The 57,671-nt window shown below is 63.7% G+C and carries 48 protein-coding genes, 1 other RNA gene and 1 riboswitch (2 of these 50 cut by a window edge); of the genes, 17 read left to right on the top strand and 32 right to left on the bottom strand.

Translation table 11 applies throughout. From position 1 onward, the window contains the following. The 11 genes from AC1DKY_RS13820 to cmk form a co-directional block, all read right to left on the bottom strand. A protein-coding gene (locus AC1DKY_RS13820; RefSeq protein ID WP_441604152.1) for an NAD(P)/FAD-dependent oxidoreductase crosses the window boundary here: on the bottom strand, positions 1–1,094 show its 5' portion. It extends 196 nt beyond the left edge of the window; 1,094 of the gene's 1,290 nt are visible here — the first part of the coding sequence; its start codon is at positions 1,092–1,094; the stop codon falls past the left edge of the window. Positions 1,095–1,182: 88 nt separating this feature from the next. Further along, positions 1,183–3,576: a penicillin-binding protein 1C gene (pbpC, locus tag AC1DKY_RS13815; protein WP_441604151.1), complete on the bottom strand. Its 2,394-nt coding sequence runs from the start codon at positions 3,574–3,576 to the stop codon at positions 1,183–1,185. A 51-nt stretch (positions 3,577–3,627) separates the two neighbouring features. Further along, positions 3,628–9,654, bottom strand: a complete 6,027-nt coding sequence (locus AC1DKY_RS13810; protein ID WP_441604150.1) for an alpha-2-macroglobulin family protein — start codon at positions 9,652–9,654, stop codon at positions 3,628–3,630. A 325-nt stretch (positions 9,655–9,979) separates the two neighbouring features. Next, entirely contained in the window at positions 9,980–10,852 is an 873-nt protein-coding gene (gene galU / locus AC1DKY_RS13805) for a UTP--glucose-1-phosphate uridylyltransferase GalU (RefSeq protein ID WP_441604149.1), read from the bottom strand. Further along, positions 10,853–12,748 carry a polysaccharide biosynthesis protein gene (locus tag AC1DKY_RS13800; protein WP_441604148.1) on the bottom strand — a complete coding sequence of 632 codons (1,896 nt, stop codon included), beginning with the start codon at positions 12,746–12,748 and terminating at the stop codon, positions 10,853–10,855. It lies immediately after the preceding gene. Next, a complete protein-coding gene (locus AC1DKY_RS13795; RefSeq protein ID WP_441604147.1) occupies positions 12,735–13,766 on the bottom strand; it encodes an MraY family glycosyltransferase in 1,032 nt (343 codons plus the stop codon). The genes AC1DKY_RS13800 and AC1DKY_RS13795 overlap by 14 nt, the downstream gene beginning before the upstream one ends. A gap of 7 nt (positions 13,767–13,773) precedes the next feature. Next, the gene (gene lapB, locus AC1DKY_RS13790; RefSeq protein WP_121880817.1) at positions 13,774–14,949 is read right to left on the bottom strand and encodes a lipopolysaccharide assembly protein LapB; all 1,176 of its coding nucleotides are present in this window, start codon (positions 14,947–14,949) and stop codon (positions 13,774–13,776) included. After that, positions 14,946–15,212 carry a lipopolysaccharide assembly protein LapA domain-containing protein gene (locus AC1DKY_RS13785; RefSeq protein WP_441604146.1) on the bottom strand — a complete coding sequence of 89 codons (267 nt, stop codon included), beginning with the start codon at positions 15,210–15,212 and terminating at the stop codon, positions 14,946–14,948. Before AC1DKY_RS13785 ends, lapB begins: the two co-directional genes overlap by 4 nt. A gap of 172 nt (positions 15,213–15,384) precedes the next feature. Beyond that, the gene (locus AC1DKY_RS13780; protein WP_046973381.1) at positions 15,385–15,672 is read right to left on the bottom strand and encodes an integration host factor subunit beta; all 288 of its coding nucleotides are present in this window, start codon (positions 15,670–15,672) and stop codon (positions 15,385–15,387) included. A 73-nt stretch (positions 15,673–15,745) separates the two neighbouring features. Continuing rightward, the gene (gene rpsA, locus AC1DKY_RS13775) at positions 15,746–17,419 is read right to left on the bottom strand and encodes a 30S ribosomal protein S1 (RefSeq protein WP_204636274.1); all 1,674 of its coding nucleotides are present in this window, start codon (positions 17,417–17,419) and stop codon (positions 15,746–15,748) included. Between the two features lie 167 nt (positions 17,420–17,586). Next, entirely contained in the window at positions 17,587–18,267 is a 681-nt protein-coding gene (gene cmk, locus AC1DKY_RS13770) for a (d)CMP kinase (protein WP_441604145.1), read from the bottom strand. A 116-nt stretch (positions 18,268–18,383) separates the two neighbouring features. On the opposite strand from cmk, the gene AC1DKY_RS13765 reads away from it, so the two are divergent. The 4 genes from AC1DKY_RS13765 to ykgO all read left to right on the top strand — a co-directional run bounded on the left by AC1DKY_RS13765 (position 18,384) and on the right by ykgO (position 22,347). Continuing rightward, a complete protein-coding gene (locus AC1DKY_RS13765) occupies positions 18,384–18,641 on the top strand; it encodes an acyl-CoA-binding protein (protein ID WP_046973383.1) in 258 nt (85 codons plus the stop codon). A 177-nt stretch (positions 18,642–18,818) separates the two neighbouring features. Further along, positions 18,819–20,837 carry an FAD-dependent oxidoreductase gene (locus tag AC1DKY_RS13760; RefSeq protein WP_441604144.1) on the top strand — a complete coding sequence of 673 codons (2,019 nt, stop codon included), beginning with the start codon at positions 18,819–18,821 and terminating at the stop codon, positions 20,835–20,837. Positions 20,838–21,198: 361 nt separating this feature from the next. Further along, positions 21,199–22,095 (top strand): LysR substrate-binding domain-containing protein, encoded by an 897-nt coding sequence (locus tag AC1DKY_RS13755; protein WP_441604143.1) that lies wholly within the window; start codon positions 21,199–21,201, stop codon positions 22,093–22,095. 126 nt (positions 22,096–22,221) lie between these two features. Beyond that, positions 22,222–22,347 carry a type B 50S ribosomal protein L36 gene (gene ykgO / locus AC1DKY_RS13750; RefSeq protein WP_010342887.1) on the top strand — a complete coding sequence of 42 codons (126 nt, stop codon included), beginning with the start codon at positions 22,222–22,224 and terminating at the stop codon, positions 22,345–22,347. Between the two features lie 186 nt (positions 22,348–22,533). On the opposite strand, the gene greA is transcribed toward ykgO, so the two are convergent. Genes greA through carA form a run of 3 tightly spaced genes read right to left on the bottom strand, consistent with a single transcriptional unit; the run spans position 22,534 to position 27,363 of the window. After that, positions 22,534–23,010, bottom strand: coding sequence for a transcription elongation factor GreA (greA, locus tag AC1DKY_RS13745; RefSeq protein WP_441604142.1), 477 nt, complete (start codon positions 23,008–23,010; stop codon positions 22,534–22,536). Continuing rightward, the gene (gene carB, locus AC1DKY_RS13740; protein WP_441604141.1) at positions 23,007–26,234 is read right to left on the bottom strand and encodes a carbamoyl-phosphate synthase large subunit; all 3,228 of its coding nucleotides are present in this window, start codon (positions 26,232–26,234) and stop codon (positions 23,007–23,009) included. Before carB ends, greA begins: the two co-directional genes overlap by 4 nt. Next, a complete protein-coding gene (gene carA, locus AC1DKY_RS13735; RefSeq protein ID WP_441604140.1) occupies positions 26,227–27,363 on the bottom strand; it encodes a glutamine-hydrolyzing carbamoyl-phosphate synthase small subunit in 1,137 nt (378 codons plus the stop codon). Before carA ends, carB begins: the two co-directional genes overlap by 8 nt. Before the next feature lie 213 nt (positions 27,364–27,576). Between carA and AC1DKY_RS13730 the strand changes: the two genes are divergently transcribed. Next, positions 27,577–28,272: a 2OG-Fe(II) oxygenase gene (locus AC1DKY_RS13730; protein WP_441604139.1), complete on the top strand. Its 696-nt coding sequence runs from the start codon at positions 27,577–27,579 to the stop codon at positions 28,270–28,272. Between the two features lie 41 nt (positions 28,273–28,313). On the opposite strand, the gene AC1DKY_RS13725 is transcribed toward AC1DKY_RS13730, so the two are convergent. The 6 genes from AC1DKY_RS13725 to hrcA form a co-directional block, all read right to left on the bottom strand. Beyond that, complete coding sequence (locus AC1DKY_RS13725; protein ID WP_441604138.1) at positions 28,314–29,321, bottom strand: sodium:calcium antiporter; 1,008 nt, start codon at positions 29,319–29,321, stop codon at positions 28,314–28,316. 101 nt (positions 29,322–29,422) lie between these two features. Then, positions 29,423–29,556: riboswitch (yybP-ykoY riboswitch) on the bottom strand. 70 nt (positions 29,557–29,626) lie between these two features. Next, on the bottom strand, positions 29,627–30,430 hold the full coding sequence (gene dapB / locus AC1DKY_RS13720; RefSeq protein ID WP_441604137.1) for a 4-hydroxy-tetrahydrodipicolinate reductase: 804 nt from the start codon (positions 30,428–30,430) through the stop codon (positions 29,627–29,629). A gap of 149 nt (positions 30,431–30,579) precedes the next feature. After that, positions 30,580–31,713: a molecular chaperone DnaJ gene (gene dnaJ / locus AC1DKY_RS13715; protein WP_441604136.1), complete on the bottom strand. Its 1,134-nt coding sequence runs from the start codon at positions 31,711–31,713 to the stop codon at positions 30,580–30,582. A gap of 130 nt (positions 31,714–31,843) precedes the next feature. After that, positions 31,844–33,772 (bottom strand): molecular chaperone DnaK, encoded by a 1,929-nt coding sequence (gene dnaK, locus AC1DKY_RS13710; protein ID WP_441604135.1) that lies wholly within the window; start codon positions 33,770–33,772, stop codon positions 31,844–31,846. 160 nt (positions 33,773–33,932) lie between these two features. After that, positions 33,933–34,460: a nucleotide exchange factor GrpE gene (gene grpE / locus AC1DKY_RS13705; protein WP_441604134.1), complete on the bottom strand. Its 528-nt coding sequence runs from the start codon at positions 34,458–34,460 to the stop codon at positions 33,933–33,935. An 85-nt stretch (positions 34,461–34,545) separates the two neighbouring features. After that, positions 34,546–35,598, bottom strand: coding sequence for a heat-inducible transcriptional repressor HrcA (gene hrcA / locus AC1DKY_RS13700; RefSeq protein WP_441604133.1), 1,053 nt, complete (start codon positions 35,596–35,598; stop codon positions 34,546–34,548). 193 nt (positions 35,599–35,791) lie between these two features. Here hrcA and recN point away from each other — a divergent pair, with 193 nt between their 5' ends. Next, positions 35,792–37,462 carry a DNA repair protein RecN gene (gene recN / locus AC1DKY_RS13695; protein ID WP_441604132.1) on the top strand — a complete coding sequence of 557 codons (1,671 nt, stop codon included), beginning with the start codon at positions 35,792–35,794 and terminating at the stop codon, positions 37,460–37,462. 304 nt (positions 37,463–37,766) lie between these two features. On the opposite strand, the gene AC1DKY_RS13690 is transcribed toward recN, so the two are convergent. Continuing rightward, positions 37,767–38,402 carry a response regulator transcription factor gene (locus tag AC1DKY_RS13690; RefSeq protein ID WP_046970299.1) on the bottom strand — a complete coding sequence of 212 codons (636 nt, stop codon included), beginning with the start codon at positions 38,400–38,402 and terminating at the stop codon, positions 37,767–37,769. A gap of 115 nt (positions 38,403–38,517) precedes the next feature. On the opposite strand from AC1DKY_RS13690, the gene AC1DKY_RS13685 reads away from it, so the two are divergent. Next, on the top strand, positions 38,518–40,113 hold the full coding sequence (locus AC1DKY_RS13685; protein ID WP_441604131.1) for an MASE1 domain-containing sensor histidine kinase: 1,596 nt from the start codon (positions 38,518–38,520) through the stop codon (positions 40,111–40,113). Positions 40,114–40,458: 345 nt separating this feature from the next. On the opposite strand, the gene fur is transcribed toward AC1DKY_RS13685, so the two are convergent. After that, on the bottom strand, positions 40,459–40,875 hold the full coding sequence (gene fur, locus AC1DKY_RS13680; RefSeq protein WP_109127012.1) for a ferric iron uptake transcriptional regulator: 417 nt from the start codon (positions 40,873–40,875) through the stop codon (positions 40,459–40,461). Positions 40,876–40,951: 76 nt separating this feature from the next. On the opposite strand from fur, the gene AC1DKY_RS13675 reads away from it, so the two are divergent. Continuing rightward, a complete protein-coding gene (locus AC1DKY_RS13675) occupies positions 40,952–41,410 on the top strand; it encodes an outer membrane protein assembly factor BamE (RefSeq protein WP_441604130.1) in 459 nt (152 codons plus the stop codon). 16 nt (positions 41,411–41,426) lie between these two features. On the opposite strand, the gene AC1DKY_RS13670 is transcribed toward AC1DKY_RS13675, so the two are convergent. After that, positions 41,427–41,708 (bottom strand): RnfH family protein, encoded by a 282-nt coding sequence (locus tag AC1DKY_RS13670; protein ID WP_441604129.1) that lies wholly within the window; start codon positions 41,706–41,708, stop codon positions 41,427–41,429. Then, on the bottom strand, positions 41,701–42,132 hold the full coding sequence (locus AC1DKY_RS13665; RefSeq protein WP_441604128.1) for a type II toxin-antitoxin system RatA family toxin: 432 nt from the start codon (positions 42,130–42,132) through the stop codon (positions 41,701–41,703). The genes AC1DKY_RS13670 and AC1DKY_RS13665 overlap by 8 nt, the downstream gene beginning before the upstream one ends. 82 nt (positions 42,133–42,214) lie before the next feature. On the opposite strand from AC1DKY_RS13665, the gene smpB reads away from it, so the two are divergent. Continuing rightward, a complete protein-coding gene (gene smpB, locus AC1DKY_RS13660) occupies positions 42,215–42,706 on the top strand; it encodes an SsrA-binding protein SmpB (RefSeq protein WP_441604127.1) in 492 nt (163 codons plus the stop codon). Here the strand turns inward: smpB and AC1DKY_RS13655 are convergent. Then, on the bottom strand, positions 42,698–43,210 hold the full coding sequence (locus AC1DKY_RS13655) for a GNAT family N-acetyltransferase (RefSeq protein WP_441604126.1): 513 nt from the start codon (positions 43,208–43,210) through the stop codon (positions 42,698–42,700). The genes smpB and AC1DKY_RS13655 overlap by 9 nt on opposite strands. Before the next feature lie 109 nt (positions 43,211–43,319). Here AC1DKY_RS13655 and ssrA point away from each other — a divergent pair. The 7 genes from ssrA to AC1DKY_RS13620 all read left to right on the top strand — a co-directional run bounded on the left by ssrA (position 43,320) and on the right by AC1DKY_RS13620 (position 49,732). Next, positions 43,320–43,671, top strand: a transfer-messenger RNA (tmRNA) gene (gene ssrA / locus AC1DKY_RS13650). A gap of 93 nt (positions 43,672–43,764) precedes the next feature. Then, positions 43,765–44,097, top strand: coding sequence for a hypothetical protein (locus AC1DKY_RS13645; protein WP_441604125.1), 333 nt, complete (start codon positions 43,765–43,767; stop codon positions 44,095–44,097). Positions 44,098–44,520: 423 nt separating this feature from the next. After that, positions 44,521–45,444, top strand: a complete 924-nt coding sequence (locus AC1DKY_RS13640) for a hypothetical protein (protein WP_441604164.1) — start codon at positions 44,521–44,523, stop codon at positions 45,442–45,444. A 158-nt stretch (positions 45,445–45,602) separates the two neighbouring features. Beyond that, positions 45,603–46,709, top strand: coding sequence for a sensor histidine kinase (locus AC1DKY_RS13635; protein ID WP_441604124.1), 1,107 nt, complete (start codon positions 45,603–45,605; stop codon positions 46,707–46,709). A gap of 8 nt (positions 46,710–46,717) precedes the next feature. Continuing rightward, complete coding sequence (locus tag AC1DKY_RS13630) at positions 46,718–47,446, top strand: LytR/AlgR family response regulator transcription factor (RefSeq protein WP_441604123.1); 729 nt, start codon at positions 46,718–46,720, stop codon at positions 47,444–47,446. A 104-nt stretch (positions 47,447–47,550) separates the two neighbouring features. Further along, positions 47,551–48,717 carry an acyltransferase family protein gene (locus AC1DKY_RS13625; protein WP_441604122.1) on the top strand — a complete coding sequence of 389 codons (1,167 nt, stop codon included), beginning with the start codon at positions 47,551–47,553 and terminating at the stop codon, positions 48,715–48,717. A 247-nt stretch (positions 48,718–48,964) separates the two neighbouring features. Next, positions 48,965–49,732: a bestrophin-like domain gene (locus tag AC1DKY_RS13620; RefSeq protein WP_441604121.1), complete on the top strand. Its 768-nt coding sequence runs from the start codon at positions 48,965–48,967 to the stop codon at positions 49,730–49,732. Positions 49,733–49,739: 7 nt separating this feature from the next. Here the strand turns inward: AC1DKY_RS13620 and AC1DKY_RS13615 are convergent, their stop codons facing one another. Together AC1DKY_RS13615 and AC1DKY_RS13610 are read right to left on the bottom strand one after the other, a co-directional pair. Beyond that, positions 49,740–50,078 (bottom strand): hypothetical protein, encoded by a 339-nt coding sequence (locus AC1DKY_RS13615; protein ID WP_441604120.1) that lies wholly within the window; start codon positions 50,076–50,078, stop codon positions 49,740–49,742. A 12-nt stretch (positions 50,079–50,090) separates the two neighbouring features. Beyond that, positions 50,091–50,354 (bottom strand): hypothetical protein, encoded by a 264-nt coding sequence (locus tag AC1DKY_RS13610; RefSeq protein ID WP_441604119.1) that lies wholly within the window; start codon positions 50,352–50,354, stop codon positions 50,091–50,093. Between the two features lie 304 nt (positions 50,355–50,658). Between AC1DKY_RS13610 and AC1DKY_RS13605 the strand changes: the two genes are divergently transcribed. Then, positions 50,659–52,410, top strand: coding sequence for a GGDEF domain-containing protein (locus AC1DKY_RS13605; RefSeq protein ID WP_441604118.1), 1,752 nt, complete (start codon positions 50,659–50,661; stop codon positions 52,408–52,410). Between the two features lie 2 nt (positions 52,411–52,412). On the opposite strand, the gene AC1DKY_RS13600 is transcribed toward AC1DKY_RS13605, so the two are convergent. The 5 genes in view from AC1DKY_RS13600 to AC1DKY_RS13580 are tightly spaced (at most 11 nt apart) and all read right to left on the bottom strand, a layout consistent with a single transcriptional unit that may run on beyond the window. Next, on the bottom strand, positions 52,413–52,607 hold the full coding sequence (locus AC1DKY_RS13600) for a hypothetical protein (protein WP_046970283.1): 195 nt from the start codon (positions 52,605–52,607) through the stop codon (positions 52,413–52,415). Continuing rightward, on the bottom strand, positions 52,607–54,190 hold the full coding sequence (gene bcsG / locus AC1DKY_RS13595; protein WP_441604117.1) for a cellulose biosynthesis protein BcsG: 1,584 nt from the start codon (positions 54,188–54,190) through the stop codon (positions 52,607–52,609). The genes AC1DKY_RS13600 and bcsG overlap by 1 nt, the downstream gene beginning before the upstream one ends. A gap of 11 nt (positions 54,191–54,201) precedes the next feature. Continuing rightward, positions 54,202–56,769, bottom strand: coding sequence for a UDP-forming cellulose synthase catalytic subunit (gene bcsA, locus AC1DKY_RS13590; protein WP_441604116.1), 2,568 nt, complete (start codon positions 56,767–56,769; stop codon positions 54,202–54,204). After that, positions 56,766–57,560, bottom strand: a complete 795-nt coding sequence (gene bcsQ, locus AC1DKY_RS13585) for a cellulose biosynthesis protein BcsQ (RefSeq protein WP_441604115.1) — start codon at positions 57,558–57,560, stop codon at positions 56,766–56,768. The genes bcsA and bcsQ overlap by 4 nt, the downstream gene beginning before the upstream one ends. Further along, positions 57,557–57,671 carry the 3' portion of a hypothetical protein gene (locus tag AC1DKY_RS13580; protein ID WP_441604114.1) on the bottom strand. Its footprint extends 86 nt past the window's final position, so only the last 115 of its 201 coding nucleotides appear in the window; its start codon lies beyond the right edge, outside the window — the gene reads right to left on this strand; the stop codon is at positions 57,557–57,559. Before AC1DKY_RS13580 ends, bcsQ begins: the two co-directional genes overlap by 4 nt.

Below are 57,671 nucleotides of genomic sequence, written 5' to 3'. Positions count from 1 at the left end.
CCGAACGCCTGCGCCCACCATAAACCGTCGCCGCTGCTGCCGATCTGCGGCATCTGGTGGCGCGCGTAGCTCATCAGGCCGGACCACGCGTAATCGACGCCCACGCCTTTCAGTTGCGGAAACACACGCAGCAAGTCGCGCATCAGCAATGCCTGCACCGCACGCGGCGAGCGATCGCGCACCGAAATGCGGCCGCCCCACAGCAGGCGGCTATCCGGTAGCGGACGGTAGTAGTCAAAGGCAAAGCGCGAATCGTAGACAGCCGCCCGCGTCTCCAGGCAATCCGCCATCCGGTCGCCCAGCGGTTCCGTCACCATCACATAAGTGGCGATGGGCAGGATGGCGCGATCGACCTGACGGCGCAGCCCGGCCAGATAACCGCCGCACGCAAGGACGACCTGATCGGCGTGGACCGAACCCTGCGCGGTTTCGATCCGCCAGCGCGTGCCCTCCCGCCGCAGTTGCCATACATCGGTATTCTCGTGAACACGTACGCCCTGCGCCGCCGCTGCGCCAGCAAGTCCGATGGCAAAGTTGAGTGGATGCAGATGCAGCGCATCGCGTTCGTACAGGCCGTCGTAGTAACGCGTGGTATGCACGCGCCCGCGCAACTCGTGCTGCGGCAGCCATTCCCAGCTCACGCCGTAGTGGCGTGCGAGCAGTTCCTGTCGTTGGCGCAGCACGGCGGGATCGCGGAACCAGTTGGCCCAGATGATGCCTTCGTCCACCAGGTCGCAGGGAATGTCGTGCTGTGCGACGCGCTGGCGAATACGCGTCACCGCCTCGGTCGTGAGCCGAAACAGGGCCTGTGCCGCCTCTTGTCCGCGCTGGTCGAGCAGCGCCTGCTCGCCCAGCGAGTAGCCGCCAAAGACGAAACCACCGTTGCGCCCGGAGGCACCGAAGCCGACGCGCTCACGCTCGAGCAACACCACATCGCGGACGCCGCGTTCGGCCAGGCCGAGGGCCGTGTGCAGGCCGGCAAAACCGCCGCCGATGATCGCCACGCGCGCATCGGTCTTGCCTTGCAACGGAGCGTACGGCGCGTATGGCGTCGCCGTGGCGAGGTAGTAAGAAGCGGCCGGTGACGAAGTCATGCGATGGACGTGTGGCTGTCTCGGGTCGGGCCATCAAGCATAGCGCAGCCCCGGCATGTCATTGGGCCATGCCGATGATCACGACGCCTCAGTCGACCACGTTCACGCCCAAGGGCCTGAGGTCGCTGCGCCCTCGGTCATCGACCACGCGCACCTCGTAGTTGCCTGCGCTGGCCGGCTGCCAGAACATCGACTCGCCGGGCGCGCTGCGTCCCACGTAGGCATCGTTGACGAACCAGTACATCTCGCGCACCGAAGCGTCCGCGTTGGCGCTGAAGGCGATGCGATCCTGGCCGTTCGACTTCAGGCGCAGCGCGTAGATGCTGCCGCGCAGAGGCGAGGTGATCGACGGAGGCTCGCCGTCCACGCCGCTCAGTACGCAGCTGTCGTTACGCGGTGGCGTGCGGCGCGGGATACCGGCCTGCACGAACACGCGCTGCAGTTCGGACGGCCAGAATTCGTAAACCTCCACGTGCGTCCGCTTGCCCGCATACGGTGGACAGGCCGGCTTGCCGGTGTCATCGTCGATCACCACCGGGCGGTGCACCTGGCTTACCCGGATTGGCGATTTGCCGGGGATGAACCACGTCATGCCGCGTTGCGGACACCACTGGTTGGGCAGATCGCCGCTCGCCAGGCAGATCTCCACGCGCCGAAGTTGCGCCGGCATATGTCGCACGGGTTCGCTCATCTGCGGCTGCGCGGCGCGCAAGGCGTCTTCCATCTGGAAGAACAACGGCGCCGCCGCGTCGACGCCGACAAAGGCGGGATTGCTGCTGCCATCAAAGTTGCCGACCCAGACCACCAGCACGTACGGCCCGAAACTGCCAGCCGTCCATGCATCGCGAAAGCCCCATGATGTGCCGGTCTTCCAATACACCGGCAGACGATCCGGCTGCGCACCGGTGGTCTCGTCCGGCCGCGGATTCTGCCGCAGCATGTCCATCGCCATGAAGCTGGCCTCTTCGCTGAGCAGGCGCGTGCCATTGCTGGGCGCGTTGGTCGCAAGCAAGCGCAGTGGGCGCAGCTCGCCACGATTGGCGAGCATCGCGTAGAGGCCGGCCAGCTCCTGCATGGTCACTTCGCCGCCGCCGAGCACCAGGGCGAGTCCGTAATGCTTTTCGCTCGCCATGCGACTGATGCCGGCATCGCGCAGGAACTGGTAGAAGCTCGGCTGCTGGAGCTGCGACGCCACCCACACAGCCGGAATATTGCGACTGCGCACCAGGGCCTCGGTGGCGGTCACCGGCCCGAGGAAGTGCCCGTCGAAATTCTCCGGCGCGTACGGGCCGAACGCGGTCGGCACATCCCGCAAAACCGTCTGTGGATGGAGCACGCCCTTGTCGAATCCCAGCGCATAGATGAAGGGCTTCAGCGTTGAACCCGGCGAACGCTTGGCCAGCGTGCCGTTCACTTGCCCCTGGATATCCGCATTGGCGTAGTCGGCTGAACCGACCATTGCCTTCACGCCCATGTCGCGCGTGTCCACCAGGATGGCTGCCACATTGCGAATGCCGCGACCGCTGTTGCGCTCGACGTAGTGATCGACCTGCCGCTCCAGCACGTGCTGGAGATCGAGATCGAGGGTGGTGGTGACGCGACTGTCCGTATCGCTGGACAGCACCCTGCGCTCGGCGAGTACCTGATCCACGGCATGGGGTGCTTCGAACGGTAGCTTGGATAGCGGACGCAGGCGCAACGGCAAGGCGAACAGCGGCTGCAGACTCGCGTCCTTGGGATGCAGCGCTTTCCATTTCGCGTAGAGGCGATTGCGCGAAGTGCTGAGCCGTTGGCTAATCAGATCCGGCGCATCCGCACCGGCCTGCAGCCGTCGGCTTGGATCCTGCGGAATCACCGCAAGCGTCAACGCTTCGGGCAGACTCAGCGCATCGCCGGGTTTGTCGAAGTAGGCCAGGCTCGCAGCACCCACGCCTTCAACATTGCGTCCGTACGGCGCAGCGTTGAGATACGCCTCGAGAATCTGATCCTTGGAATAAAACAGTTCCAGCTGCAGCGCACGGCCGATTTGCTGCAGCTTGCCTGCGGGCGTGCGCGTATTGAGCCGCCAGAGCAAGCGTGCCAGCTGCATCGTGACGGTGGAACCGCCCTGCCGATTGCCATGGCTCACATAGGTGACCCAGGCACCACGCATCAGCCCATAGGGATTGAAGCCGGGGTGCCAGCGATACCAGCGATCCTCGTGCAGCAGCACGCCGTCAACCAATGCGGGGGATACGTCCTTGAGCGGCACCCATAGTCGATAACGCTGATCGCTGGCCAGCGTGAGGCGCAGCAATCGGCCTCGCGCGTCGTACACCGCGGTCGACGACGGCAGCCAGGCACTCAGGGGATGGTGCGGCCACACGCGCACTCCCACCAGCAATGCCGCCAGCAGCGCGACGCCGACCAAGGCATTCTGCCAGCGCACGATCCAGCGAAGCAGAGCGCGGCAACTACGGGCGATGAGCGGCGGCGTGGTCATGCGGCGTGTCCGTGGGAGCACCCATGCGCTGGCATGGGCGCTCCGCTTTCCTCAAGGCTGACGGACGACCTCCAGGGTGACGCCGCCAGCCGTGCGCGCCTGCACGCGACGGTCGTACAGCGCCTCGCCATAGGCCGGCGGCACGATGAACTTGCCGGCATTGGTCGCCTTGATGCGGTAGACGAATTCGCCCACCTCCGGCGTGGCCGTGCCGTAGAGCACCACCCGATCCTCTCGCACGTCGGTGTACTGCAGCGCCCAGCTGGTGTTGCCTACGCCGATCGGCGAACGCCAGGCGCTGGCCTTGACCTCGCTATCGCCACCGGCGTCGTTTTGCTCGCTGCCGTCCTGCTGCTGATCCGTCACCGCCGGCGGCGGCTGGATCACCGGTTCGAAACCGCCGGGCAGCAAGTCGACGATGGCCACGTTGTCGATGCCACGATCGTCGGTGGCGCGGATTTTCACGTGCACATCGATTTCCTGACCGATGGTGACCTTGTCGATCGCCTTGCCGTTGACGTCGGTGTAATCGCGGGTGATTTCCAGCCCGTCCTTGATCGCCTTGGACGGCTGATCGCGATCGAAGCCGCCCTGGCTCACCACACGCCACGCCGGCAGCGTGCTGTCGTTGGTGAAGCGCAGGCGCTTGGCGTCCGCATCCCAACTGCCCGCTTGCAGCAGATTGCCCTGCAGCGCGGCGATGGCCTTGACCGCGCCGTCGGCGTGCACCTGATCGATGCGCAGTTTGTCCAGCTGCGTGGTGTTCTGCGAGGCGTAGCTATCGAGCGCCAGCAGCACCATCGACGAGGACAGCGTGTTGTTCCAGCCGCGTTCCAGCGGCTCGGTGATGTTCTCCATCACACGGGGCGACAGTGCCCGGGTGCGCTCGGGGAAGTGTTTGCTGAGCAGGTACAAGGTGCTCGCGTCGCGGATCAACGAGTCGTAGTAATAGCCGTAGCGATAGTCTTTGTCGGCCGCACTGCGCTCGAGCAGTTTCTGCGGGCCGGCGATCAGCTGCGCAGCCTGCTTGTCCTGCTTGAGCAACTGGTAGGAGGACGCCAGCCAGGCAGCGGCGAGATCGCTTTTCCATTGATCCGGGTACGCATCCTGCAGACGCTTCTGCACGGCAGCCAGGTCGTTGGTGGTGACGTTGCCCTGGCGGGTCAGCAAGTACACGGCATACGCGCGCTGGCGCAGCAGATCCAGCCCATCGAGCGTGTCGTCGCTGGCCAGCTGATGCAGGTACTTGTTGCCGGCATCGAACATGTCGCGCGGAATCTCCACCCCACGATCGCGTGCTTCCAGCATGAAGTGCATGGCATAGGTCGACACGAACGGATTGGAGTCCGGCGTCGCCGACCACAGGCCGAAGCCGCCCTGCCCGTTCTGGCGCGAGTGCAGCACGTCCAGGAACTGGGTCAAGGCTTCCTCGTTGCTGAGCTTCTTGCCGCTCATCGCCGGCTGCAAGGCATCCGCAAACACCTTCACCTGCGGCCACTTCGACAGCACCAGCCTGGGAATGGCGGAACTGACGATCTGCTCGCTGCAGTAGTGCTGGAAATTGACCAGATACGTGGTCAGGCCGCTGGACAACACCACCGGGATATTGGAAATGGCCGCATCACGCGACGCATATTCGGTGAACAGGCGGCGTAGATCCGGCTGATCCTGCTTGGTACCCGCATCCACGCGGCCCACATCCACCTGGGTGCGATAAGCCGACGCCGGGCGCACGGAAACGTCTACGCTCTGGTGGGCCGACTTGTCGCCATAGCCCGCGGTGAAACTCAGGTTGCCGGAGCCGAGCTTGTCGGTCGCCTTGACGCGGAACGTGACCACGCCCTCGCGCATCTCGCCCAGATTCAAGCTCTGGTTCGGCGCGCCGACCACCTGCAGCTGCGGCCCTGTCTTCAAGGTCACCGCCACGGGCACTTGCTTGCCGCCAAGTCCGGTGAGGTTATTGGCAACACCCACGCTGACTTCGACTTCGTCACCCGGCGCCAGCGTCGTGGGCACATTGGGCGAGAGCACGAAGTCGCCGCGTACCGTGGTGCCTCCCTCGTAGGTGCCGATGCGATCGGACGACACCGCCACCGCCATCACGCGCAGCTTGCCGTTGAAGTAGTCGGGCACCCGATAGGTGAGATCCTTCTCGCCATTCACCTCGACGATGCCGGACCAATACGCCACCGGCTTGTCGCGCTTGCGCTTGAACGGATTGAGCTGGCGACCGATCGCGCCGTCGGCGTCGCCGCCGGGTGCGGCCATCGCCATCAGCTTCTCGAAGTCGGGCAGGATCAGGTCGAGGATCTGCGAGGTGCCCACTTCGAGCATGCGCTTGCGGAAGAAGAACTTCAGAGGATCGCCCAGCTTGTAGCGCGCCACCTGCAGGATGCCTTCGTCCACGGCAAACACCACGGCGCGGGTCGGCTGCGGGGCGCTCAATTTGAACGTGACGGTTTGGCCGGGTTTCACCAGCGCCGGCGCATCCACCTTGATGGCATTGCGGCGTGCGTCCAGATTGACCGAGAACGGCACCACGCCATAGCTCAGCGGGCTCATGAAGATTTCATCCGAGGAAGGATCGCGGATGTACTGCACATTGATATAGCCGTTGCCCTCGAAGTCCGCCGGCACGGTGATGTGCTGCACAGAGCTGCTGGTATCGGCGTGGAACCAGGCGTGCGCATAGACCTTGTCGCGCTCGATGGTGATCAGGCCACTGCCCGCATAGGGCGCTCGTATGGCGATATCCACCGATTCGCCGGGCGCGTAATCCTGCTTGCTCAGATTGAGCTGCAGCTCCGCGTTGCGATCCAGCGAACGCGACACGTTGGCCGCACCCGCCACGGAGTACTCGACGCGATTGACTTCCACGCCGTCGCTGCTGCGCACGATCACCAGCGCATAGTTGCCCGGCTTGTCGGTCGGCAGCGCGTAATCCATGCCGTTGGCCGGAATCGACAGCGGCTGCTCGTTGAGCGGCACTTCCTTGAGCTTGGACTGGTACTTGAAGACGCCCGAGTCCTGCTTGGTCAGCACCGAAATATAGCGACGTTCGATCAGGCGCGCCTTGAGCTCTTTGAGCGCCATCGACTTGGCCGTGTGGTCGATCGCCACCAGATGCACGTTGCGCGACGCATCGCGGTTGATGTAATCGAGGTTGTCGACGGATTTGTAACCCACTACCCAGTCGTTGCTCGACACCAGCGTCTGCGCTGCCGCGGCCACGCTGCGACCGCCCTCGGGCTCGTACGCCTTGACCAGGAAGTACAGCTGATACGTGGCGTCGGCGTATTTCTTCAGGTCCAGATCGAACTCGGCATGGCCTTTGTCGTCGGTCTTGCCGTCCTGCAGCTTGTCTTCATAGCCCTCTTTGGCGCGGCGCACATCGTAGAAGTGATAGTCGGGCCAGCTGCGGAATGCCGGCCATGCCGGACGCAGCGTCACCGACGCTTCCACGCGACGATTCGCGGCGGGCGTGCCGAACAGGTTCATCACGTCGACCACGCCCTTGATCTGGTCCGGCTTGACCCAGCCCTCGGTCACTTGCCCGGCGAGCTTGGCTTCGACCTTCATGCGATCGGGCAGGAATTCCTTCACCTGCACGGTGGTGCTCCCGATCTGCGCAGCCGCCTTGCCGTCCTTGACGATGTAGAGGTTCACCGTCCAGGTACCGGTCGGCGCGGTTTCGGCGGGCGCGTAGTCGAGTTCGCCAAAACCGGTGGCGTCCATCGACATTGGCAACTGCTTCACTGTCATGCCGCGCGGATCGACGATCTCCGCCTGCAGCGGCACGCCCGCCACGCTGCGCGTCCAGCTGGCAGCGCGCACGATCAGTCCCACATGGAAGGTATCGCCCGGTCGATAGATGCCGCGATCGGAGAACAGGTAGGCCGACAGCTGGCCTTCGTTCTGCGCATTGCGCTCGCCGCCCACGTCGAAACGCGAGAAGTCGAGTTTGCGGTCATAGCTGCTGCTGCCGCCAATGGGCAGGAACGACAAGTCGTCACCCTTTTTCACCACATACAGCGTCGGCTGCTTTTCACGCTCCAGCCCCTTGAAGCTTGGGAAATGCACGACGCCATCCGCCGAGGTGGTATCGCTGAACAGCGTCTGCCCGTTCACCGCCAGCACGGATACCGAGGCACCGCCGACCGGCTGGCCGGAGCGGATCGATTGCACGAACACATCCTGGCTGCCATCCAGCGAACGCTTCACCAGCATGCCCAGGTCAGTGACCACGATCATGCGCGTGTCAGCCGCAGGCACGCTGCCATCGTCATCGTTCGACATCTCGCCCTGGTCAGCTTCGCCATCTTCCGATTCGTCGCCTGACGCATCGTTGGTGGGCGCTGCCTGCGGTTCGTTCTGCGCAGCCTTGCGAGCGTCTTCCTGCTTTTTTTCCGCCACGGCGTCGTAGCTGGACAGGTGCAACAGGAAGACGCCGTGCTTGCCTTCCTTCAGGTATTGGCCAAGGTCGACGCCCTCGTAATGGGCCTTGGCCGGATCGTCCTTGGGGAAGCTGCGCTTCTGTTCAAAGCGCTCGACGATATGGTCTTCGCTGAAGGCGTAGCTCAGGTCCGGATGCGCGTACGAACCCTGGTTGAGGCTCACCAGATGTTGCAGCTGATCCGGCAGCACGCGACCAATCTCCACGCGCATGCCGGGAAGATTGCGCGACACGACCGAGACACGCTTGCTGCCCGATATGGACAACAGCGAACCGTCCGCCATGAAGCGCAGCAGCTTGGGATAGTTGGGTACCGTGACGACGCTGCCATAGGGCTTGCCCAGGATGTAGCCACCAAAGGTCTTCAGCCCTTTGTCCACCCGCACATACACACGCTGCCCGGGCGACGCGTGGAACTTGAAGCTCTGCACGGCGTCGTAGTCATTCTCGGTGGGCACCATCTCAAGCTTCAGCGGCTGGCTCTGGCGCAGCTGCGCCTCGCCCACTTCCCCTTCACTCCACGGATACGGCGGCGCATCGTCATCCTGCTGCTCTGCGGCCTTGCGCGGCGGCAGCACCCACGCCTTGATCAGACCAGCCAGCTCGGTGTCGCGAACGGCGCCGCCGACATTGACCAGCAACACCTGTTCGGGTTCGTACTTTTCGTTGTCGACCAGGGTCGGCTCGATGCCGTCGATGGTGAGGCTGTAAAGGCCAGGCACGCGCACCTGCGTCTTCAGCTCGGCAGCGGTGGCGTCGCCGCCACGCGCGCTGCGCACTCCCTTGGCGATGGTGTAGGCCACGGCGCTTTCGTCGCGCGGCAAGGACAGCGGCTGCGAGTGGATCCAGGCATGCAGCTTGTACTGGTCGTAGGTGACCGTGTACTTCAGCGGCGCGTCGCGGGACCCGCGCTGCATCAGGCCCACTTCGATGCGCTTCTCGAAATCGGCGGTGTCGACCGGGTAATTGAACGTCACCGGCTGGATGGTCTTCTTAGCGGTGGCGTCCTGCGGATCCTGATAGAACTCGCCCCGCTCCACCTTGGCCTCGAATGCCGGCGTGTCGAACTCGAAGTGGTCGTCAGCCATGAGCACCTGGCGGGCGAACGCCTTGGCGACATCGAAGCGCACTTCGTAGTGCTTGCCGACCGGCCAATCCTCGGCGGGGACGAAGCGCAAGGTGCGATCGTCGACCCACGTCCACTGCCCCTTTACTGCCGGTTGCATGGCAATACCGGCGGTAACCGGCTTGCCCACCTGCTCGATGGGCGCAGCTGACCCGGAGAACGTCACCATCAGCGGACTGATGACGATCGGTTGCTTCGTATAGTCCGTGATGGAAGGGGCCGATGCGCTCAGCGTGATGCGCGTTGGCTCAACCGGCTGGGGACGATTCTTGTACCACTGCCAGCCGAACCACCCCGCGGCGGCGAGTACGAGGGCCGCGAGCAGTGCGCCGGCGGCATGCACCGGGCGACGGCGAATCCAGCCGCCGGTCGCGGGCACCCAGGTGGGCGCCGACCAGCTGACCTGTCCGAACAGCGGACGCAGTATCAGGCCCAGGCCCGTCAGTAGCCCGCGCAGCAGGCGCAAGGGCAACAACAGCAGAAATCGCAGCAGATCCATGATGCCTTCCCGTTCTTCATCCGATGAACACGACTGGGGACACTGTGATCGATTTGACGCGCGCAATCGATCAGAACATTCCTCGGGCAAGCCGGTCTCGGTGCAGCTCAGGTGCGCCAAAACGCCCGCCTCTTGCGAAGCGGACTCAACATCACCGGCTTACCCCACGAACAGCTTGCGCGCCAAAGATGGCAAAGCGCGGCAAGGATTCTGGCATGGTTGCGTCAGCGACGCATCGGCGCCGCCCGCCCTTTGAGACTGTTCCCGGCCCGCGTTGCGCAAGGCCAGATGAGGTACCGGCCGGGGCCGGTACGTCAGGCAAAGATCAGAGCGTGGCCATGATCTCGCGCACGACCGGCGCGAGCTTGGGATCCTGCAAGGCCATGTGCATGGTGGCGCGGACCAGGCCGGCCTTGTTGCCGCAATCGAAGCGCGTGCCTTCGAAGCGGTACGCCAGCACATCGCCCTGCTCCTTGAGCAAGGCATCGATGGCGTCGGTCAGCTGGATTTCGCCACCGGCGCCGGGCGTGGTCTGCTCGAGCAACTGGAAAATGCGACCCGGCAGCACGTAGCGGCCGACCACGGCCAGGTTCGACGGCGCGTCGGCCGGCTTGGGCTTTTCCACCATGTGGCGAATCTTGGCGCTGCGCTCGTCCACCGGCGTGGCATCGACGATGCCGTACTTGTCGGTGTCGCTGTGCGGCACTTCTTCCACGGCGATCACGCCGGCGTTGGCCGACTGGGCGAGCTCGGCCATCTGGCGCAGCGCGCCCTTGCCCTTGTTCCAGATCAGGTCGTCCGGCAGCACCACGCCAAACGGCTCGTCGCCCACCACCGGCTTGGCGCACAGCACCGCATGCCCCAGACCGAGCGCTTCGGGCTGGGTCACGAAGATGGCGCGCACGTGCCTGGGCAAGGTGCCCTGCACCAGTGCGAGCAATTCGTCCTTGCCCTTTTCCTGCAGCTTCGCTTCCAGCTCGTAGGCCTTGTCGAAATAGTCCGCGATGGCGTGCTTGTAGCGGTTGGTGACGAAAATCAGCGTGTCCGCGCCAGCGTCCACCGCTTCATCGACGGCGTACTGGATCAACGGACGATCCAGCACCGGCAGCATTTCCTTGGCAACCACCTTGGTCGCGGGAAGAAAACGCGTGCCGAGACCGGCGACAGGAAACACGACCTTGCGCAACGGCTTACTCACTCACTTCTCTCCTGATTCATTACGACGCAGCGTCACCACGTTATCCATCTGCACCGAATCGCTCCAGCGGAACGACGGCAGCAGATTGGAGACGCATTGACGCAGCGTATCCTCGTCGTAAGCCACCACAGCGTCCGCTGCCTTGGCCATCTGCGTGTTGAGCAAATCCCATTTCACCGGACGGTATTGCGCAAGAAAGATCTTCACGTGCGTCGTCTCGATGTAATTCTCGAGCGGGTGGAACAGCTCCTCGAACAGCTTCTCACCGGAACGCAGACCGGTGTAGACGATGGGAATTTCCGTTCCCGGCTTGCGACCGGCCAGGCGGATCATCTGCTCGGCCAGATCGCGGATCTTGATCGGCTCACCCATGTCCAGCGCAAAGATCTCGCCGCCCTTGCCGATGCTGGCTGCCTGCAGGATCAGCTGGCAGGCCTCGGGGATGGTCATGAAGTAGCGGGAGATTTCCGGATGCGTGATGGTGAGCGGGCCGCCGTTGCGGATCTGCTCGCGGAACAGCGGCACCACCGAACCTGCCGAATCGAGCACATTGCCGAAGCGCACCGTGATGAAGTGCGTATTGGAATGCTCGTTGAGGTTCTGGCACCAGATTTCCGCCAGACGCTTGCAGGCGCCCATCACGCTGGTCGGGTTGACCGCCTTGTCGGTGGAAATCAGCACGAAGGCTTCCACCTGGTGGCGATCCGCCAGGTCGGCCACGTTGCGCGTGGCCAGCACATTGTTTCGGAACGCGGCGCGCAACTGGCCCTGCAACATCGGCACATGCTTGTAGGCCGCGGCGTGGAACACGACCTGCGGCTTGTATTCGCCGAACAGCTTGCGCATTGCGGCGACATCGCCGCAATCGGCGAGGACGCCTTCAAAGATCAGTTCCGGATACTCGGCGCGTAACTCCTGCGAAATCCGGTAGAGATTGAATTCGCAGTTGTCGACCACGCACAAGGCCTGCGCTCCCAGGCGCGCGACCTGGCGGCAGAGCTCCGAACCGATCGAACCGCCGCCGCCCGTCACCAGCACGCGGCGACCGGTAAGCGTGACGCGGATGGCCGTCCAATCGAGCTCCACGGTGTCGCGGCCGAGCAGATCCTCGATGGCGACTTCCTTGATCTCGTTGAAGTGCGCGCGACCGGAAACCACGTCTTCCAGCTTGGGCACGGTGCGATACGGCAGGCCACTGAGATCGCACAGCTCCACCACCCGGCGCATTTCCTGGGTGGTGGCGCCAGGCATGGCGATGAGCAGCATCTGTGCAGCCACTTCGCGTGCCAGCTCGGGAATCTGGTCGATGCGACCAAGCACCGGGCGACCATTGATGCTGGCGCCGCGCAGGCTTTCCTTGTCGTCGACGAAACCCACCACGGTGAAACCGTTGTCGCGATGCAGATCGCGCGAGAGCGCCTCGCCGGCGCGATCGGCACCCACGATAAGCACGCGCTGGGCCGGCTTGGCCTGGAACAGGTCGACCCGGCTGTCCTTCCAGAAGCGATACGCCAGGCGCGGTGTGCCGAGCAGGACCGACAGCACCACCGGGTACACCAGCAGCACCGAGCGCGGCACATCGGCAAGGCGGTTGTAGAGGATGAGCACGGCCGCGATGGCGAGCGCGCCGATGATCGCCGCACGCAGGATGTTCCACAGGTCCGGCAGGCTGGCAAAGCGCCACACGCCCTTGTACAGGCCGGTCCAGCTCAGGACCGCGCCCTGCACCAGCAGGACCAGCGGAAACTCCAGCGCGTGGAAGCTGATCGCCGCGTTGTCGATCATGGCGTAGCGCAGGGCCTTGGCGATCCACCATGCCAGCGCAGCCATCAGCAGGTCGTGGAGGACCACGGCCGTACGCGGATGAATGACACCGACCCAATTACGTAGCGACATGTCGACCCTTGTCCAAAACACGCCGCAGACTACGGCGCTTCATGAATATCCAGACGGCGGTCGCTATCAGGTAGGTACCGGTAAAGACCGGCACCGACCACGCTGGCCTGGCCCATGCGAGGAGCGCCAAGGGCGCTGCCACCAACACGTTCCAGGCCAGATAGCACGCCCCCCCCGTGGCATGCGTGAAACCACTGCGTACCATCCACTGGTACAGGTGTTCACGGTGTGCAGTGTACCAACGGCGGCCACTGACCATACGAGCCAACAGAGTAAGGCTAGCGTCCGCTACAAAAGATGAACTGAGGATCAAAGCAGGCCACAGTAAGTGCCAATCGACCCGCCAGAGCGTTGCGGTCAGGGCGAAAATCAGCAATCCCATGGTGCCGCTGCCCACATCTCCCATGAAAATGCGGGCCCGGGGCCGGTTGAAGACCCAAAAACCCAGGGCCGCCCCGGCCAGGCAGGCGCAGGCCGTCGCCAAGGCCAGTTGGGCGGCTGCAGAGGCCAACAGGGCCAATCCCACCCCGACGAAGATCACCTGCTGGGCCAGCAGGCCGTCGATGCCGTCCATGAAGTTGTGCAGGTTGATGCTCCAGCCGCCGGCGAGAACCAGCACCGGCACCCACCACCAGGACATCCCGGTGATCGCGAGCGCCATCGCCAACAAGCCAGCCGCCAACAGCTGGATGGCAAAGCGCGGCAGGATCGGCAGCGAGCGATGGTCGTCCCACCAACCCACCGCAGCGACCAGCAGCGTGGTCACGGCGAACGCTGCCACCACGACCGGCGGCAGTGCCACCGGCAGCATGATGAGGCTCAGCGGCATGGTCAGCAGCACCGCCACGACGATGCCGATGCCACCGCCACGAGGCGTGGGGACCGTATGGGAACGACGCTGCCCGGGCATGTCCATCATGCCGCGGCGATGCGCGTAGGCGATGGCGCCGCGGACGACCACCATCGCAATCACCAACGCGGCCAGCACCATCCCTAACGCCAGCGTAGCGGGAGTCATCCTTGCCTCATTCGTTGGCTACGCCGTGGATGGGACGGATCGTGCTCCAGTTCTTGCAGCTGGGGCATTGCCAGTGGTGCGCCTTGGCGCCGAAGCCGCAACGGCTGCAGCGATACATCGCCTGGCCCTCGAGCAGCTTCTTGGTGAGGTCGCGCAGGATCAGGAAGTTCTCGCGCGCCTCGCCTTCCATCTTGTCCATGGTGGCGTCGATCAAGGCCATCAGTCCGCGCACCGAGGGACGCTGGCGCAACTGGGAGGTGAGAAATTCAACAGCGGTGCGCTCACCGTCGCGCTGTTGATACAGGCGCGTCAGCGCGAGCACCGGCGAGATGCCGTGATAGCGCTCGAGGATGTCGCGCATGAAGTGCTCGGCATGCTCCATCTGCTGCGAGCGTGCATAGCTGTTGAGCAGCGGCGGCAGGATTTCCGGCACGAAGGCGATGTCCGCCTCGACGGCATGCTCATAGGCCTTGGCCGCTTCCGCGTGCTGACCTTCTTCGGCGTATAGACGTCCGGTCAGCATGAAGGCTCGCACGCAATCGGCCTGGCAGGCAAACGCCTGGCGCAGATATTCGCGCGCTTCCTGGCGGGCGCCGTGCTGTCGCGACTGTTCGGCCAGCTCGCAATAGAACTGGGCGATCATGTTCGCCTCGTCTTCGCCCGTCATCGCTTCCAGGCGGCGCGCATGCTCGATGGCCTTATGCCAGTCGCGCTCGTGCTGGTAGATCGCAATCAGGTGGCGCAGCGCGGACGGCGCATGCGCATCCATCGCCACCAGATCGGAGAACAGGGTTTCGGCGCGATCGAGCAGGCCGGCGCGCATATAGTCCTCGCCCAGCTCCAGCAGGGCGACGGTCTTCATGGCATCGGACAGACCCGGCCGCGAGACCAGATGCTGGTGCAGGCGGATCGCACGATCCACTTCACCACGACGGCGGAACAGATTGCCCAGCGCAAGATGGGTTTCCACCGTGTCGCGGTTGTATTCGGCCAGCTTGAGGAACACCTCGATGGCCTTGTCCTGCTCCTCGTTGAGCAGGTAGTTGAGGCCGCGGAAGTAGTCCGACGAAAGCTCGCTCACCTGCGCGCCTGAGCGCCGCACACCGGCCCGGCGGGCGGTCCACCAGCCACTGGCAAATGCTGCGGGTACGAGCAGGACGAGGACGTAGAGAAGCGCGCTCATGCACCAGCCGGAGAGGTTTTCGCCTTGCCATCCGCCGCGGCCGTCTTGCGGCGCAGGCGGCGATGGCGAGAACTGACGCCAAGCCAGGCGGTGAGTCCACCCAGCAGCCAGCCGATCACCAGCGCCAGCAACAGGGCGGCGCCTTTGGGCAGCTGCAGGCGGGCAAAGCCGAGGTCATAGGCGACCAGATCGGCATTGAGCGCGCCGACGACGATGCCGGCCGCAATGAAGAGGAGAAGAATCAGCGTAACGATCAGGCGCATACGGGGACTTTACCCGATTGCCGTGGAGCGGCACAGGCGGCTGTTCGGCCGACCTTCAGAATTGCGCCGCCGTTCGTTTTTTCCTGCTCCGTCCGCTGAAAAAAAGAAGGCAGGAACGGCTCATCGCCGTCCTGCCTTCCAAAGATCGTGGTGATTCCCGTCGAACGGGTGATCAATCCAGATTCAAGTTGACGCGCTCGCGCAATTCCTTGCCCGGCTTGAAATGCGGGACATGCTTGCCCGGCAGGGCTACGGCGTCGCCGGTCTTGGGATTGCGTCCCATACGCGGCGGGCGGTAGTGCAGCGCAAAGCTGCCGAAGCCTCGGACTTCGATGCGCTCGCCATTGGACAGGGCATGGCTCATCTGTTCGATCACGCTCTTGACCGCCAACTCCACGTCGGCGAACGCAAGGTGGGTCTGACGCCGTGCCAGCGCCTCAATCAATTCGGATTTGGTCATGGGTCCCCAATGTCCGTGACGTGTAACCGCGGGGCGACGTACCGCCGCCCCGCATTCCTGCTTTGCTTATTGCTTAGTCAGCCTTGTTGAGCTGCTCTTTGAGCAGCGCGCCAAGCTTGGTCGTGCCGCCGGAAGCGGACGAGTACTCAGCCATGGCATCGGCAACGTCTTCTTCGTCCTTGGCGCGGATCGACAGCTGCAGCTGGCGGCCCTTACGGTCCATGCCGGTGAACTTGGCTTCGACCTTGTCGCCAACCTTCAGATGCTGCGTGGCATCGTCGATGCGCTCCTTGGCGATGTCGTTGGCGCGAAGGTAACCCTCGACGCCCTCGCCCAGGTCGATCACGGCGCCCTTGGCATCCACTTCCTTGACGGTACCGTTGACGATGGTGCCGCGCGGGTTGGTAGCCATGAACTGACCGAACGGATCCTGCTCCATCTGCTTGATGCCGAGGGAGATGCGCTCGCGCTCCGGATCAACGGCCAGCACCACGGCTTCGATCTCGTCGCCCTTCTTGAAGTTGCGAACGAGGTCTTCGCCAGACGCCTGCCAGGAGATGTCGGACAGGTGAACCAGGCCGTCGATGCCGCCGTCCAGACCGATGAAGATGCCGAAGTCGGTGATCGACTTGATCTGACCGGACACCTTGTCGTTCTTCTTGTGCATCGCTGCGAAAGCTTCCCACGGGTTCGAGCGGGTCTGCTTGATACCCAGCGAGATGCGGCGACGCTCTTCATCCACGTCCAGGACCATGACCTCGGTCTCGTCACCGACCTGCACCACCTTGGCCGGGTTGACGTTCTTGTTGGTCCAATCCATTTCGGAAACGTGCACGAGGCCTTCCACGCCCGGCTCGATCTCAACGAAGCAACCGTAATCGGTGACGTTGGAGACCTTGCCGAACAGGCGGCTGCCGACCGGGTAGCGGCGAGCGATGGCGACCCACGGGTCGTCGCCCAGCTGCTTGAGGCCCAGCGACACGCGGTTGCGCTCGCGGTCGTACTTCAGCACGCGGACGTCCAGCTCGTCGCCGACGTTGACGACTTCGGACGGATGACGCACGCGCTTCCACGCCATGTCGGTGATGTGCAGCAGGCCGTCGATACCGCCCAGGTCCACGAACGCGCCGTAGTCGGTGAGGTTCTTGACGGTGCCCTTGACCACTGCGCCCTCGGTGAGGCGCTCAAGCAGCTTCTCGCGCTCTTCGGAGAACTCGGTCTCGACGACGGCGCGGCGGCTGACCACAACGTTGTTGCGCTTGCGGTCGAGCTTGATGATCTTGAACTCGAGGTCCTTGCCTTCCAGGTAAACCGGATCGCGGACCGGACGCACGTCGACCAGCGAGCCCGGCAGGAATGCGCGGACGTCCTTGATGTCGACGGTGAAACCACCCTTGACCTTGCCGGAAATCTTGCCGGTGATGGTCTCTTCCTTGTCGAAGGCCTGCTCGAGGTCGTCCCATACCATGGAACGCTTGGCCTTCTCACGGGAGAGCTTGGTCTCGCCGAAACCGTCTTCCAGGGCGTCGAGGGCAACCTTCACCTCGTCGCCTACCTGCACTTCCAGCTCTCCGCTCTCGTCCTTGAACTGCTCGATCGGGACGATGCCTTCGCTCTTCAGGCCAGCGTTGATCACGACGACGTCGTTGCGGATTTCCACAACGATACCCGTGACGATCGCGCCCGGCTTCAGCTTGGAGATAGCCTGTTGGCTCTGTTCAAACAGTTCGGCAAAACTTTCAGTCATGTTGATTCCAGAAATGAGAAAAGGCCTTAAGTCCTATGCGCGCCGTGGAATGAATAGCGCACAGACAGTCGGCCCACCGGTTATGGGTGTCGCCGGATCGCTCCGTTGGCACCGTTGACCAAGACCCCTGCCGCGGCAGGGGCGCCAAAAGCCGCCGGCAGCCCTGGTCAGGACTGCACGACAGCCAATACTTTCGCGACGACGACGTCGATGCCCATGCCGGTGGTATCGATGAAAACCGCATCGGCGGCCGGCTTAAGCGGCGCGACGGTTCGTGACGCATCACGTTCGTCGCGCGCCTCGATCTCGCGCTGAAGAGTGCCAAGTGTAACGCTCAGCCCCTTTTCCTTCAACTGCTTATAGCGCCTTTTCGCCCGCTCGGCGGCACTGGCGGTCAGAAACACCTTGAAGGGCGCCGAGGGGAAGATCACGGTACCCATGTCGCGACCGTCGGCAACCAGGCCCGGGGCCTTGCGAAAGCCCAGCTGCATCTCTACAAGTGCTTGACGTACCGAAGGAATCGAGGCGATGGCCGAGGCCGCCCCGCCAGCCGTTTCAGTCCGCAATTCATCCGTGGCATCGTGCCCGTTGACCATGATCCGGGTATCACTGCCATCGGTCGTCGCCACAAAGCGGATCTTGGTGGTCTGGGCGCAGCGGGTCACCGCCTCGGCGTCGGACAGGTCCAGCCCCTCCATGCCCGCCGCATAGCCCACCGCGCGGTACAGGGCGCCGGAGTCCAGCAGGCGCCAGCCCAGTTTCTCAGCGACCATGCGACTGATGGTGCCCTTGCCCGACCCCGAGGGTCCGTCGATGGTAAGTACGGGGACGGACTGCGATGAAGTCATGGGGGCTCCTGACGGCGACGAAAGAAAACGCATATGCTATCGCGTTGGTCCTCGCACGGAACGGGAGGATGTCCACTCGCCATCTCTTTCCGTCAGACCCTATGCAACTTCACACCATGACCGATCTGCGCCGCGAATTCGATCAGGCCGCCGAAGATATCCAGCGGCTTGGCCAGCGGCCGGACAACGACACCCTGCTCAAGCTCTATGCCTTGTACAAGCAAGGCTCCGAAGGCGATGTCCATGGCGACCCGCCGGGCTTCTTCGACTTCGTGGGTACCGCAAAGTACGAGGCCTGGGCCCATCTGCGCGGCGTTTCCGAAGAGGAAGCAATGCAGCGCTACATCGAGTTTGTGCAGGAACTCCTGAGCTAAGTCCCGCCCCGCATCGGGGCCGAACCCTTGTTGTATGCCCTCTCCGTCGGCTCCCAGTGAGCAGGCGATCGCGATGTTGTGCCCGCGCCTGGGGCACGAGGACATCGCCGGCCCTTGCTTTCAAACGCCTACCACAGGCACATTCATACGATCGTTTGAACCTCGTCGACGGTCCGCATGAACTTCCCACACCTGTTCTCCCCGCTCGACCTCGGGCACACCACCCTGCCCAATCGCATCCTGATGGGCTCGATGCATACCGGGCTGGAGGACAAATCCAGCGACTACGACAAGCTCGCCGCCTACTTCGCCGAGCGTGCGCGGGGCGGCGTCGGCCTGATGGTGACCGGCGGCATTGCGCCCAGCATCCAGGGATGGCTGAAGCCGTTCGGCGGCAGGCTGAGCATGCCGTGGCATGTCGCGCGCCACCGCAAGCTGACGCGGGCGGTGCATGGCGAAGGCGGCAAGCTGTGCATGCAGATACTGCATGCGGGGCGCTATGGCTATCACCCGCTTTCGGTCGCGCCATCAAAGATCAAATCCCCGATCACGCCGTTCACTCCGCGCGCGCTTTCCAGCCGCGGCGTTGAGCGCACTATCGGTGATTTCGTGGCTTGCGCGAAACTCGCCCAGGATGCCGGCTACGACGGCATCGAGGTGATGGGTTCGGAAGGCTATTTGATCAACCAGTTCCTGGCCTCGCATGCCAACCAGCGCAGCGATGCCTGGGGTGGCGATGCCGCCAGACGCATGCGTTTTCCCGTGGAAATCGTGCGCCGCACGCGCGAGGCGGTGGGTCGCGACTTCATCATCATCTATCGCCTGTCGATGCTGGACCTGGTGCAGAACGGCCAGGACTGGAGCGAGATCGTCACGCTCGCCAAGGCGATCGAAGCGGCCGGCGCCAGCATCATCAATACCGGCATCGGCTGGCACGAAGCCCGCGTGCCCACCATCGTCACCAGCGTGCCGCGCGCGGGCTTTGCGTGGGTCACCAAAAAGCTCAAGGGTGAAGTAGCAATTCCGCTGATCACCACCAACCGCATCAATATGCCGGAGGTGGCCGAGCGGGTTCTTGCCGACGGCGATGCGGACATGGTGTCGATGGCGCGCCCGTTGCTGGCCGACCCCGAGTGGGCGCTCAAGGCGAAGGTGGGACGCAGCGATCGCATCAACACGTGCATTGCGTGCAACCAGGCGTGTCTCGATCACGTCTTCAAGAATCAGCGCGCAAGTTGCCTGCTCAATCCGCGCGCCTGCCACGAAACCGAGTTGCGCATTGAGCCGACAAGTTTGCGCAAGAAGATTGCCGTGATCGGTGCCGGCCCCGCCGGCCTCGCCTGCGCGAGCACGCTGGCCGAACGCGGCCACGCGGTGACCTTGATCGACAAGGCCAGCGAAATCGGCGGCCAGTTCAACTACGCGAAGCGGATTCCCGGCAAAGAGGAATTCCACGAAACCCTGCGTTATTTCCGCCATCGCCTCGACGACGCCGGCGTGACGGTGAAACTTGGGCACGTCGCCAGCGCTGCCACGCTCGCCGCCGATGGCCACGATGAAGTGGTGGTCGCCACCGGCATCACGCCGCGTCATGTGCAGTTTCCCGGCAGCGATGACCCACGCGTGCTGAGCTACCTCGACGTGCTCGCGCGCAACAAGCCCGTGGGTCAACGTGTCGCCATCATCGGCGCCGGCGGCATTGGCTTCGACGTGGCCGAATTTCTGGTGGAACACGCGCCATCGGCCACGCTCGACGTCGCGCGCTGGACCCGCGAATGGGGCGTGGACATGCAGCTCGACAACCGCGGCGGCCTCGCCCCGGCCCATCCCGAAGCGCCGGCCCGCCAGCTATGGCTGCTGCAGCGCTCCGAAGGACGCCCCGGCGCCCGCCTCAACAAGACCACCGGCTGGGTGCATCGCGCCACGCTCAAGGCCAAGCGCGTCACCATGCTGGGCGGCGTGAGCTACGAGCGTTTCGACGACGCGGGCCTGCACATCAGGGTGGATGGGCAGCCACAGGTGCTGCCGGTGGACAACGTGATCGTCTGCGCCGGGCAGGAGCCGAATCGGTCGCTGGCGGATGCCCTGATGGCCGCTGGTGTCACCACCCATGTCATCGGCGGCGCCGATGTGGCTGCCGAGCTGGATGCCAAGCGCGCCATTGACCAGGGTACGAGGTTGGCCGCCACGCTTTGACCAAGCCTCAGTCCCCTGTGGGAGCGCACCCTGTGCGCGACTGGGGCGACCTCAGTCGCGCACAGGGTGCGCTCCCACAAGGGAGATGGTGAATCATGCCTCGGCCACAAACGACAACGCCCGGCCTTTCGGCCGGGCGCTGCGTCTGAAAAGAAAGCGCCCCGCTGGGCGACGCGTCGATGTGGGTCAGGGGGGAGGAAGACCAGACATCGCGGGGATAGCGTCGCAGCGGGGCGAGGGTCGCCGCCACCTGGGGGGAGGGGACGGTGGCGGGACGGAAGAAATAATATGATCGACGGGTTATAGAAACAAATATATATTTAGGCATCGACTTATACGAAAACCCTATTAAAGCCCTCCCATGTTCGACTTCAGACAGCTTCGTTACTTTGTAACGGTCGCCGAGGAGCTGAGCTTCACTCGCGCAGCCCAGCGGCTCTACATCTCCCAGCCACCTCTTTCCCAGCAGATACAAGCGCTTGAGAACGACTTGGGAGTGCGCCTGCTGGAACGGAACAAGCGCAACGTCGCGTTGACCGAATCCGGCAAGCTGTTCCTGGATCAGGCCAGACAGATCCTGGCCAAGGCCGAAGAGGCCCGCGCCCAGATGGCGGACGCCGCCACCGGCTTCAGCGGCAAGCTGCGGCTGGCCTATACGGTGTCGGTGACCTTCCACCCGGCCCTGCCCCAGACGTTGCTGCGCTACCGCAGCTTTGCCCCCCAGGTACGGCTGATCCTCAGCGAGATGTACACCGAGCAGCAGTACGCCGCCCTGCTGGCTGGCGAGGTGGACGTGGGCTTCGTGCGCGACGAACCCGAGCACCCTGGCATGGCCAAGCTTCTGCGGCTGGACGTGATCGACCGCGAACCTCTGCTGCTCGCCCTGCCCGCCAACCACCCGCTGGCCGACCGCGAAAGCATCTGGCTGCGCGAAGTGGCCATGGAGGCCTTCGTGGTCCAGCCTCGCGAACTGGCCGCCACGCTGTACGACCGCTTGGCGCAGATCGCCGCCAAGGCCAACTTCCACCCGCTGATCAGCCAGCAGGCGCAGCAGATCAATGGTCTGCTGGTGCTGGTGGCCGCCGGCATGGGGCTGGCCCTGGTGCCTGCCTCGATGCGCTCGGTCAGCCTGCCCGGCGTGAAATACCTGCGGCTGGAGGATCCCGATGCCTATATGCTGCTTGCCCTCGCCAGCCGGATCGACGAGCCCTCGCCAGTGGTCCGGCGCTTCCTGAGCGCCATGACCGAAGCAGATTGACCGCGACGACCGCCCGATCCGTCATGAACAGTCAATTGGCAGTCGATCCAAAGACTTGTGCGACTCCTGGAAACTGTTTACACTTGCCGTCTTGTATTTTTCTTTTAATAGTTTCAGGAGCTGGCCGTGAAGGTGCTTTCCTCTTTGAAGTCCGCCAAGGCGCGGCACCGTGACTGCAAGGTTGTGCGTCGTCGCGGCAAAGTGTTCGTGATCTGCAAGAGCAACCCGCGTTTCAAGGCTCGTCAGCGCTAATTGCTAGCTGCGATGAGTCTTAAGAAGAAGGGCCGCGAAAGCGGCCCTTTTTTGTTGCCTTGAGTTTGAACAGCGACCGGCCTTTCTGTAGGAGCGCACTTGTGCGCGACAACCCGGCGAAGCGTTGAGCTTCAGCGCTGCGGTCGCGCACAAGTGCGCTCCTACAAGGGATGGTTCCCCGCGAGATCAGGCGTAACGCACGCCCGTGATCTCGTAATGCTTCACACCATTGGGCGCGGTGAACTCGAAGCTGTCACCTTCGCTCTTGCCGATCAGCGCGCGCGCGATCGGTGAGGAGACGGCGATCAGGCGCTGCTTGATGTCGGCTTCCAGGTCGCCCACGATCTGATAGGTCACCGCTTCACCGCTGTCCTCGTCTTCCAGATCCACGGTGGCGCCGAACACCACGCGCGAACCGGCCGCAAGACGGCTGACGTCGATGACTTCGGCCGTCGACAGCAGCGCTTCCAAGGCCGCGATGCGGCCTTCGATGAAGCTCTGCTGCTCGCGTGCCGCGTGGTACTCCGCGTTCTCTTTCAGGTCGCCATGCGCGCGCGCCTCAGCGATGGCCGCGATGATATGCGGCCGATCGGTGGACTTCAGCTTTTCCAGCTCGCTACGAAGGCGCTCGGAGCCTGCCTTGGTAATGGGCGCACGACTCATGCTTTCAGTTCCTTGTGCAGTTCCTGCAGGCTGTGCACCGAGCCGTCGCCGTGATAATCCAGCGAATGCACCAGCGCGCGGGCGCCCGCGACCGTGGTGGAGTACGTGACGCGCTGCTGCAGGGCTTCACGTCGGATCGAGAACGAGTCGGCAATCGCCGCCTTGCCCTCGGTGGTGTTGACGATATAGACGATCTCGCCGTTCTTGATCAGGTCGACGATGTGCGGACGGCCTTCGATCACCTTGTTGATGCGCTCGCAGGCCACGCCATGCTCGGCCAGGTACTTGGCCGTGCCGTCAGTGGCGACCAGGCTGAAGCCGCGCTCCAGCACTTCGCGGGCGACCGGCAGCAGGCGATCCTTGTCGGCATCGCGCACCGATACGAACACCTTGCCCTTCGGCGGCGTCTTGATGCCGGCGGCATCGTGACCGCGCGCAAAGGCGGCGCCGAAGCTGCGGCCCACGCCCATCACCTCACCGGTGGAGCGCATTTCAGGACCGAGGATCGGATCCACGTTCTGGAACTTCAGGAACGGGAAGATCGCTTCCTTCACCGAGTAGTAGCTCGGGATCACTTCGCGCGTGGTGCCCTGCTCGATCAACGAGCGGCCGGCCATGGCGCGTGCGGCGATCTTGGCGAGCGGCACGCCGGTCGCCTTGGATACGAACGGCACGGTCCGCGAGGCGCGCGGGTTCACTTCGAGGATGAACACCGTATCGCCCTGGATGGCGAACTGCGTATTCATCAGGCCGATGACCTTCAGCTCCTTCGCCATCGCGGTGACCTGGCGGCGCATTTCATCCTGCACCTCCTGCGTCAGCGAGTACGGCGGCAGCGAGCAGGACGAGTCGCCCGAATGGACGCCGGCCTCTTCGATATGCTCCATGATGCCGCCGACCAGCACGTTGCCTTCGGCGTCGGCGATGATGTCCACGTCCACTTCGACCGCGTGATCGAGGAAGCGATCCAGCAGCACCGGCGAATCGTTGGAGACCTGCACGGCATCGCGGATGTAACGCGAAAGATCGGCATCGCTATAGACGATTTCCATCGCGCGGCCGCCCAGCACGTAGCTCGGACGCACCACCAGCGGGTAGCCGATTTCGCGTGCCGAGGCCAAAGCCTCTTCCGGCGTGCGCGCAGTGCGGTTCGGCGGCTGCTTCAGGCCGATCTTCTCGATCATCTGCTGGAAGCGCTCGCGATCCTCGGCCAGGTCGATGCTGTCGGGCGAAGTACCGATCACCGGTACGCCAGCCGCTTCCAGCGCACGTGCAAGCTTGAGCGGCGTCTGGCCACCGTACTGCACGATCACGCCCTTGGGCTTCTCCAGATCAACGATCTCCAGCACGTCCTCGAGCGTGAGCGGCTCGAAGTACAGGCGATCGGAGGTGTCGTAGTCGGTCGAAACCGTTTCCGGATTGCAGTTGACCATGATGGTTTCGAAACCATCCTCGCGTAGGGCGAGCGCTGCGTGCACGCAGCAGTAATCGAACTCGATACCTTGGCCGATGCGGTTCGGGCCGCCACCAAGCACGACGATCTTGTCGCGATTGGTCGGGTTGGCCTCGCACTCTTCCTCGTAGGTCGAGTACATGTAGGCCGTGGTGGTGGCGAACTCGGCGGCGCAGGAGTCCACGCGCTTGTACACCGGGCGCACGCCCAGCGTACGACGCAGATGGCGCATGGCCGCTTCATTGGTGTCGAGCAGTTCGGCCAGGCGCGCGTCGGAGAAGCCCATGCGCTTCAACTCGCGCATGCGCGCGGCGTCGAGCACGGTGATGCCCTGCGTCTGGACGTCCTTCTCGGTGAGCACGATGTCTTCGAACGCCGCCAGGAACCAGGGATCGACGCGGCTCAAACCGTACACGTCTTCCAGCGACAAGCCGGCGCGGAACGCATCGGCCAGATGGAACACGCGATCCGGACGCGGCTCGCGCAGTTCGCGCTTGAGTGCGTTGACGCCCTCTTCGGTGGTCAGATCCAGGCCGGTCGGGTTGAGGCCGGTCTTGCCGATTTCCAGGCCACGCAGCGCCTTCTGCAGCGATTCGTGGAAGGTGCGGCCCATCGCCATCACTTCGCCGACGGACTTCATCTGCGTGGTGAGGCGCGCGTCGGCCGAGGGGAACTTCTCGAACGCGAAGCGCGGAATCTTGGTGACGACGTAATCGATGCTCGGCTCGAACGAGGCCGGGGTGAGACCGCCGGTGATGTCGTTCTTGAGTTCGTCGAGCGTGTAGCCCACCGCCAGCTTCGCCGCGATCTTGGCGATCGGGAAACCGGTGGCCTTGGAAGCGAGCGCCGACGAACGCGACACGCGCGGATTCATCTCGATCACCACCACGCGGCCGTTCTCGGCATTGATGCCGAACTGCACGTTGGAGCCGCCGGTATCCACGCCGATCTTGCGCAGCACCGCGATGGATGCATCGCGCAGGCGCTGGTATTCCTTGTCGGTGAGCGTCTGCGCCGGCGCGACCGTAATCGAGTCGCCGGTGTGCACGCCCATCGGATCGAGGTTTTCGATCGAGCACACGATGATGCAGTTGTCCGCCTTGTCGCGGACCACTTCCATCTCGAATTCTTTCCAGCCGAGCACGGATTCCTCGACCAGCACTTCGCCCACCGGCGAAAGCTCGAGGCCGCGCTTGACGATCTCTTCGAATTCTTCGCGGTTGTACGCGATACCGCCACCGGAGCCGCCCAGCGTGAAGCTGGGGCGGATGATGGTGGGATAGCCCACCTTCGTCTGCGTGATCAGCGCCTGCTCGAAAGTACGAACCACTTCGGCCTTCGGGCACTCCAGGCCGATCTCGGCCATGGCGACGCGGAACAGCTCGCGGTCTTCGGCCATGCGGATGGCTTCGCGCGACGCGCCGATCAGTTCGACGTTGTACTTCTCGAGCACGCCGTGGTCGGCGAGATCCAGCGCGCAGTTGAGGCCAGTCTGGCCGCCCATCGTCGGCAGCACCGCATCGGGGCGCTCCTTGGCGATGATGCGTTCCACCGTCTGCCAGTTGATCGGCTCGATGTAGACGGCGTCGGCCGTCTCCGGGTCGGTCATGATGGTGGCGGGATTGGAGTTCACCAGGATGACGCGGTAACCCTCTTCCTTCAGCGCCTTGCAGGCCTGGGCGCCGGAGTAGTCGAACTCGCAGGCCTGGCCGATGACGATCGGACCGGCGCCGATGATGAGGATGCTCTTGATATCGGTGCGCTTAGCCATTCTTGCGGGCCTCCTGCATCAGGGCGGCAAAACGATCAAACAGGTAGCTCATCTCGTGCGGGCCGGGGCTCGCTTCCGGGTGACCCTGGAAGCAGAACGCCGGACGGTCGGTGAGCGCGAAGCCCTGCAGCGAGCCATCGAACAGCGAGGTATGGGTGACGCGCACGTTCGCCGGCAGCGTGGCCGGATCGACCGCGAAACCGTGGTTCTGCGAGGTGATCAGCACGCGGCCATCGTCCAGATCCTTCACCGGATGGTTCGCGCCGTGGTGGCCGAACTTCATCTTCAGCGTCTTGGCGCCCAGCGCCAGGCCCATGATCTGGTGACCCAGGCAGATGCCGAACAGCGGGATCTTCGCCTCTAGGAACTGCTTGGTGGCTTCCACGGCGTAGTCGCAGGCCGCCGGATCGCCGGGGCCGTTGGACAGGAACACGCCATCGGGCTTCATCGCCAGCACGTCGCCAGCCGGCGTCTGCGCAGGCACCACGGTGATGTCGCAACCCTGCTCGGCCAGCAGGCGCAGGATGTTGTACTTCACGCCGTAGTCGTAGGCCACGACCTTGAAGCGTTTGGACGGCTGGTTGAAGGCGGTGCGATCGAGGTCGTAGACGCCCTCGTTCCACTGGTAGGACTCGCCCACGCTGACCACCTTGGCCAGGTCCATGCCATTGAGGCCGGGGAAGGCGCGCGCCTTGGCAAGTGCGTCTTCGACGTCGATCTGCTCGCCGGCGACGATGCAGCCGTTCAAAGCGCCCTTGTCGCGCAGGATGCGGGTCAGGCGGCGCGTGTCGATGCCGGCCAGGGCCACGATGCCGTGGCGCTTGAGGTAATCGGTCAGGCTTTCGGTGCTGCGCCAGTTGCTGGCACGGCGCGGCACGTCGCGCACGATCAGGCCGGCGGCGTGGACCGAAGCGGACTCTTCGTCCTCGACGTTCACGCCGGTGTTGCCGATGTGCGGATAAGTCAGGGTGACAAGCTGTTTGGCGTACGAGGGATCGGTGAGGATCTCCTGGTAGCCGGTCATGGCGGTGTTGAAAACCACCTCGCCGACAGTTTCGCCAGTCGCGCCAACGGCGTAGCCGTGGAACACGCTGCCGTCTTCGAGGGCAAGCAGAGCGGGAATAGGCATCGGAGGACCGCCTTTTAGGTGCAGCAAGGTCCGCAAGCCGCACCAAAGCAGGCTTGAGGACCTTAGTCGAGGAATGTTGCAGGGCGGGTCGCAATGATAGGTGCAAGCCCACTTGGTGTCCACCAAAAACAGCTGAACGCCACCGGGAGAAAAGCCCTGCGGGCCCCTGTCCGGGCAGTACACTAGCGCGGTCTCACCCATGCTCGGACATCCATGAACTCAGTCGCGCTGCTCGATCCCGCCCGTCTTGACCGACCGGACACCGACATCAGGGCGGAGCCGTTCCCGTTCCTGATCGCGCACGGTCAGTTGCCGGACGAGGCGCGCGGCGACCTGGAGCGCGATTTTCCGCGCTATGCGAGCGCCGGTTTCTTCCCGTATGACGCCAGCGACTGCGGCCCCTCGATCAATGCACTGGTGAACCGCCTGAGCTCGGCCGAGTTCGCCCGCGCCATCGGCGAGCGCCTGGGGATCGAGAACCTGGGCCAGTACCCCACCCTCATCACGCTGTGCCGGTCGCTCAACAAGCGCCACGGGACCATCCATACGGACAGCAAGTCCAAGGTGGCCACGGCTCTGCTCTACCTCAACAACCTCTGGCCGGACACCAGCGACGGCTGTCTGCGCTTTCTGGGCAGTATCGACAGCATCGACAGCATGATCGCGCCGGAGCTCAAGCCGCTCTACGGCGAATTTGCGGTGTTCAAGCGCTGTGAGAATTCCTTCCACGGCCACCTGCCCTACGAGGGCGAGCGCCGCGTGATCCAGGTGGCCTGGCTCACCAGCGAAGAAGAAAAGCTGCGCAAGACCAAGCGCGGCAAATTTGCGCGCGCGTTCAAGAAGATCTTCGGCTCGCTTGATCGCAAGCTGGGCGCCGACCGCGATCGCAACGCCGCGCATCGCGACTGATCAGCGAGGGCGCACTCAGCGGTGCGCCCTGCCCCGGGTGCTTACAGCTGCGTCCCGTAGTGCCACGCGATATAGGCAGCAAACACGCCGTAGAGCAGCCCCACCGGCACCAGAGAGCGGGCATCCACGCGTCCGCGACGGAACAACTGCCACAGGTAGATGATGGCCACACCGGTGAGCACGCCCGCCACCATCAGCGGCGCATCGAACAGCCACGGCGTGGCAAATAGCGCCAGCGAGCTGGGGATGGTCGCCTGAATCATCATGGCGCCGGAGATATTGGCCAGCGCCAGGCGCTCCTTGCCCTGACGCACCCAGATCAGCGCATTCATGGTCTCAGGCAGCTCGGTGGCCACCGGGCTCAGCACCAGCGCCACCAGATGTGGCGAGAGATTGAGCGCAATGCCGATCGCTTCGATCTGTTTGACGAAGGTATGCGACGCGAAGGCAATGACGATCAGCGCCAGCGTGGTCTGCGCAATCACCCACCAGATCGACGGATCGATCGCCTTGGGCTGGAACTTCAGCGGCTCGAGTTCTTCTTCCTCAGGTGCGGTGTCGGAAGACTTCAACTCGCGCCACACGTACAAGCCATAGGCGGCCAGGAACAGCACACCGAGCCACGGCTTGAAGGCAAATGCGACCAGGCCAAGCGTGCACTTCACCACGAAGATCGCCAGGAACCACGACTGATCGCGCGCCAGGCGTCCGTGCGCCACACGCACTTGATGGTCGGCACGCTGCAGCTTGTGGCGATTCATCCACAGCGCCACGCCGACCACCGCGTACGCGATCGTCGCCAGCACCAAGGGGCCGCCGAGCGCGGCGCCCACGCCAATGTCTTTTTGCTCGGGCGTCTTGCCGAGGATCACCGCGACAAAGGTCACCGCGCTTTCCGGCAACGCCGTGCCGAAGGCCGCCAGCACGGTGCCTGTAGCCGTCGCGCCCAGGTTGAGCTTCTGGCCGAACCATTCCACGCCGTTGACGAAATATTCGCAGGCGAGATAGATCGCACCGGCCGAGAGCAGGAACAACAGGGCAATGAGCATGCTTTTTCCAAGGCCGGGCGAGCGGAAAACCATTGGCGCAGCGACGCGAGCTCGCCCGGCAGGGTGAGCGCGTCGCGGCCAAAGGTCTCGCCGGGCTGCCGGAACCAGAAGGAACCGGTGACCATCCACGCCATGAAGCCGAAGCTTCAAGTCTGTTGACGCGGATTCCTCTAGAAGCAACCGGAGGCCGGTTGCGTGGGGTGAGGATGGCTACTCCCCAATGACAACACACGGGATTTTAGAGGCCCCGCCGCCCCCAGGCAAGCGAGCGCCAGGAACGCGACGCGTTTTCGCGCCGCATCGGCTCAGCGCGAGGCCCGATCCGCCAGCATCGCATCGAGATCGTAATCGCCCGCTTCGCGACCGCTGAGCCAATGTGCAGCCTCAAGTGCGCCGCGGGCAAAGATCGAACGATCGGTGGCGCGATGGACCAGCTCCACACGTTCACCCTGTCCCATCAGCAACACTTCGTGCTCGCCGACGATATCGCCGCCGCGCACCACCGCGAAGCCGATGGTGCCCTGCTGACGCGGACCCACCCGCCCTTCGCGCGCGTACACCGCGCTCTCGCGCAGCGACGTGCCGCGTGCGGACGCTGCCGCCTCGCCCAGCGCGAGCGCCGTACCCGATGGCGCATCTTCCTTGCGGTTGTGGTGCGCCTCGATGATGTCCAGATCCCAATCCGGCAAGGCTGCAGCAGCCTGGCGCAGCAGTCGCGTAAGCACCGCCACGCCCAGGCTGAAGTTCGCCGAGCGCAGCAAGGCGATGCGGGCCGCCGAGGCGTTGAGGCGTTGCGCAAAGGTCGCGTCCAGGCCGGTGGTGCCGGTGACCAGCGCCACGCCATGCGATTCGCAATAGGTCAGCGCTTCGGCCAGACCCGCCGGGCCGCTGAAATCCACCACCACGTCCAGCGCATCGGCCGCCGGCCATTCATGCGTATAGGCCAGCGAGCCCTCGCATGCATCGACGGGCTGACCCAGCCTGGACGATTCGGGCGAGGCGATTGCAGCGACCAGCGCGAAGCGGGCATCGTCCTTCACCAAGGTCAGCAAGGCCTGTCCCATGCGGCCAGTGGCGCCATTGATGGCAAGGCGGACGGGCTGGGTCATAGATGGCTTCCTTTCTCGGGCACGACGGACATGAGAGGCGATGCTACCGCCTGCGGGCGCCCGCGTGCGTAGCCGCCGTCAACGGGGTTCCACAAAAAGCAAAGCCCCGGCGGGAGCCAGGGCTTTGTGGGCCGGCGGATCGCGTGAACTTACGAGGTGACGCGCGACCAGAACTGCTTGACGCCATCGACCCAGGTCTTGGCGCGCGGCGTGTGCTTGTCGGCCTCGCCATCGGCAAAGGTTGCCTCAAGCTGCTCGAACAGGTCGCGCTGCTGTTTGGTGAGACGCACCGGCGTTTCCACTACCACGCGGCAAATGAGATCACCGTTGCGAGTGCTGCGCACCGACTTCACGCCGCGGCCGCGCAGACGGAACATCTGGCCCGTCTGCGTTTCCGGCGGAATATTGATCGGCACTTCGCCTTCCAGCGTGGGCACCAGCAACTCCGCACCCAGCGCCGCCTGCGCAAAACGGATCGGCAGCTCGCAATGCAGATCATTGCCGTCACGCTGGAAGATGGCGTGATCGCGCACGCGCACTTCAACGTAAAGGTCACCGGCTTCGCCACCGGTCGGACCGGCTTCGCCCTGCCCGGTCAGGCGGATCCGATCGCCGTTGTCGACGCCGGCAGGAATGTTCACCGACAGCTGGCGAGTTTCTTCCAGACGGCCTTCGCCATCGCACTGCTTGCAGGGCTTCTCGATCGCCTGGCCGCTGCCGCCGCAATGCGGGCAGGCCTGCTGGATGGAGAAAATGCCGTTCTGCATGCGCACGCGGCCATGGCCTGCGCAGGTCTTGCAGGTCACCGTCTTGCCGTCGGCCGAACCGCTGCCGTTGCAGTGATGGCAATTGACCTGGGTGGGAATCTCGATCTTCTTCTCGACGCCGAAGACGGCTTCTTCCAGATCGAGCTCCATGATGTAGCGCAGGTCGGAGCCGCGACGCGAACGTCCGCGTCCGCCGCCACCGCCCATGCCGAAAATGTCGCCAAAGATATCGCCGAAGATGTCGCCCATGTCGCCAAAGCCACCGGCGCCGCCGCGACCGCCCATGCCGTGCTCGAACGCGGCATGGCCGTGCTGGTCATACATCGCGCGCTTCTGCGCGTCGGCCAGCACTTCGTAGGCCTCCTTGGCCTCTTTGAATTTCTCTTGCGCATGCGGATCGTCCGGACAACGGTCCGGGTGGTACTTCATCGCCAGTCGACGGAACGACTTCTTCAGTTCGACCTCGGTGACGGTACGTTCTACACCCAGGACTTCGTAGTAATCACGCTTGCTCATCGTTGCATCCGGCATGGACTGCTCTCTTACTCATGAATCGTAGGACCCATGTCTACTCAACAAACAGCCCGCGCCTAGGTGAACTCCCGGGCGCGGGCTGCGTCAGATCGGCAGCGCCGACCGGCCAATATTACTTTTTCTCGTCCTTGACTTCAGTGAACTCGGCATCGACCACGTCGTCGTGGCCGGCCGGGCCGCCCTGCTGCTGACCGCCCGCGTGTGCGCCGGCATCAGCCTGGGCACCGCCCTGGGCCGCGGCGTACAGCGCCTGGGCGACCTGCTCGAGCTTCTCGATCTTCGAATCGATGGCCGACTTGTCGTCGCTGTCCTTGACCTTTTCCAGATCCGACAAGGCGCCTTCGATCGTGCTCAGCTGATCGGCCGGCACCTTGCCGCCGTGCTCTTTGAGCGCGCTGCGGGTGGCGTGGACCAGCTGGTCGGCCTTGTTGCGGGTGCCGACGAGTTCGTGGAACTTCTTGTCTTCTTCCTTGTTGGCCTCGGCGTCGGCCACCATGCGGTTGATCTCTTCCTCGGACAGGCCCGAGCCGGCCTTGATCTCGATCTTCTGTTCCTTGCCGGTCTTCTTGTCCTTGGCCGAGACGTGCAGGATGCCGTTGGCGTCGATGTCGAAGGTGACCTCGATCTGCGGCATGCCGCGAGGTGCAGCGTCGATGCCCTGCAGGTCGAACTTGCCCAGCGACTTGTTGGCGCTGGCGCGCTCGCGCTCACCCTGCAGCACGTGCACGGTCACCGCGGTCTGGTTGTCGTCGGCGGTGGAGAACACCTGCGAGGCCTTGGTCGGCACGGTGGTGTTCTTCTCGATCAGCTTGGTCATCACGCCGCCCATCGTCTCGATGCCGAGCGACAGCGGGGTGACGTCCAGCAGCAGCACGTCCTTGACGGTGCCGCCCAGCACGCCGCCCTGGATCGCGGCGCCGACAGCGACGGCCTCGTCCGGGTTGACGTCCTTGCGCGGTTCCTTGCCGAAGAAGTCTTTCACCGACTCCTGCACCTTGGGCATGCGGGTCTGGCCACCGACGAGGATCACCTCATTGATGTCGGACACGCGCAGGCCGGCGTCATTCAACGCGGTGCGGCACGGCTCGATGGTGCGCTTGACCAGGTCTTCCACCAGCGCTTCGAGCTTGGCGCGGGTGAGCTTGATGTTGAGGTGCTTCGGACCGGAGGCGTCGGCCGTGATGTACGGCAGGTTCACTTCGGTCTGGTGGCTGGAGGACAGCTCGATCTTGGCGCGCTCGGCGGCGTCCTTCAGGCGCTGCAGCGCGAGCGGATCCTTGCGCAGGTCCATGCCCTGGTCTTTCTTGAATTCTTCGACGAGGTAGTCGATGACGCGCATGTCGAAGTCTTCGCCACCCAGGAAGGTGTCGCCATTGGTGGCCAGCACTTCGAACTGCTTCTCGCCGTCGACTTCGGCGATCTCGATGATGGACACGTCGAACGTGCCGCCGCCGAGGTCGTACACGGCGATCTTGCGGTCGCCGCCCTTCTTGTCCAGACCGTAGGCCAGTGCGGCGGCGGTCGGCTCGTTGATGATGCGCTTGACGTCCAGGCCCGCGATGCGGCCGGCGTCCTTGGTGGCCTGGCGCTGGCTGTCGTTGAAGTAGGCCGGCACGGTGATCACGGCTTCGGTCACCGGCTCGCCGAGATAGTCTTCGGCGGTCTTCTTCATCTTCATGAGGACCTTGGCCGAGATCTCCTGCGGAGCCATCTTGCGGCCATCAGCCGTTTCGACCCAGGCGTCGCCGTTTTCGTGCGCCACGATGCCGTAGGGCACGATGTGCAGGTCTTTCTGCACTTCCGCGTCGGTGAACTTGCGGCCGATCAGGCGCTTCACCGCGTAGAAGGTGTTCTTGGGGTTGGTCACGCTCTGGCGCTTGGCCGGCGCGCCCACCATGACTTCGTTGTCCTTGGTGAAAGCGACGATGGACGGCGTGGTGCGATCGCCTTCCGAGTTCTCGATGACCTTGGCGGTGGTGCCGTCCATCACGGCAACGCACGAGTTGGTCGTGCCCAGGTCGATACCGATGATTTTACCCATGTTGTTTACTCCCGAATTCTTTAAGCGACCCCTCGGCCGCAACTGTTTTGTCAGATGGGGTTTGCCGCGTGGCATCTCAATGCCGACAAGACCCCGGATGCCTTGCCACCGTTGCCGACAGGGGACGCCATTCAGGCGTCCTCGACCGCCGGCGCGGGCGTCATTCCTTGGCGACCGCCACCAACGCCGGGCGCAGCAGCCTGTCGTTCAACACGTAGCCCTTCTGCAGCACGTTGACGACCGTGTTGGGGGCCGCGCCCGGGGCCTCCACCATGCTCACCGCGTGATGCCGCTCCGGATCCAGCGGCTGACCCAGCGGATCGACCTGCACCAGGCCGTTGTTCTCGGCGATCTTCAGCAGCGACTTGAGCGTGAGCGCAATGCCCTCGCGCACGCTGGCGATATCACCGCCTTCCACCTGCAGGCCGCGCTCCAGCCCGTCATAGACCGGCAGCAGCTCGTTGAGCAGCTTCTCGTTGGCGAAGCGGCGAGCCTGCTCCACGTCGCGATGAAGTCGGCGACGCTGGTTCTCGATTTCCGCCTTTTCGCGCAGCACGGTGTCGCGCAGCTCTACGTTGCTGGTTTCCAGTTCGGCGATACGCGACTTCAGCGCTTCCAGTTCGGCGCTGCCCGTCTCGCCCTGCTGGCCTGGCGTCTCGTTGGACACCGTTGGGTCGTTGCTTTGCATGAATCACTCCAAGCCTTATCCGTGGCCGGTGCATCGCGCACCAACCGTCAAACACTTGCGGGTAAAACCCCGCCTCCCGAGCGGGTTATAAGGTCGTAGCGACGCGATTCAAGGCGTCGCTAAGCAATCCGGCCGTGGCTTGTACCACGGGAATCACCCGTTCATAGGCCATGCGGGTGGGTCCGATGACCCCCACCGCGCCCAGCACGCGACCCTGCGCACCATAGCTGGCCGTGACCACACTGCAACCATCAAGTGCGGCAAAACCCGATTCTTCGCCAATAAACAGCCGCACGCCGGGGGCCTTGGCACACACTTCCATCAGCTGCAGCAGCTCGTTTTTCTGCTGGAAGGCCTCGAACAGCTCGCGCAGGCGCTCTAAGTTCGCTAGTTCCGAATAACCCATCAAGTTGGTCTGGCCGCTGACCAGCACGTCGTCGCTTTCGGTCTGGGGTGCGAACGAGGCCGCGGCCAGTTCCACCGCGCTGGACATCAGGCGGTTGAGTTCGCCGCTGGTCTCGCGCAACTCGCGCAGCAGATGGGCGCGGATATCGTCCAGGCGCAGGCCGGCGAACTGGGTATTGAGGTAGTTGGCGGCGTGCTCCAGCTCGCGCGCGTCCAGCGGCTTGGCCAGCTGCACAATGCGGTTCTGTACCTGGTTGTCCGAGAACACCAGGATCACCAGCACGCGGGCGTCCGGCAGGGCCACGAAATCGATGTGGCGCAACGGGAAATCCGCCTGGCGCGGCACGGTGACCACGCCGGCGAACTGCGTCATGGCCGAAAGAAGCGTCGACACATTGCCCAGCAGGTCGCGGGTGGTGGTGGGGCCCGGCGGCAGCTCGCGGCGCAGGCGGGCCATCTCGTCCTGCGGCAGCGGCTGCAGTTCGATCAGGCTGTCCACGAACAGGCGCAGGCCACGCGGCGTAGGCACGCGGCCGGCCGAGGTATGCGGCGAAGCGACCAGGCCCGCCTCTTCCAGGTCGGCCATGATGTTGCGGATGGTGGCCGGGCTGACGTCCAGGCCGGACGAACGCGAAAGCGTGCGCGAGCCGACAGGCTCGCCATCGGCGAGGTACTGGGCGATCAATGTGCGCAAGAGGCGTCGTGCGCGGGCATCGAGAGGGGCGGCTGGCATGCTGTATCGCTTCGTGAGACACACAAGAAATAAGGTCTTGCGGGAAAGTTTGCAAGAAACGGGGATGGGGGATCGGTCGCGAGGGTGCAAAAACCGATGCCGGTGATCTGCCGGACGCCGAAGTGCGCGCCCCCACTACCCGCTCCCCGGCCCCATCCCCTTACAATCCCCCGACTTCACCAAGCCGCCACCCATGCTCACCTCGCTCTACGTTCGTCATTTTGCCGTCGTCGAAGAAGCCGAGATCGCCTTCGGCCCCGGCCTTACCGTGGTCAGCGGCGAGACGGGCGCCGGCAAATCCCTGCTGGTGGACGCGCTGATGCTGCTGGCCGGCGCGCGCGCCGACAGCGGCATGGTCCGTGCCGGCAGCGACCGCGCCGAACTCACCGCCGAGTTCGACCTGACGAACCTGCCCGAAGCCCGCGCCTGGCTGAGCCGGGAGGAACTGGACGACGAAGACAGCTGCCAGCTGCGCCGCGTGATCCGCGCCGAGGGCAGCTCGCGCGCCTGGATCAACGGCCGTCCGGCCAATGCCAGCCAGCTCGGCGAGCTGGCCACGCTGCTGGTGGAAATCCACGGCCAGCACGAGCACCAGGCCCTGCTCTCGCGCGCCCATCAGATGGAGCTGCTCGACGCTTATGCGGGCAATGAAGCCCTGGTGGCGCAGGTACGTGAGCTGGCGCAGCAATGGCGCGAGCTCGGCAACCGCATCCGCAAGCTCAGTGGCGGCGACGACCGCGAGCAACGCATCGAACTGCTCAGCCACGAACTGGGCGAACTGGAAAAGTGGGCGCTGCCGCCGGACGATCTGGCCGAGCTGGAAGCCAGCCACAAACGCCTGGCCAATGCCGGCCGCCTGGCCGAAGGCGCCGGCGGCGTGGTGGAACTGCTCGATGGCGAGAGCGAATTCGCGCTGCGTCGTGCGCTCGGCCGCGCTCAGCTGGAAATGAGCAAGCTCGCCGCGCTGGACGATCGCCTGGCCCCGCTGCTGGAGCTGCTGGACAACGCCTCCATCCAGCTCAGCGAAGCAGCCGATGGCCTGGGCCGTTATGCGCTCGACGTCGATCTCGATCCCAACCGCTATGCGGAAGTGGATACGCATCTCACGCGTCTGCACGAACTGTCGCGCCGCCATCGCGTAACGGTTGCCGAGTTGCACGACAAGGCCGGCACGCTGCGCATTGAGCTGAGCGAACTGGAAGGCGCCGGCGATGCTTTGGAAAAACTGGCCAAGCAGCGCACGCGCCTGCAGCAGCAATACGACGAACAAGCCGGCCAACTCAGCCAGGCACGCCAGCAGGCCGCCGAGCGCCTGGGCGGTGAAGTCAGCATCCTGATGGGCGAGCTGGGCATGAGCGGCGGTCGCCTGGTGGTGGAGCTGGAAGCGACCAACGAAGGTGATCCCGATGTGCAGGGCCGCGAACGTTGCGAACTGCTGGTCAGCGCCAACCCCGGCCAGCCGCCGCGCGCGCTGCGCAAGGTGGCCTCGGGCGGCGAGCTGGCGCGCATCAGCCTCGCCATCGAAGTGGCCACACTGGGCAAGGACACCGTCGGCACCATGGTGTTCGACGAAGTGGATACCGGCATCGGCGGCGCCGTGGCCGAAGTGGTGGGGCAGAAGCTGCGCGCGCTCGGCGCGCAACGGCAGGTGCTGTGCGTCACCCATCTGCCGCAGGTCGCTGCGCAAGGCCATGCGCATCTGCGCGTGAGCAAGGACAGCGATGGCGAGTCGACGCGTACGCGTATCGAGAAGCTCGATGCCAATGGTCGCCGCGATGAGCTCGCGCGCATGCTGGGCGGTGTGGAGATCACTCGTGAAACGCGGGCGCATGCGAAGCAGATGTTGGAGCGGGCGCAGGTTTAATCAGGTTGCGCGTACACCTGTGGGAGCGCACCCTGTGCGCGACTGCGGCGTCGGGTCGTTAGCGCTCCGTAGGTTTGTCGCGCACAGGGTGCGCTCCCACAAAATCAACATGGGCGCAGGTGCTGGAAACCCTTGTGGGAGCGCACTTGTGCGCGACCGCAGCGTCGCGTCGTTGACGCTCCGTCGGTGGTCGCGCACAAGTGCGCTCCTACAACAATCAAAAGCGTCGCGTCGTTGTCGCTCCGTAGGTGGTCGCGCACAAGTGCGCTCCTACAAAAATCAAAATCGCGATGGTCCTGTGGAATCAGTTCTTGCGCGGCAACAACCCGCGTTCGGCGGCCATGCGATAGAGATCCAATTCCGAACCGGCGCCGAGCTTGCCCATCAAACTGGCGCGGTGGATGTAGACGGTCTTCTGGCCGATGCCCAACTCACCGGCCACCTGCTTGGGTGCGCGACCTGCGGCCAGCAACAGGAAGACTTCACGCTCGCGTGCCGTCAATCGATGGATGGGATCGCGCGATTCGCTCGGCCGCTCGGCGCGACGCTTGCGCAGGTCGGAGCTGAGAAAACACTCTCCCTGCATCACCGCACGCAGGCCGGCGACCAGTTCTTCGGGGGCCACGCCCTTGGTGACGTAGCCGCTCGCGCCGCGACGTAGGGCTTCGGATACATAGGGCTCGCCGTCGTGCATGCTCAGCACCACGATGCGGGTGTCCACGGCGACGCTGCGCAGATGCTCGATCAACGGCAGCCCGCTGCCATCGGGCAGCGAGAGATCGAGTGCCACGAGATGGGGACGACAGGTGCCGACCGCTTCGACCGCATCGTCGGCGCAGCGGCATTCCGCCACGACCTCCAGATCCGGTTCCAATTCGATCAGCCGCTTGAACCCCTCGCGGACAATGGCATGGTCATCGACCAGGACAATGCTGTACATGAACGCATGTATAGCAGCCTGCGGGGCGGTTGACGATCACCCTGCGCATGCGACCGGCCAAAAGCACGCCGGTGGCCGCCTAGACGCCCTCCCGACGCCATGTAACATCGACCGCATGCGACCTAAACACCCCGTGCTGCCCGGTTCCAGCCTCTTGCTCGGCATCGGCTATCTGCTGCTCTGGCTGCTGCTGTGGCCCACCGAGCAACCCTATTGGATGCTTCCCTACGGCCTGCGTTTCGGCGCACTGCTGCTGGCGCCCATGCGCATGTGGCCTTGGCTGCTCGGCGCGGAGTTTGCCGCCAGCGGGCTGATTTCCTATGTCCACCCGCAGCCGATGGGTTGGCATGGTTTCCTGCTCGGTGAATTGCCCGAGCCCCTCGTCGTCGCCACCTGCCTGTGGCTGATGCGACGCGCGAACCTGCACGCCAGCCTGCGCGATCCCGAAGACGTGGCCCGCCTGCTGCTGTCAGCGGCCTTCACCGTGGCAGCCACCACGGCGACGGATGCGGTGCTGATGGCCTTGGTCCATGCCAGCCCCACCACCGAGCTGATGATGCAGGCGTTGGGCCAGGACCTGCTGGGCAACTACGTCGGCGTGCTGCTGGTGGTGCCGCTGCTGGTGATGCTGCTGCGGGCTCGGCTCGACAAGCGCGGCCTGGGGCGCCTGTTGATGGACGGCCTGCTGGTGCTGCTGCCCTCGCTGGCCATCCTGCTGGTGCTGTCCTCGCACGCGGCACCGCAGCCGCAGTTCGCACGCGTGCTGTCGCTGGCGCCGGTGCTGTTCTTTGCGTTCCGCCATGGCTGGCGCGGCGCCAGCCTGGCCATGCTGATTTCGAGCCTGGGCATGACGCTGGTCGATCACCTCTCCGGTCATGGCTCGCCCGGCGCACCCGGCGAACTATTCCTGGCGGTGGCCGGCACCGGCGCGCTGATGCTCGGCTCGGCGACCGATGCGCTACGCCGCAGCAGCGAGCGGGTGGCGGAGCAGAACGTCTATCTCGCCGCCGTGAACCGCCGCCTGGATCACCTCGCACGGCAGCTGCGCGACGCCGCCCGCGGCAACCTGCGTACCGAAGAAAACCAGCGCCGCCACATGGCCGCCGAGCTGCACGACGAGCTGGGCCAGAACCTCACGGCCATCCAGACGCACCTCAAGCTGGCGCAATCGCGGCTGGCGCAAGCGGGCATGGACGATATCGGCGTGTCGATCAACGCCATCCTCGGCCATATGCGTCGCGCCCTGCACCGTCTGCTGGACGATCTACGGCCCGCCGTGCTCGACGAATTCGGCCTGTTGCGCGCGCTGGACGAAGGCCCGATCCGCGACCTGCTCAACGCCGCCGGCGTGGCCTATCGCACCGAACTGCACGGCGACCCGCGCCTGCTCGACGACGACACCCGCACCGTGGTCTATCGCCTGGTGCAGGAAAGCGCCACCAATGCCGTGAAGCACGCCCATGCGGACACCTTCCAGCTGCGCCTGCGCATCGGCGAGCGCCAGGGCGTGGCACTGGCCCTGCTGGACATCCGGGACAACGGGATCGGCCTGCCGGCCCGCATGCCGCGGGGCGGTCGGGGCATGCAGGGCATGCGCGACCGGGTGACTTCACTGGGTGGGCTGTTCCGGGTCCGGCCTGAGGCCCAGGGCGTTCATCTTCGAATATTGTTGCGCAGCAACACACAAACTGGTGACGTAGCTCGCACTTAGGATCGTTACATAGGAAATTTTCCGATACCCGAGGTGTGAAGGGTTCGTTACGCTGGATTCATCGATGTGGGGGAGCCACCATCGCAAGATGGTGAGCCATGCCAACCGTGGGGACGGTGGGCATGAAGAACGGCAGGATGCCGTTCCGCCGAAATCGGTGGCAAAACCGGGACGCGCGAGCAACTCGCCCTCCTAGGAGCCATCCGGTATCGGATAAGCCGCCGGGCGGACAGGAGTCCTCCCGCGGCTTTTTTTATGGGCGAAGGTTTTGTATCTTGCCGACCGGCCACGAAAAAGGCCGGCAACGTCTCCGTCACCGGCCTTCCGGACACCGCACGCCTTGGCTTACTTGCTGCCCTTCTTGGGGCGCACGTACAGCACCAGGCTGTGATCCTCGATCACGTAGCCGTGGCGGGCGGCGATCTCGGCCTGCAGGCGCTCGATCTCCTCGCTCACGAACTCGATGACCTTTCCGCTGTCCACATCGATCATGTGGTCATGATGCTTGCCGCGGTCCAGCTCGTAGACGGCCTGCCCGCCCTCGAAGTTGTGCTTGACGACGATGCCGGCCGCCTCGAACTGGGTCAGCACCCGGTAGACGGTGGCCAGGCCGATGTCTTCCTGGTGGGCCAGCAGGCGTTTGTAGATGTCTTCGGCGGTGAGATGGTGAGCTTCCTCATCCTCGAAGATCTGCAGAATACGCATGCGGGGGTGGGTCACCTTGAGCCCGGCTTTGCGCAGTTCTTTCGTTTCCTGTTCCATAGCAAACTCCACGCACACGGCGCCACGAGGCCGTTAGTGTATCATCCGACACCTTTACGATCCGGACGCAACACGCATGCATAAGCTGATTCGCACGCTGGGTTTTGCCATGCTGGCCCTTTCGCTGGCCAGCTGCCGTCTTATCTATACCCCCGACGTGCAACAGGGCAACCTGCTCGACAAGAAAACCGTGGATCAGCTGCAGCCCGGCATGACCAAGCGCCAGGTGCTGGTGCTGATGGGTTCGCCCTCGGTCAACTCGCCCTTCAGCCAGAACGAATGGAATTACGTCTCCACCCAGCAGCACCGCGGTGGCGACATCAAGGTGCGCTCGCTCAAGCTCACCTTCAATAACGACGTGCTGGTGCGCACCGAGGGCGACTTCTTCGCCGAAGACGCGCAGAAGCTGGTCAACGACACCAAGAAGTACCACGCCAGCTACCCAGTGGACGAAACCAAGGGCGACAAGTCGACCGGCGGTGGCGACAAGGGCGGCGACGGCGGCGGCAACAACGGCGGCAACGACGGTCACTAAGACCCGCCGGCCGGCGTCAGCCCTCGTGGGCGCGGCGCCGGCGTGCTTCTTTCGGATCGATGGTGAGCGGCCGGTAGATTTCCACCCGGTCGCCCTCGCCCACCACGTGCTCCGGTCCCACCTTGCGGGAAAAAATGCCCAGTCGGGCCGGATCCACGACCAGTCCCGGAATGTCCTGGACGATGCCCGAAGCTTCGATGGCCTGCGCCACGGTACTGCCCGAGGGCAAGCTCACCTTGCGCAGCCAGCGGCGCGAGGGTTCGGCAAAGACCACCTCGACGGTGACCTGCTCAGCCATAGGTGCGCTCCGCCTCGCGGCAGAAATCGTCCACCATGCGGCTGGCCAGCCCCTGAAAACCCAGTTTGATCGCCGCGCCACCGAGCTTGCCCGCGTAATCGAAATCCAGCGCGAACGAGATCTTGCAACCGGCGTCGCCCAGCGCGATGAACTCCCAAAGCCCATCCAGGCTGCGGAACGGTCCATCGACCAGGCTCATATGCAGACGACTGGGGCGCACGGTGGAATTGCGCGTGGTAAAGCTCTGGCGAAACCCCATGTACTTGAGATCCAGCCGCGCCACCAGCACATCCTCGCCACGCTCCAGCACCTGAGCGTCGACACACCAGGGGAAGCGCTTTGGGTATGCTTCAACGTCATTGACCAGATCGAACATCTGGTCCGGCGAATATCGCACCAGGGCGCTGCGGCGGATCTCGATCACTTCAGCCTCTTCTTGAGCATCATCTTCAGTCCCTCCACGGACGGGACCATCATCAGGGCAATGAGCCCGAAGTTTAACGGACATGGCCAAGCCTAAGGACAAAGACAAAAGCTCGGGCGGCACCATTGCGCTGAACAAACGCGCACGCCACGAGTACCACATCGACCAACGCTTCGAGGCGGGACTCGAGCTGCAAGGCTGGGAAGTCAAATCGCTGCGCGCCGGCCGCATCAACTTCGGCGACAGCTATGCGGTGGTGTTGCGCAGCGAGATTTTCCTGGTGGGCTGCTCGATTCCGCCGCTGATCAGCGCATCCACGCACGTGGTGGCGAACGATCGCCGCACGCGCAAAGTGCTGCTGCATCGCGAGGAAATCGACACTCTGATCGGCGCGGTCGAGCGCAAGGGTTACACCCTTATCCCCATGGCCCTGTATTGGAAGGGCAACAAGGTCAAGGTGGAAATCGGCCTGGCCAAAGGCAAGCAGGCGCACGACAAGCGCGATGCGGAAAAGGAACGCGACTGGCAGCGCGAAAAGCAGCGCACCATGCGTTCGCACAACAAGCTAGCCTGACATCCTCCGCCACGAGCCCGGCTCGCCTTCGGAAAGTCCCACCACATCTTTGCGCAGCGACATGTTCATGGCATCCACCGAGGTGCCAAAGCCAAAGCGCTCATAGATGCAGTGCGCGGCGCCCGTGGAGTGCAGATTGAGCGAGTCGATGTCCTGCTCTCTTGCCGTCGCACCCACTGCGGCGAGCAAGGCAGTAGCCAGGCCCTGGCGACGATGAGTGTGCTTGACGAACATGTTCAGCACATACCAGCCCACGCCCTGGCGGAAATACGCCGATGGCAGATGCGTATACGGGTGCACCATCACGCACCCGGCCACCCGCCCTTCCACCTCGGCCAGCCAGGCCAGCAGCCTGCCCTCGGGCATGGCTTCTTCGATCCACCCGCGCAAGTGATCGGCAAAGCCCTCCGGCAGCTGCTGCTTGAGCTCTTCCTCCAGAAAGGCGCAACGCAAATCCGTCAACACACCTGCATCGTGCAGCACCGCCTGACGTATCCGGACCATGGCCGTTCCTTTGGGTGGTGAGGGGCAAACCATAGCGGCGTCGTGCCAGCTTGTAGAAATGCCTTCTGCCTACATATACTGGCTGACCAGTTACTGTTTCAGTTTCCCCGGGGGTGTCATGGCTTCGACGGGGGTAGTGAGATAGCTTGGTGCATGCCGAGGGGGCAGCTTTCCTCGTTAATCCAGCCGCAAACTTATAGTTGCCAACGACGACAACTACGCTCTGGCCGCTTAAGGCCTAGCCCCGAACCCACTTGTGCTCGTGCTCGTGGATGTAGGGTCATTATCACGAGATCGCCCGAAGCTGCCGCCTGTCGGTAAGGGCTAAATCAAGCAGGCTGGTCCTTCGATGCGCTTCGCACGCTGTGCTGTCGCGGGATGAGATCTAACGGCGAGCTAAGCATGTAGTACCGGGCGTCAAACGCCTTCGGACGCGGGTTCGACTCCCGCCACCTCCACCAATACGGAAAGGCCCGGCGAGTGATCGCCGGGCTTTTTTGTTGGCGGGCGACGTATATTCATGCCGTCCCAACCCAACGAGTCGAGGTGCATCCATGACGATGGCCACTGACCTGCGCGTGCGTACCCTGGGAAAGGTGGTCGTTTCCGCCGTCATGTTCTGCACCGCCACCCTCACCCTGATCGCGGTCACCCAGGATGGGCACCTGCCCCAACTCCTGCAATCGAACATCGGTTCCATCGGCCTCTACGTCCTGTTGATGGTCTTCTGCGGCTACCTGGTCAGGACCTGCTGGAAGAGAGAAGAGGCCGTGGGCGCGGCAGACGCTTCGCTGTGGCGGGTCGTTGCCACGTTCTTCAGTGCATTGGCGTTGCTGATGTTCCTGGTGGCGCTTGCGTTTTACGCGTGGATGGGGAGCAGGAGCTAACGTTACTGGTCAGCCTATCAATCAAGCAGAGCGCTCTGGTTCCACCTTCAATGGCTACCCATGACGAACAGCCCAGCGAGTGATTGCCGGGCTTTTTTCTTTGCGGAGGGATGATTCCGTCGAACTGCACGCGCCCCGCTCTTTCTTGCGCTTTTTTTGATGCGGATGAGAGGGAACCCTGATTGAAACTACCTGTCTAATCTGGCTTGTCGCAACACGCGCCGACGGCACGCGCATGTTTCGTGTCGATCATTGGCGTAGTGGGGTTTGATGAAGCGTTCCGGGCAGGTCCGACATCGACAGGAGGGGGATAGTGCGCGCGGCCTGGCATTACTCGACAGCGAAACGCGTGAGACCCTTGGTCGCAAACGTTGGCGACAGCCGCCGCTAACGCGCCCGACGCTGGTGCTGGCGTTGACTTTGGTGTGCGTGCTGCACGCGCTGTTCGCGCTGGCACTGTGGCTCGAGATGCAGCCCAAGCCGCAGCATCCTGCGGTGGTGAATGTCGATAACGACCAGGCGCTGATTGTGCGTCTGATTGAGCCTTCCAAAAAGCCGCCCGCCGCGCAGCCACCAGCGCCACCCGCACAGCCCGAAAAGTTGGCGCCGCCGAAGCCGGAGCTGGCTGCCCGCATTCCTCCGATCACCCACGAAAAGCCCCGTCGTGACGCCATGGTCGTGCAGGATCATTCGGCAGCTCCTGCGCCGACGACATCCGTAGCGACGCCGTCCGCCACAAGTTTGTTCGCGAAGGATGGTTCAGTGCACCTGCCATCCACGACGGATGCTGCTTCGACTACAGCAAGCACTAACCCCGAACCGCCCAAGCCTGCGGACGATCGCCAGATCATGCAGCACGACAGCAACCACATGCACTACAAGGCCACCCGTTTCGAAAAATACTTCCCGCCCCCGAACGAGACCGCCGGTGGCGCAGTGGGACGCCATATCGGCGATGTGATCAAGGAAGTTGCCAAAAGCGTGTGCGATCCCACCAAGAGCAGCACGGCTACCAACCTGCTTTGCGGCGCACCTCCGCCGCCCGCCTCGTCCAAGGATCGCGATGAGCGCCTCAACCTGCCGCCAGCACCATTGGCCGACAATCCCAATCCGCCGAAGGTACCGCCGCTGTCGAGCTGTATTGACGAGTACAAGGCAGGCGAACCGTTGTCGAGCGGCTGCCCCATCAATACGCCTGATCTGGCCTTCAAGGCCGAGATGCGTGAATGCATCGATTTGTATCGTGCGGGCAAGCGGCTCAAGACCTGGTGCCCGCTCGATACGCCAAAGCGTGCGGCGGCTGAAGCGGCGGTGCCAGCGGATGCCACGGGCCCGGGTGCGCACTGAAAACTGTCGCCAGAGCCGAGGTCAGATGCACTCACGCCGACATCAAGGTGTCGGCAGTGCGACGCTCATTGACCCGCCAGTATCCGCTTCACCCCGCACAGGCCCCGCTCGCCACATAGGCCACGTTCGTCGCCACGGGTGTGGCTACACTCGAACGCATGAACGTACTCTCGCCTCTTCCCTCGGTGTCCAATCACAGCGGCTGCAACGCGTCGTTTGCTCCGAAATCCTTGGCAGCATTGTGGGCAGCGTTCTGGCTGCTCATGATCAGCGTCTCCCTCCAGGACGCGCTCCGTAGCCCGCTTATCCGGTGGTGGGAGCCAGTCCTGTGGGAGGGAAGTTCAGCGCTGGTCGCGACCGCATGGATGATGCTGGCAGTGCGTGTACGTGGACGTTATGCGTCTTATCTGGACAGGCCCTTGAGCTGGTTCGGCTGCTATTTGCGATGGTTGCCACTGGTCGTGATTACGTGGCTGGCGGCGGTTTACGCGATACGACACGGCGCATACGCCCTCGTGGGCCGTACCTACGAGCACCCCGGCTGGGGCTTTGTCGTCGTGTACGAGAGTTTCAAGCTGACGATCTTTGCGGGATTGTGGCTCGGGATCTTGTTCGGCATGGATTCCTATGCGCAGTGGCAACTCCATCGACACCGTTTGCTGCAAACACAGAAAGCGTTGGCCGAGGCGCAGCTTGCCCAACTTCAGGGTCAATTGAGGCCGCACTTTTTGTTCAATGCGCTCAATACCGTCTCTGCCCTGATGTATACCGACGTGGCACGAGCCGACCGGTTGGTGGCAGCGCTCGGAGATCTGCTGCGCATCAGCCTTCGGTCAACCGAGAACGAGATGACGACGCTTGCCGAAGAACTTCGGACGCTCGAGCTATACGCCAACATCATGGGCGAGCGATTCAGAGATCGCGTGGAACTGAGCTGGCAGACCGATGACGCGCTGCTCGACGCCCCCGTACCGGCCCTGCTGCTGCAGCCGCTGCTTGAGAATGTGTTCAAGCATGGAGTCGAGCGCACCGTGGCACGGGTACGTATCCAAATCAGTGCACGAGGCGAAAACGGCTCGCTCGAAATCGTCGTGAGCAACTCCGGCTCCCTGCTGGCTCCCGAGCATCGCGACGGGGTCGGATTTCGCAACTGCCGGGAGCGGCTGAGCATCATTTACGGAAACTCGGCATCGCTGCTGGTTCGCAATGAGGGTGCCGGCGTCGCCGCGCGCGTCTTGATCCCTCTGACGGGCGCCCTTCCATGATACGCGCCATGATTGCCGACGACGAAGCGCCGGCTCGCGAAAAGCTCGAACGCTGGTTGGCGGATCAACCGGATATGGCCGTGGTTGGATCGGTCGAGGACGGCTTGTCAGCGGCGCACTGCATTGAGCAGTCTCGCCCGGACGTAGCCTTTCTCGATATCCAAATGCCCACGCTGTCTGGACTCCAGGTGGCGGCACAGCTCGAACCATCGCGCGCACCACTGATTGTCTTCGTGACCGCTTATGACGAGCATGCGGTGAGCGCGTTCGACCTCGATGCCGTCGATTACCTGCTCAAGCCCTATGACCAAGAGAGGTTCACGCGCACCCTGCAGCGCGTCAGGGAGCGCGTACGGTCCCATGAGACCGGCGCCAGTGCCGTGGCGACTGGACGAGCACAAGCCACTTCTTGTGAGCGACTGCTGGTGCCCGATCGCGAACGACTTCAGCTGATCGATGCTGCTTCCGTCGAATGGCTTGAGGCCGACGACAATTATGTTCAAGTGCATACCGCTGGCCGTACTTACTTGCTGCGAAGGACCTTGCAGGATTTGCTGTCCCAGCTGGGAGAGCAACGCTTCGTACGGATCCACAGATCGACGGCGGTGAACCTCGGTTGCATCCAATCGCTCACCCCGCTCTTCAAGGGTGACTACGAAGTCCATCTTCGCAATGGCCGCACTCTTCGGCTAAGCCGACGTTTCCGAGCAGCCTTGTTCGCCCGCATGGGGCGGTAAGGTTCCGCTCACCACACCCACATCTCCGTTCGCCCCTGATCAGCTGTCAGTCGATCACTGGTCGATCAGTCTTCCTGCTATCGCCAACACAGGAGGCTGGACACATGCGCAGAACCGACGACTGGAAGCAGCGTTACGATTTTCTGGACTGGCTGAGAGTCCTTGCCATCTTCGTGCTGTTCTTCTTCCACACGGGAATGATCTTCGTCGGCTGGGGCTGGCATATCGTCAACAGTCAGACCATACCCTCTCTTGAGTGGCCCATGGACATCGCACATCGCCTGCGCATGCCGCTGCTGTTTGTCATTGCCGGCGCGGGCATGTGGTTCGCACTTCAGCGTCGCACGACAGCGCGGTTTCTGCAGGAGCGGACGATCAAGCTACTTTTGCCCCTGGTCGTTGGCGTGTTCCTGGTCGTACCGCCGCAGATCTACTACGAGCGACTACTTCGCGGGCAATGGCACGGGAGCTACCTGGCGTTCTATGCCTCGCGAGTGCTGCAGTTCATCCCCTATCCAGCGGGAGATTTCAGCTGGCATCACCTTTGGTTCATCCTCTATCTTTATTCGTACGTCCTGTTGCTGCTGCCCGCGATGCTCTGGTGGCGCCGAGCCCAGCCTCGCGCAACACCAGGCGCGTGGTTGTGTTTGCTGGGTCTTCCTCTTGGCATCAACGAAGCTCTGCTGAAACCGTGGTTTCCAGAGACGCATAACCTCGTCAGCGATTGGTACATTTTCAATCACTACTTGCTGCTGACTGCCTATGGCTACGTCATGGCAGCTGTGCCCGGCATCTGGAAGTGGCTGTCTGAATTTCGCAAGTGGTCGCTAATCGCAGGACTCGGGTCTTTCATTGCTCTGCTAGCGTTATTCAACACCGGTGTTATCCAACACGGATCGGCGGCCGACGGGATCGGTGCCAACATCTTCACCTGGCTTTGGATAATGGTTTTCCTGGGTTACGGCTATCGTTACCTGTCGTTCGCAAATCCGTTGCTTATCTGGGCGAGAGAGGCCAGCTACCCCATTTACATCCTGCATCAGACGGTGATCGTCGTCATTGGGTACTACGTCATCCCGTACTCGTGGACGCCGTGGATAAAGTACCTCGTGATCCTGGTCCTCAGCATCAGCGCGTGTGTTGCCCTTTACCAGGGATGTATCCGGCGGTTTACGGCCCTGTGTCTCGTCTTCGGAATGAAAGCTCAAGATGGAGGTGCTGGCCTTGGTCCGGCACTGGCGCGGCGTGCGACAGGTGATGATATGCAGTAGGCAACCAGGAAAAGGGGCAGGTTCACTTCTCAGATCGAAGGCGGGCGATCGAGGTGAACCTGACTTCGTTTTTGGCGTAGTTTTTTGGCCGACCCCGCTGCCGTCCATCAAACCTCTGCCAGCTACAGCAGCATCACGCCCCCTTCGCCGGGTGGCGCTATCCACTTTCTTCACTTCTTCTTCGCGAGGATCTCCACCACGCGCCGGCCGGTGGTTGCCAGCCGCGATCTGCTGACGGGGATAGTGCATGACTTTCGCGATCAACCATCCGCTGGTGGTGTTCGTCATCTCGTTTGTTGCCATGTGGATCGCCGCGCACTTGGGCGCATGGTGGTCCCGGCGCCGTCCGCTGGCGGATGGGGAGTCGCACGAGATGTTCAATATCGTGCAAGGTGCCACGCTCACCTTGCTCGGCTTGATCATCGGCTTCAGTTTTTCCATGGCGATCAGCCGTTACGACCAGCGCAAGAACTACGAAGAAGCGGAGGCGAACGCGATCGGTACGGAATACGTGCGGCTGGATCTGCTTGCGCCTGCCGACGCATCGAAGCTGCGGCCGTTGCTGGCGACCTATCTCCAGCATCGCATCACGTTCTACGAAACCACCGATCGCAGCCAGCTGCCCGCCATCACTGCGCGCAAAAATCAGCTGCAGTCGCAGCTTTGGAGTGCGGTGGTCACACCGGCTGGCCAGCAGCCCACGCCGATCACGGCGCTGGTGGTGGCAGGCATGAACGATGTGTTGAATTCGGAAGGCTATACGCAGGCGGCCTGGTGGAATCGCATACCCATCGCAGCATGGATGCTGTTGGGCGCCATCGCGATCGGCTGCAACTTGCTGGTGGGCGTTGGCAGCGGGCGGCGGCCGGCCGAGCCGTTCTTCTTGTTGGTGCTGCCTTTGGTGGTCGCCATCTCGCTGATGCTCATTGCTGACATCGACAGTCCGCGCGGCGGGCTTATTCGCGTGTCCCCGCAAAACCTGGAGGCGCTGAAGGCGTCCCTGCCCGCCTCTTAGGCGTTGGTCAGGGCGGGCCTTCGACAGCCAGAACGGTGGCGGAGTCATCTACCTCGCAGTGGTAGAGCGCGGTTTTCGCGTTGAAGTTGGCGGCGAAGGTGAACTGCCTCCCGTGCCCTGCCGGCAGTTCGTCGACTAGGCGCCAGCCGTCGATTTCACCCTGAAGACGCGGGCGAAGCTGCGCTTCGCAGGAGGCGACCTGGCGGTCATGACGCGCCGCCGCTTCGGCCGTTGGCGCATCCGCGGGTTGATGCGAGCGATGCCAACAGGCAGCCGCCATCAAGGTACCGATGACGACAACAGTGAGTATCGTTCGAACGATCCGTCGTTTGGTTCGCCGCTTCATGCGCCGCGCACGTTACACGTCGTCGTTGGCGCTGACCGCCATGTTGCGCTTGTATGCATTTGCACGGGTGAGGATGGCGATGGCTTCGCGGAAAATCATCGGCACGGCAGGTGGCAATTCGCCTTGCTCGCTGGAGGCCGCGAAGTCGCCTTCGGCACCGGCGATCAGTTCGTCGATCAGGCCGGGCTCTTTCATATCCATGCGTTGAAGCAGGCTGAGGAGGATGTAGGAGCACGCATGGGCCTTGGCGTCTGCCGGTGTGAAGTCGCGAGCCATGGTCGACACCTTTGAGCGCGTGGATGGGCGGCTTGGAATGTAGCGCCGAACGGCTTCGGGCGGACGACCCACTCCGCGGCGTTTTCGGGCCGGCGGACTTGGACCATGGAATTTCGCGTTAAATATCACCCACATGCAAGCGGTTGGCGCGGCGTCCTGGGCGCCTACGAAGCCATCACGGACAGCCGTTGAGACTGTGCGCGCGTAGCGGGCCACGCTCACTGGGGAGATCGGACCGTTGCAGCACGGCAGGCCGGCGCAGTTGCCGTCCTTCATGGTTCTCTTGCTTTCGGCGACACGAGCCATGCCAACACAGGCAGCACACAACGAATCCGTCAACCGGCGGTTCCGTTACATCGTCGTCACGCTCTACCTCATGGTGGTGGGGGTGATGATGTGGCAGTTCACCTTGCAGTGGCGGGGCTATCGGGATGCTCACGAGGCGCAGAAACAATTCAGCGTCGTCCAGGCTGCGCTGCACGCCATGGCGGATGTGTCGAAAGAACGGCGGCCTGCTGTTGCCGTACTCATGCTGGAGGAATCCGAAGCAGCCAAGTGGCGCGATGTGCTCGATTCTGCGCGGCGAATGACCGATCGGCAGATGGACGAATTGGGCGCAGCCCTGCGCGACCCCGACTGCGATCAGTGCGCAACGATTGCGCCAGCGTGGGATGGTGTGCGCGCTCAACTCGTGCAGGCGCGGCAGGGACTGGATGCCATGCAACATACTGCCCACTCCGACACAGAGATCGTCAACGGCTTCAACCGCATCGTCAAAGTGATCCCCCGTTTGTCGTCGATTGCGCAAACCGGTGCCACTGGCGTGATTCGTGAGAACGCCGACGTGCAAAGCTATCTGCTGGTGGCGCGGCTGTCGGGCTTGCTGAGGGAACAAGCCGGCCTGGTTGCGCAGCAGTTTGCGCCGGCGCTGGTGAAGCATCGTCCGCTGACCGAACAGGAGGCACTGGAGATCGCTGCCAGCCTGGGCAAGATCGAGCAGCTGCGGCAATTGCTGGTGCCGAGCGTGCGGGTGCTACCGCCCGAACTGCTGCAGGACTATGCCGAACTCGAGCGCCGCTACTACGGCGACGCAGTGGCTCTGCTCAACCAACTGCGCCAGGAGGCAGCTGTTGCCTCGGGCAGCAAGTTCACGCTCATGGAACTTTCTGACCAGTATGGCCCACTGGTAGCGCCGATCGACCGGTTCCGCGACGACGCGCTGACCTTGGCCAGTGACACCATCGACAAGAGCCTGCACCGGCACCTGCTCTACCTGCTCGCCAGCGGCGTCTTGGCCGTTGCCCTCACCGCCCTCTTGGTAGTGATGATCTGGCGTTTCCGCGAAAAGGTCATCCGCCCCTTTTCGGAGGCGCAGCAGTTCATTCTCGCCGTGGCGTCGGGCGACACGGCGGCGGAAATTCCCCATGGGCATTACGGCAGCGAGGTGCAGGATCTGTTCGCCGCGCTCAACGTGCTCAAGCAGAACGATCTCAAGCGCCATCAGCTGGAACATGAGCGCAATCGCCTGATCCGCGAATTGCAGACCATGGCCGAAACCGATCCGCTCACCGGCCTGCTCAACCGCCGCGCGTTCGAGAGCCGCGCCCGCGTTCTGCTGGCCGACAAACGCGGTAGCGATCCGCTGGTGGCGCTGATGATGCTGGACATCGATTTCTTCAAGCGCGTCAACGACACCTATGGCCACGAAAGCGGCGACAAGGCACTCGTGGCGCTGGCCACGCTGTGCCGGGAAACCGTGCGTGCGGACGATATCGTGGCGCGCTTCGGCGGCGAGGAGTTCGTGATACTGCTTCGCGTGCAGGCGGCGCAGCATGCTCAGGCGCTGGCGGAGAAGCTATGCAAACAACTGCGCGTGCAGACCGTCACGGCCACCGACGGCCAGCAATTTGGCTTTACCGTCAGTATCGGCATCGCCTTTGCACAGCGCGTGGCCGGGGCCAGGCTGCAAGTGGACGCATTGCTGCGCGAGGCCGACGCCCTGCTCTACCGCGCGAAGTCCAACGGACGCGATCGCATCGAAACGGATCCAGGCTGAGCTCAACGCGGCCCGGTCGATGGATCGTCCGCGTACAGCACCGCCGCCAGCAAGGGCCATCGCTTGAGTGCGGCCAGCCACACGTCTTTGGCCTGGCTGTCGTAATACCGCGCCGGATCCACGCCCTCGACATAGCTGGCATAGGTCTCGATGTCGCTCGGCTTCATCCTGGCATGCGGATCGCGTGGCGCGGCCATTACTTGCCCTCCATCCAGACACCGTCCGGCGTGTGAATCACATAACCGTTGGCCGTGTCCATGGTGACGGTGTTTTCGTTCTCGCCCACCATGCGGGTCTGCGGCAGATCATGCGCGTACTGCTGCAATGCCGGCGCATCGGCCTTGAACGGGCTGTTCGCCACCAGGTTCGACATCAGCTGCGCGAGGGCGAGATAGCTGGTCGGCGTATCGATGGAAATGGCGTGGCCCGGCGGCTCTTTGCCGGCCGGCAGACCGATCAGTTTCACGCCCACCGGCACATCGATGATGCGCGGCGTGGGAATTTCGCGCAGGCCGGAAATCTGCCCCGCATCACCGCGCAGGGCGGCCCCATGCTCAGGCACGAAAATCACCACGGCTTTGCGACCGGAGTGGGCGATCAAGTCGGTCAGCCGATCGATATCGCCAAGCAGCCGGGTCAGGCGGATGGGATACGACTGCAGGCTGGTGAGATTGCTGTTGGGCAGGCGGTTGCCGTCGTGCATGCTCACGGTGTTGTAATAGAGCGCCACCGGGCCGCCGCCCCTGGTTGCGCGGTCCTGGTACCACGTTGCGAGCGCATCGTAATCGTCGACCAGAGAGGAGCCATCGAATTCCCGCATGAACGGCGGCAGGCCTTCGATCGATTGCGGCTGGATGCCCGGTCGGCCAATCTCGCGCTCCACGATGCCGCGGAAATCGTCGAATCGACCGTTGTGGTTCATCAAGTACTCGACGTCATAGCCAGCCGCCGCCAGATCGGCAAACACATGGCATTCCTGCGGAGCGGCGCTATACAGCTCCTGATGTGCGTCCTGTCCACACGAGGCACGAAAAAGCCGAATCGCGGCGGGTCCGCTATAGCTCGCCGCGCTGCTGAATTTCTTGAAGACGTAGTCGAATTTGCCGAACAGCGGGTTGTCACGCATGTTGGCCACGTCCAGGTCGTCCCAGGACAGCGAGCAGATGTGGATGATGATGATGTCAAATTGCACGGCAGGGTCGGTGCTCATCGGGAAGAACGCAACGCGCCGGCTCTTTTCCGCATGATGGAACGCAGCCAGTTGCTGGTCATAGCTGCCGGTGGAACTGTCCGTCCCGGCGTTCGCCGTATCCGCGTCGGCCCGTGGATTGACCGCATAGCTCGCGCCGCCGCTGGACTTGGCAATCAAGGTGCCCATGCCCTGCCATAGCGGGAACACGACAAGCGCCAATAGCACGAACGTGGTCACGCGCACCCAGCGGTTGACGATGGCGTAGATCAACAGCACCAGTATCGGGATATAGACCATCGCCGGTCTGAACAGGCGGCGGGCCAGTTCCATCATGTAGGCGGGCGAAAACGAGGCCAGCGCGGGGATCTGCTTGAGCGCGTAACCGATCGGCGGCAGCTTCGATTCGTGATACAGCAAGGCCGCGCCCGCCAGCACGGCCAGCACGTGCCTGGTCACGCGTTGCCAGCGCTGTTGCAGCGGCACGAGCAGCGCCAGCGCAAACAGCAGGTTGAGCCACCAGACCGGCCGGATGCTGCCTACCGCGGCCAGGTAGAGCGCGGCGATGAAATAGAGATTCCAGATGCCCATGCCTTACTCCATTAGCCCGACCGGCGCGGCCGGCGCACGACGGCAGCCTCGACGGCATCAAGGCAGGCATCGAACAAGCGAAGCACGCCTTGGTAACCCATCTCGATCACTTCGACAAAGCTGTGCAGCGGCGCATCGGGCACCAGTTCTTCTTCCCAGCGCACCCAGGCATCCGCACGACCAAATGTGCACTGGATCAGTTGCGTCTCCTTCTCATACGACCACTCCTCGAACTTCATGCCGAGGTGTAGACCGCTGTTGCGCGCCACCACTGCGGGGAAGTAGTAGTCGATATCGCCACGCGACAGCGCCACGCCCAGCGGGCTGCCGCGATCCAGTTCCATGGGCTCGGGCAGGATGATGCCCAGGCCGCCGGTCGAATAATTTTCCGTACGGCAGGCGATGGTCTTGCCGTCGGGCAGTACCAGGGTTGCGGGCACGACCAGCGGCACGTGATGGGATACGCGCACTTGCCGAGCCTCTTTCGCCACGCCCACGGCGGCGCCCAGCATCGCCACGTTGAACAAGGCCCACACCATGTTCATCAGCACGGTCGCCGGCTCGTCGCGCTGGGTGGTGAAGATGCGCACGATGCCTGCCACCAGCGCGCAAAGGTTCAGTGCCAGCAGCCATACATAGGGCTTGGAGGTGGCCCAGTCGAGATACTCCTGCTCGATCAGGCCGCCCTTGGCCGTTACATTGAACTTGCCCTTCTTCGGATTGATGAAGGCCACCGTGGTAGGCAACACCGTGTACCAGGCCAAAACCGACTCGTAGACCTCGGCCCAGAACGAATGGCGGTACTGGCCCTGGATGCGCGAGTTGGCCATGCCCGAGACGAACAGGTAGGGCAACACATAAGCCATCACCGACAGCGCATCCGCAGCAAAGACGTGCAGGCCAAAGAACAGAAAGGCGCCTGGCATGCACAGGAAAATCAGCCGCGGAATGCCGTAGAAGAAATGCAGCATGGCGTTGCTGTAGCAGATGCGCTGGAAGAACGTGAGGCCTTTGCGCAACCACGGGTTATCGATGCGGTAGATCTGCGCCATGCCGCGCGCCCAGCGGATGCGTTGGCCGATATGTCCGGACAGGCTCTCCGTGGCCAAACCCGCCGCCTGCACGATGCGCAGATAGGCCGTGCGGTAGCCGCGACGATGCATCTTCAGCGAGGTGTGCGCGTCCTCGGTGACCGTTTCAATGGCGATGCCGCCGACTTCCATCAGCGGCGCGCGGCGAATCACCGCGCAGGACCCGCAGAAGAAGGTGGCATTCCAGAAATCGTTGCCATCCTGGATCAGTCCGTAGAACAGGCTGCCCTCGTTGGGGATGCGCATGAAGGTGTCGTAGTTGCGCTCGAACGGATCGGGCGAAAAGAAGTGGTGCGGCGTCTGCACCATCGCGCACTTGGGGTCGGCGATGAACTCGCCCATGGTGGTCTGCAGGAAGGAGCGCGTGGGGATGTGGTCGCAGTCGAAGATGGCGATGAATTCGCCGCTGGTCATGGACAGCGCGTGATTGATGTTGCCGGCCTTGGCGTAGCGATGTTCTTCACGGGTGAGGTAGCCCACCCCAACCTCGTTGGCAAAGCGATGGAATTGCTCGCGGCTGCCGTCATCGAGCAGGTAGACGCGCAGCTTGTCGTGCGGCCAGTCCATGCTCTTGGCGGCGAGCACCGCAGGACTCACCACGGAAAGCGGCTCGTTGTAGGTGGGGATATACACATCCACCGTGGGCCAGCTGTCGGTGTCGTCGGGCAGCGGCTTGGGCTGGCGGTTCAACGGCCACGCGGTCTGGATGTAGCCGAAGAACAGCACGATCCACGTATAGATTTCCGCCGCAAACAACAGATAGCCGAACAAGGCCTCGACCGGCGTGGCGAAGTTGAGCGTCTGCGTGACGCGCCACCACATGTAGCGTCCCGTCATCAGGATCGACAGCGACACCATCAGCATGGTCGGCCAGCGACCTGGGATCCGCCGCGCCAGGACCATCACCACCAGCACCGCGACAAACAGGCGGAACTGGTCGGCGATGGGCAAGGGCGTGGTCCAGAACCCCACGGCCACCATCAGGGCGAGCAGCAGGATCACCGGCTTGAGATGAGGCACGCGATCCAGTCCGGACGACCAATGATTCACGCGCTCGCCAATGCGGGCCCACGGCACCGACGGAAGCTTTGAAGTCACCGCATGCCCTGCCCGGCCCGCGATGCCATGCACCGGTGCCAGCCAATGACCGAGGCGGCCCAGCAACATCGAACGACGACGTGCGCCGCGATGATGCCGCGCGCTGCGCAGATTGGCGGACAAGCGCACGCGACGGCGATGGGGACGGAAGAAGATTCGTTTGAGCCACGTGCCCATGCCCTCGCCTTCAGCGACAGCGAGCTCGACGCGCAGTCGCCGTGCCAGTCGCTCGGCCCACCACGCAGGCCAATCGCGCTGGCCCGGCGGCGGCTGGCGAAACACCAGCCGCAGCAACCACGTACCGCGGCCTGCCTCGGCATCTACGCCAAGCTGCTGCGCCAGCGTGCGGCGCAAACGCGACAGGACCGAGGTGGCGCCCGGCGTGCTCATGCCGAACCTCCCGCCGCCGCGCCAGGCTGGTAGGCGCGTCGAACCCAGCTCGACAGCCAGGTCGCCAGGCCCTGCATATCGTGCGCTGCCTGCGAATGCGGTGCGCTGTGCACGAAGCTCTCGTTGCGGGCAAGCGCGTCGGGAATGCCGCTGTCGGCATGCACGCGGTAGGTAGAAAGTGACGAGCCCAGCGTGTCGCGCAACAAGGCGAGTATGTCAGTGTGCAATTGCGAGGCCGGCGACACGCCATTGGCCACGTACACCGTTTCCTTGCCGAGTGACTTCAGTTCACTGCGCAGGCGCGGCAGCGTGGCGCAGGCCAGCGGTGCGGGTGGCAGCACCACCATCACCAGGTCGGCCGCCGCCATGGCTTGCGCGGCGTAAACGGAAGGCCAGGCCGGCGTATCGATGAGGGTCACGCCGTGGCCGGGCAGATCCACCCGCGCCAGCAGATCGCGCAACCAGGTCGGCTGCTCGTGCAGGGCCGCAGACAACGACGCAGTCGAGGCGAGTGCGGCATCGCCACGCGCGCCACCCCAGGGCAGCCAAAGCACGCCGTCGTCCGTCTGCAGCGCTGCATCGCTCCAGTCATCGTTGCTCGCAAGCACCTGCGAGTGGAGTCCACGCTGGGCCGGCGTACGCAAGCCGCAATAGAACGTGAGCACATTGCGCGGATCACATTCCACCGCCAGCACCGCGTGCCGGCGTTCCGACAGCAAGCCTGCCATCGACGCGGTGAGCATGGTGCGTCCTGCACCACCAACGGAGGCGATGATGGCAATCGTCTTCATGCTTTCTTTCCCGCGCCGCCCTGGCGCTTGCCGAGTATGACCAGGCCTTCCAGCTGCGGCGGCAACTGGATCTTGCGCCGACGAAGCAAGGACTGGGTGCGCGACCACAAG

The sequence above is a fragment of the Dyella sp. 01N448 genome (assembly GCF_056399225.1).
Note: the sequence above shows the minus strand (reverse complement) of the source record. Positions and strands in the feature narration are given on the sequence as shown.

Coding starts and splice junctions, on each gene's coding strand:
- pbpC (WP_441604151.1), bottom strand. CDS start 3,576: ATGACCACGCCGCCGCTCATCGCCCGTAGTTGCCGCGCTCTGCTTCGC.
- AC1DKY_RS13810 (WP_441604150.1), bottom strand. CDS start 9,654: ATGGATCTGCTGCGATTTCTGCTGTTGTTGCCCTTGCGCCTGCTGCGC.
- AC1DKY_RS13800 (WP_441604148.1), bottom strand. CDS start 12,748: ATGTCGCTACGTAATTGGGTCGGTGTCATTCATCCGCGTACGGCCGTG.
- AC1DKY_RS13795 (WP_441604147.1), bottom strand. CDS start 13,766: ATGACTCCCGCTACGCTGGCGTTAGGGATGGTGCTGGCCGCGTTGGTG.
- lapB (WP_121880817.1), bottom strand. CDS start 14,949: ATGAGCGCGCTTCTCTACGTCCTCGTCCTGCTCGTACCCGCAGCATTT.
- AC1DKY_RS13785 (WP_441604146.1), bottom strand. CDS start 15,212: ATGCGCCTGATCGTTACGCTGATTCTTCTCCTCTTCATTGCGGCCGGC.
- AC1DKY_RS13780 (WP_046973381.1), bottom strand. CDS start 15,672: ATGACCAAATCCGAATTGATTGAGGCGCTGGCACGGCGTCAGACCCAC.
- rpsA (WP_204636274.1), bottom strand. CDS start 17,419: ATGACTGAAAGTTTTGCCGAACTGTTTGAACAGAGCCAACAGGCTATC.
- cmk (WP_441604145.1), bottom strand. CDS start 18,267: ATGACTTCATCGCAGTCCGTCCCCGTACTTACCATCGACGGACCCTCG.
- AC1DKY_RS13765 (WP_046973383.1), top strand. CDS start 18,384: ATGACCGATCTGCGCCGCGAATTCGATCAGGCCGCCGAAGATATCCAG.
- AC1DKY_RS13760 (WP_441604144.1), top strand. CDS start 18,819: ATGAACTTCCCACACCTGTTCTCCCCGCTCGACCTCGGGCACACCACC.
- AC1DKY_RS13755 (WP_441604143.1), top strand. CDS start 21,199: ATGTTCGACTTCAGACAGCTTCGTTACTTTGTAACGGTCGCCGAGGAG.
- greA (WP_441604142.1), bottom strand. CDS start 23,010: ATGAGTCGTGCGCCCATTACCAAGGCAGGCTCCGAGCGCCTTCGTAGC.
- carB (WP_441604141.1), bottom strand. CDS start 26,234: ATGGCTAAGCGCACCGATATCAAGAGCATCCTCATCATCGGCGCCGGT.
- carA (WP_441604140.1), bottom strand. CDS start 27,363: ATGCCTATTCCCGCTCTGCTTGCCCTCGAAGACGGCAGCGTGTTCCAC.
- AC1DKY_RS13730 (WP_441604139.1), top strand. CDS start 27,577: ATGAACTCAGTCGCGCTGCTCGATCCCGCCCGTCTTGACCGACCGGAC.
- AC1DKY_RS13725 (WP_441604138.1), bottom strand. CDS start 29,321: ATGCTCATTGCCCTGTTGTTCCTGCTCTCGGCCGGTGCGATCTATCTC.
- dapB (WP_441604137.1), bottom strand. CDS start 30,430: ATGACCCAGCCCGTCCGCCTTGCCATCAATGGCGCCACTGGCCGCATG.
- dnaJ (WP_441604136.1), bottom strand. CDS start 31,713: ATGAGCAAGCGTGATTACTACGAAGTCCTGGGTGTAGAACGTACCGTC.
- dnaK (WP_441604135.1), bottom strand. CDS start 33,772: ATGGGTAAAATCATCGGTATCGACCTGGGCACGACCAACTCGTGCGTT.
- grpE (WP_441604134.1), bottom strand. CDS start 34,460: ATGCAAAGCAACGACCCAACGGTGTCCAACGAGACGCCAGGCCAGCAG.
- hrcA (WP_441604133.1), bottom strand. CDS start 35,598: ATGCCAGCCGCCCCTCTCGATGCCCGCGCACGACGCCTCTTGCGCACA.
- recN (WP_441604132.1), top strand. CDS start 35,792: ATGCTCACCTCGCTCTACGTTCGTCATTTTGCCGTCGTCGAAGAAGCC.
- AC1DKY_RS13690 (WP_046970299.1), bottom strand. CDS start 38,402: ATGTACAGCATTGTCCTGGTCGATGACCATGCCATTGTCCGCGAGGGG.
- AC1DKY_RS13685 (WP_441604131.1), top strand. CDS start 38,518: ATGCGACCTAAACACCCCGTGCTGCCCGGTTCCAGCCTCTTGCTCGGC.
- fur (WP_109127012.1), bottom strand. CDS start 40,875: ATGGAACAGGAAACGAAAGAACTGCGCAAAGCCGGGCTCAAGGTGACC.
- AC1DKY_RS13675 (WP_441604130.1), top strand. CDS start 40,952: ATGCATAAGCTGATTCGCACGCTGGGTTTTGCCATGCTGGCCCTTTCG.
- AC1DKY_RS13670 (WP_441604129.1), bottom strand. CDS start 41,708: ATGGCTGAGCAGGTCACCGTCGAGGTGGTCTTTGCCGAACCCTCGCGC.
- smpB (WP_441604127.1), top strand. CDS start 42,215: ATGGCCAAGCCTAAGGACAAAGACAAAAGCTCGGGCGGCACCATTGCG.
- AC1DKY_RS13655 (WP_441604126.1), bottom strand. CDS start 43,210: ATGGTCCGGATACGTCAGGCGGTGCTGCACGATGCAGGTGTGTTGACG.
- AC1DKY_RS13645 (WP_441604125.1), top strand. CDS start 43,765: ATGACGATGGCCACTGACCTGCGCGTGCGTACCCTGGGAAAGGTGGTC.
- AC1DKY_RS13635 (WP_441604124.1), top strand. CDS start 45,603: ATGAACGTACTCTCGCCTCTTCCCTCGGTGTCCAATCACAGCGGCTGC.
- AC1DKY_RS13630 (WP_441604123.1), top strand. CDS start 46,718: ATGATTGCCGACGACGAAGCGCCGGCTCGCGAAAAGCTCGAACGCTGG.
- AC1DKY_RS13625 (WP_441604122.1), top strand. CDS start 47,551: ATGCGCAGAACCGACGACTGGAAGCAGCGTTACGATTTTCTGGACTGG.
- AC1DKY_RS13620 (WP_441604121.1), top strand. CDS start 48,965: ATGACTTTCGCGATCAACCATCCGCTGGTGGTGTTCGTCATCTCGTTT.
- AC1DKY_RS13615 (WP_441604120.1), bottom strand. CDS start 50,078: ATGAAGCGGCGAACCAAACGACGGATCGTTCGAACGATACTCACTGTT.
- AC1DKY_RS13610 (WP_441604119.1), bottom strand. CDS start 50,354: ATGGCTCGCGACTTCACACCGGCAGACGCCAAGGCCCATGCGTGCTCC.
- AC1DKY_RS13605 (WP_441604118.1), top strand. CDS start 50,659: ATGCCAACACAGGCAGCACACAACGAATCCGTCAACCGGCGGTTCCGT.
- AC1DKY_RS13600 (WP_046970283.1), bottom strand. CDS start 52,607: ATGGCCGCGCCACGCGATCCGCATGCCAGGATGAAGCCGAGCGACATC.
- bcsG (WP_441604117.1), bottom strand. CDS start 54,190: ATGGGCATCTGGAATCTCTATTTCATCGCCGCGCTCTACCTGGCCGCG.
- bcsA (WP_441604116.1), bottom strand. CDS start 56,769: ATGAGCACGCCGGGCGCCACCTCGGTCCTGTCGCGTTTGCGCCGCACG.
- bcsQ (WP_441604115.1), bottom strand. CDS start 57,560: ATGAAGACGATTGCCATCATCGCCTCCGTTGGTGGTGCAGGACGCACC.